Source organism: Pseudomonas rossensis (assembly GCF_039888995.1).
In the GTDB taxonomy this organism is placed as follows: Bacteria; Pseudomonadota; Gammaproteobacteria; order Pseudomonadales; family Pseudomonadaceae; genus Aquipseudomonas; species Aquipseudomonas rossensis.
The window spans coordinates 1-43,165 of record NZ_JBBWCB010000046.1 but is presented as its reverse complement, the minus strand read 5'-3'; the positions used below and the strand labels follow the sequence as shown (position 1 = coordinate 43,165).

At 59.6% G+C, this 43,165-nt stretch carries 38 protein-coding genes; 20 read left to right on the top strand and 18 right to left on the bottom strand.

Annotation, left to right across the window (positions count from 1 at the left end; all coding sequences use genetic code 11):
- The coding region (locus WLY71_RS14595) for an SIS domain-containing protein (RefSeq protein ID WP_347804107.1) at nucleotides 1-757 on the top strand (757 nt) is incomplete at its 5' end.
- 176 nt (nucleotides 758-933) lie between these two features.
- Complete coding sequence (locus WLY71_RS14590; RefSeq protein WP_347804106.1) at nucleotides 934-1,143, top strand: PA3496 family putative envelope integrity protein; 210 nt, start codon at nucleotides 934-936, stop codon at nucleotides 1,141-1,143.
- On the opposite strand, the gene WLY71_RS14585 is transcribed toward WLY71_RS14590, so the two are convergent.
- A complete protein-coding gene (locus tag WLY71_RS14585; protein ID WP_347804105.1) occupies nucleotides 1,085-2,047 on the bottom strand; it encodes a LysR family transcriptional regulator in 963 nt (320 codons plus the stop codon). The genes WLY71_RS14590 and WLY71_RS14585 overlap by 59 nt on opposite strands.
- 190 nt (nucleotides 2,048-2,237) lie before the next feature.
- Here WLY71_RS14585 and WLY71_RS14580 point away from each other — a divergent pair, with 190 nt between their 5' ends.
- Together WLY71_RS14580 and oadA are read left to right on the top strand one after the other, a co-directional pair.
- A complete protein-coding gene (locus WLY71_RS14580; protein ID WP_282376359.1) occupies nucleotides 2,238-3,653 on the top strand; it encodes an acetyl-CoA carboxylase biotin carboxylase subunit in 1,416 nt (471 codons plus the stop codon).
- 11 nt (nucleotides 3,654-3,664) lie between these two features.
- Entirely contained in the window at nucleotides 3,665-5,488 is a 1,824-nt protein-coding gene (gene oadA, locus WLY71_RS14575; RefSeq protein WP_347804104.1) for a sodium-extruding oxaloacetate decarboxylase subunit alpha, read from the top strand.
- Between the two features lie 78 nt (nucleotides 5,489-5,566).
- On the opposite strand, the gene WLY71_RS14570 is transcribed toward oadA, so the two are convergent.
- The 3 genes from WLY71_RS14570 to WLY71_RS14560 all read right to left on the bottom strand — a co-directional run bounded on the left by WLY71_RS14570 (nucleotide 5,567) and on the right by WLY71_RS14560 (nucleotide 9,723).
- Entirely contained in the window at nucleotides 5,567-7,846 is a 2,280-nt protein-coding gene (locus WLY71_RS14570; RefSeq protein ID WP_347804103.1) for an autotransporter outer membrane beta-barrel domain-containing protein, read from the bottom strand.
- Nucleotides 7,847-8,068: 222 nt separating this feature from the next.
- Nucleotides 8,069-8,905 carry an amino acid ABC transporter permease gene (locus tag WLY71_RS14565; RefSeq protein WP_046044976.1) on the bottom strand — a complete coding sequence of 279 codons (837 nt, stop codon included), beginning with the start codon at nucleotides 8,903-8,905 and terminating at the stop codon, nucleotides 8,069-8,071.
- Entirely contained in the window at nucleotides 8,902-9,723 is an 822-nt protein-coding gene (locus WLY71_RS14560) for an ABC transporter substrate-binding protein (RefSeq protein WP_347804102.1), read from the bottom strand. The genes WLY71_RS14565 and WLY71_RS14560 overlap by 4 nt, the downstream gene beginning before the upstream one ends.
- 113 nt (nucleotides 9,724-9,836) lie before the next feature.
- Here WLY71_RS14560 and WLY71_RS14555 point away from each other — a divergent pair, with 113 nt between their 5' ends.
- On the top strand, nucleotides 9,837-10,736 hold the full coding sequence (locus WLY71_RS14555) for a homocysteine S-methyltransferase family protein (RefSeq protein WP_347804101.1): 900 nt from the start codon (nucleotides 9,837-9,839) through the stop codon (nucleotides 10,734-10,736).
- Between the two features lie 121 nt (nucleotides 10,737-10,857).
- On the opposite strand, the gene WLY71_RS14550 is transcribed toward WLY71_RS14555, so the two are convergent.
- Genes WLY71_RS14550 through WLY71_RS14540 form a run of 3 tightly spaced genes read right to left on the bottom strand, consistent with a single transcriptional unit; the run spans nucleotide 10,858 to nucleotide 12,626 of the window.
- A complete protein-coding gene (locus WLY71_RS14550; RefSeq protein ID WP_347804100.1) occupies nucleotides 10,858-11,529 on the bottom strand; it encodes a GNAT family N-acetyltransferase in 672 nt (223 codons plus the stop codon).
- Nucleotides 11,530-11,546: 17 nt separating this feature from the next.
- Nucleotides 11,547-11,993 (bottom strand): GNAT family N-acetyltransferase, encoded by a 447-nt coding sequence (locus tag WLY71_RS14545; protein WP_347804099.1) that lies wholly within the window; start codon nucleotides 11,991-11,993, stop codon nucleotides 11,547-11,549.
- Between the two features lie 9 nt (nucleotides 11,994-12,002).
- Entirely contained in the window at nucleotides 12,003-12,626 is a 624-nt protein-coding gene (locus tag WLY71_RS14540; RefSeq protein ID WP_347804098.1) for an FMN-binding negative transcriptional regulator, read from the bottom strand.
- A 90-nt stretch (nucleotides 12,627-12,716) separates the two neighbouring features.
- Between WLY71_RS14540 and pdxR the strand changes: the two genes are divergently transcribed.
- Nucleotides 12,717-14,267 carry a MocR-like pyridoxine biosynthesis transcription factor PdxR gene (gene pdxR / locus WLY71_RS14535; RefSeq protein ID WP_347804097.1) on the top strand — a complete coding sequence of 517 codons (1,551 nt, stop codon included), beginning with the start codon at nucleotides 12,717-12,719 and terminating at the stop codon, nucleotides 14,265-14,267.
- Between the two features lie 22 nt (nucleotides 14,268-14,289).
- Here pdxR and WLY71_RS14530 read toward each other — a convergent pair whose 3' ends face one another.
- From WLY71_RS14530 to aspA, 6 genes are all read right to left on the bottom strand, one after another.
- A complete protein-coding gene (locus tag WLY71_RS14530; protein WP_347804096.1) occupies nucleotides 14,290-15,405 on the bottom strand; it encodes a polyamine ABC transporter substrate-binding protein in 1,116 nt (371 codons plus the stop codon).
- A 12-nt stretch (nucleotides 15,406-15,417) separates the two neighbouring features.
- On the bottom strand, nucleotides 15,418-16,449 hold the full coding sequence (locus WLY71_RS14525) for a histone deacetylase family protein (protein ID WP_347804095.1): 1,032 nt from the start codon (nucleotides 16,447-16,449) through the stop codon (nucleotides 15,418-15,420).
- 172 nt (nucleotides 16,450-16,621) lie between these two features.
- Nucleotides 16,622-17,620: an AraC family transcriptional regulator gene (locus WLY71_RS14520; protein ID WP_347804094.1), complete on the bottom strand. Its 999-nt coding sequence runs from the start codon at nucleotides 17,618-17,620 to the stop codon at nucleotides 16,622-16,624.
- 163 nt (nucleotides 17,621-17,783) lie between these two features.
- Nucleotides 17,784-18,788 carry an asparaginase gene (locus WLY71_RS14515; protein ID WP_347804093.1) on the bottom strand — a complete coding sequence of 335 codons (1,005 nt, stop codon included), beginning with the start codon at nucleotides 18,786-18,788 and terminating at the stop codon, nucleotides 17,784-17,786.
- A 98-nt stretch (nucleotides 18,789-18,886) separates the two neighbouring features.
- A complete protein-coding gene (locus WLY71_RS14510) occupies nucleotides 18,887-20,338 on the bottom strand; it encodes an alanine/glycine:cation symporter family protein (RefSeq protein ID WP_347804092.1) in 1,452 nt (483 codons plus the stop codon).
- A 500-nt stretch (nucleotides 20,339-20,838) separates the two neighbouring features.
- Nucleotides 20,839-22,263, bottom strand: a complete 1,425-nt coding sequence (aspA, locus tag WLY71_RS14505; protein WP_347804091.1) for an aspartate ammonia-lyase — start codon at nucleotides 22,261-22,263, stop codon at nucleotides 20,839-20,841.
- A gap of 180 nt (nucleotides 22,264-22,443) precedes the next feature.
- Here aspA and WLY71_RS14500 point away from each other — a divergent pair, with 180 nt between their 5' ends.
- From WLY71_RS14500 to WLY71_RS14480, 5 genes are all read left to right on the top strand, one after another.
- Nucleotides 22,444-23,352 carry a LysR substrate-binding domain-containing protein gene (locus WLY71_RS14500; protein WP_347804090.1) on the top strand — a complete coding sequence of 303 codons (909 nt, stop codon included), beginning with the start codon at nucleotides 22,444-22,446 and terminating at the stop codon, nucleotides 23,350-23,352.
- Between the two features lie 329 nt (nucleotides 23,353-23,681).
- Entirely contained in the window at nucleotides 23,682-24,173 is a 492-nt protein-coding gene (gene purE / locus WLY71_RS14495) for a 5-(carboxyamino)imidazole ribonucleotide mutase (RefSeq protein WP_008150032.1), read from the top strand.
- An 11-nt stretch (nucleotides 24,174-24,184) separates the two neighbouring features.
- Nucleotides 24,185-25,267, top strand: coding sequence for a 5-(carboxyamino)imidazole ribonucleotide synthase (locus WLY71_RS14490; protein WP_347804089.1), 1,083 nt, complete (start codon nucleotides 24,185-24,187; stop codon nucleotides 25,265-25,267).
- 107 nt (nucleotides 25,268-25,374) lie between these two features.
- Complete coding sequence (locus WLY71_RS14485) at nucleotides 25,375-25,620, top strand: GlsB/YeaQ/YmgE family stress response membrane protein (protein WP_347804088.1); 246 nt, start codon at nucleotides 25,375-25,377, stop codon at nucleotides 25,618-25,620.
- A gap of 88 nt (nucleotides 25,621-25,708) precedes the next feature.
- Nucleotides 25,709-26,245 carry a DUF3299 domain-containing protein gene (locus tag WLY71_RS14480; RefSeq protein ID WP_347804087.1) on the top strand — a complete coding sequence of 179 codons (537 nt, stop codon included), beginning with the start codon at nucleotides 25,709-25,711 and terminating at the stop codon, nucleotides 26,243-26,245.
- Between the two features lie 86 nt (nucleotides 26,246-26,331).
- Here the strand turns inward: WLY71_RS14480 and WLY71_RS14475 are convergent, their stop codons facing one another.
- Nucleotides 26,332-27,231, bottom strand: a complete 900-nt coding sequence (locus WLY71_RS14475) for a D-hexose-6-phosphate mutarotase (protein ID WP_347804086.1) — start codon at nucleotides 27,229-27,231, stop codon at nucleotides 26,332-26,334.
- Between the two features lie 57 nt (nucleotides 27,232-27,288).
- Nucleotides 27,289-27,693 (bottom strand): acyl-CoA thioesterase, encoded by a 405-nt coding sequence (locus WLY71_RS14470; protein WP_003177184.1) that lies wholly within the window; start codon nucleotides 27,691-27,693, stop codon nucleotides 27,289-27,291.
- Nucleotides 27,694-28,057: 364 nt separating this feature from the next.
- Here WLY71_RS14470 and WLY71_RS14465 point away from each other — a divergent pair, with 364 nt between their 5' ends.
- The 8 genes from WLY71_RS14465 to WLY71_RS14430 all read left to right on the top strand — a co-directional run bounded on the left by WLY71_RS14465 (nucleotide 28,058) and on the right by WLY71_RS14430 (nucleotide 38,848).
- The gene (locus WLY71_RS14465) at nucleotides 28,058-29,356 is read left to right on the top strand and encodes an MFS transporter (RefSeq protein ID WP_347804085.1); all 1,299 of its coding nucleotides are present in this window, start codon (nucleotides 28,058-28,060) and stop codon (nucleotides 29,354-29,356) included.
- Nucleotides 29,357-29,598: 242 nt separating this feature from the next.
- Nucleotides 29,599-30,600 (top strand): phosphate ABC transporter substrate-binding protein PstS, encoded by a 1,002-nt coding sequence (locus tag WLY71_RS14460; RefSeq protein ID WP_347804084.1) that lies wholly within the window; start codon nucleotides 29,599-29,601, stop codon nucleotides 30,598-30,600.
- 234 nt (nucleotides 30,601-30,834) lie between these two features.
- A complete protein-coding gene (locus WLY71_RS14455; protein ID WP_347804083.1) occupies nucleotides 30,835-33,117 on the top strand; it encodes an ABC transporter permease subunit in 2,283 nt (760 codons plus the stop codon).
- Nucleotides 33,118-33,132: 15 nt separating this feature from the next.
- On the top strand, nucleotides 33,133-34,803 hold the full coding sequence (gene pstA / locus WLY71_RS14450) for a phosphate ABC transporter permease PstA (RefSeq protein ID WP_347804082.1): 1,671 nt from the start codon (nucleotides 33,133-33,135) through the stop codon (nucleotides 34,801-34,803).
- A gap of 129 nt (nucleotides 34,804-34,932) precedes the next feature.
- The gene (pstB, locus tag WLY71_RS14445) at nucleotides 34,933-35,766 is read left to right on the top strand and encodes a phosphate ABC transporter ATP-binding protein PstB (protein ID WP_347804081.1); all 834 of its coding nucleotides are present in this window, start codon (nucleotides 34,933-34,935) and stop codon (nucleotides 35,764-35,766) included.
- Between the two features lie 71 nt (nucleotides 35,767-35,837).
- A complete protein-coding gene (gene phoU / locus WLY71_RS14440) occupies nucleotides 35,838-36,599 on the top strand; it encodes a phosphate signaling complex protein PhoU (protein WP_347804080.1) in 762 nt (253 codons plus the stop codon).
- A gap of 167 nt (nucleotides 36,600-36,766) precedes the next feature.
- A complete protein-coding gene (locus WLY71_RS14435; RefSeq protein WP_347804079.1) occupies nucleotides 36,767-37,717 on the top strand; it encodes a response regulator in 951 nt (316 codons plus the stop codon).
- A 231-nt stretch (nucleotides 37,718-37,948) separates the two neighbouring features.
- Nucleotides 37,949-38,848, top strand: coding sequence for a peptidoglycan DD-metalloendopeptidase family protein (locus WLY71_RS14430; protein WP_347804078.1), 900 nt, complete (start codon nucleotides 37,949-37,951; stop codon nucleotides 38,846-38,848).
- 131 nt (nucleotides 38,849-38,979) lie between these two features.
- On the opposite strand, the gene WLY71_RS14425 is transcribed toward WLY71_RS14430, so the two are convergent.
- The 3 genes from WLY71_RS14425 to phoB form a co-directional block, all read right to left on the bottom strand.
- Complete coding sequence (locus WLY71_RS14425) at nucleotides 38,980-40,320, bottom strand: hemolysin family protein (protein ID WP_347804077.1); 1,341 nt, start codon at nucleotides 40,318-40,320, stop codon at nucleotides 38,980-38,982.
- A gap of 123 nt (nucleotides 40,321-40,443) precedes the next feature.
- Complete coding sequence (gene phoR, locus WLY71_RS14420) at nucleotides 40,444-41,730, bottom strand: phosphate regulon sensor histidine kinase PhoR (protein ID WP_347804108.1); 1,287 nt, start codon at nucleotides 41,728-41,730, stop codon at nucleotides 40,444-40,446.
- 81 nt (nucleotides 41,731-41,811) lie between these two features.
- Nucleotides 41,812-42,501, bottom strand: a complete 690-nt coding sequence (gene phoB / locus WLY71_RS14415; protein ID WP_008150066.1) for a phosphate regulon transcriptional regulator PhoB — start codon at nucleotides 42,499-42,501, stop codon at nucleotides 41,812-41,814.
- A 153-nt stretch (nucleotides 42,502-42,654) separates the two neighbouring features.
- Here phoB and WLY71_RS14410 point away from each other — a divergent pair, with 153 nt between their 5' ends.
- Nucleotides 42,655-43,047, top strand: a complete 393-nt coding sequence (locus WLY71_RS14410) for a COG4315 family predicted lipoprotein (RefSeq protein ID WP_347804076.1) — start codon at nucleotides 42,655-42,657, stop codon at nucleotides 43,045-43,047.
- Nucleotides 43,048-43,165 lie beyond the last annotated feature (118 nt).

The window sequence follows — 43,165 nt, the reverse complement described above, 5'->3', positions numbered from 1 at the left end:
GGCCGACCTGGCCCACAACGTGGGCATCAGCGAACCGACCATCGTGCGGTTCTGTCGCGCCATCGGTTGCTCCGGTTTCCAGGACTTGAAGCTGAAACTGGCACAGAGCCTGGCTGCTGGCGCGAGCTTCGGGCAGTTTGCGATTCATGAAGACGATTCGGTCGCTGACTACAGCCTGAAAATCTTCGACACCACCCTGCACACGCTGATGGAGGTTCGCGAGAAGCTTGATCCGGTGGAGTTGCAGCGTGCTGTGTCGCTCATGTCGCAGGCCCAGCGGGTCGAGTTCTATGGCTTTGGTGCTTCGGGCGCAGTGGCGGCCGATGCCCAGCACAAGTTCTTCCGTTTGTTGCTGACGGCGGCGGCGTATTCCGACCCGCACATGCAGGCGATGTCGGCGGTCACGTTGAAACCGACCGACGTGGCGATCTGTATTTCCCAGTCCGGGCGTTCCAAAGATTTGTTGATCACTGCCAACCTGGTGCGCGAGAGCGGCGCTTCGCTGATTACCTTGTGCCCAAGCCAGACACCGTTGGCCGAACTGTCGACGGTCAACCTGGCGATCGATGTGCACGAAGACACTGAGATCTATACGCCGCTGACCTCGCGCATCGCCCACCTGGTGGTGATCGACGTGTTGGCGATGGGCGTGGCCATGGCGCGCGGGCCGAGCCTGGTCAACCACCTCAAGAGCGTCAAGCGCAGCCTGCGCAGCTTGCGGCTGTCGCCTAAATCGGTAAAAGCGCTGGACGATTAAAGTCAAAAGATCGCAGCCTTCGGCAACTCCTAAAGGTGTACACATTCCCATGTAGGAGCTGCCGAAGGCTGCGATCTTTGCTTTTCAATGTTCACATCCCTGTAACCCGTCCGCCGCCAAACCGTCATCCCTCGCGCCTATCTTGAAACTCCCGTAATCGCCTTGGGAGACTCGAAATGGCCCAGCCCTACGAAGAACGCAACAGCGCCGCCAGAACCCGTCGTCAGCAGGAAGACCAGCGCCGCATGGAATTTCGCCGCGCTATCGAAGATCGCTGCGAACGTCGCCAACTGCTGGCCGAGATCGGTGAATTCCCTGAGCTGGAGCTCAATTACTGGCAGGCGGCACCGGCAACTTCCCGTCGAAACGCTCAACCAGCGCGCTGATCTGCACCCGCTCACTGCGAATAAACGCAAGGAATGCGTGCGCCACCGGTGACAGCCGTTTTGCCTTGGCTTGTACCAGGCACCAGCTGCGGTACAGCGGCAGCTCTTCGACCGGCAGCTCTATGAGTGCGCCGGTCGCCAATTCAAGGTTCAGGGCGTGGCGCGTCAACAGCGCCAGGCCCAGACCCGCCCGTACGCATTCACGCTGGGCTTCGGCCGACGCCACCTCTTGGGTCTGCGTGAAGTGCACGCGCTTCTCCTTGAAATACTCCTCGCAAGCCAGTCGCGTACCGGAGCCCGGTTCGCGCAACAGCAGCGTATAAGGCTCCAGATCCTGCAAGCGCAGCGGTCCCATGTGGGACAGCGGATGATCCGGCGGCGCCACGGCCACGATTGGATTGTTGAGAAACGGCAGAAACTCCAGCCCCATGTCTTGCGGCACCATCGACATGATCACCAAATCATCGCGGTTGTCCGACAGGCGTCGAATCACTTGTCCGCGGTTAACCACCGTCAGGTGCAGGTTCACTTCCGGATGCTGGTGCTTGAACGCGGCAAACAGATGCGGCACGAAATACTTGGCGCTGGATTCCACCGCCAGTTTCAGCTGTCCTTGCAGCGATCCCTGCATGTCTGAAAGCTGCATGTCGAGGTTTTCCAGGCGTCCGAAAATGTCCCGGCTGGCGCGCTGAAGGGCCTCGGCTGCCTCGGTCATGTAGAGCTTTTTGCCGACGTAATCGAACAAAGGCTGACCAATCAGCTCTTCAAGTTGACGAATCTGTAGGCTCACGGCAGGTTGTGTGAGAGACATTTCGTCGGCTGCGCGGCTATAGGACCTCAAATCACAGACTTCATTGAAGATCTGCAATTGACGCAAAGTCATACGCATCAAGGACTTACGCATTTTATAGACACTCTCACCGCAGGCTGATGCGTCAACTATAAGTCTTTACTTATGGCTGACCCAATTATTAATCATTTTTGTTAATCCCTTGTGGGGGCTAGTGTGGAGCTGCGACTGAATCGAAACATTTGGTCACGCGTCGACCTGGTCTAGCAGGTCGTGGGTACCACCGGCTCAAGGGAACCTCCAAGTGATAAAAAAGATCCTGATCGCCAACCGTGGTGAGATTGCCGTACGAATCGTACGTGCCTGCGCCGAGATGGGCATTCGCTCGGTCGCGATCTATTCCGACGCCGACCGCCATGCGTTGCATGTGAAGCGTGCGGACGAGGCCCACAGCATCGGTGCCGAGCCACTGGCCGGTTACCTGAATGCGCGCAAGCTGGTGAATCTGGCGGTAGAAACCGGTTGTGATGCGTTGCATCCCGGCTACGGTTTCCTCTCGGAAAACGCTGAACTGGCAGATATCTGCGCCGAGCGCGGCATTAAGTTCATCGGTCCATCGGCTGAAGTGATTCGCCGCATGGGTGACAAGACTGAAGCCCGTCGCAGCATGATCAAGGCTGGCGTACCCGTCACCCCGGGTACCGAAGGCAACGTCGCGGATATCGCGGAAGCCTTGATCGAAGGCGACCGCATCGGTTATCCGGTGATGCTCAAGGCGACTTCCGGTGGTGGTGGTCGTGGTATCCGTCGCTGCGATAGCCGCGAAGAACTTGAACAAGCATTCCCGCGAGTCATTTCCGAAGCCACCAAGGCTTTCGGTTCGGCGGAAGTATTCCTCGAAAAATGCATCGTCAATCCGAAACACATCGAAGCGCAGATCCTCGGCGACAGTTTTGGCAACGTGGTGCACCTGTTCGAGCGTGATTGCTCGATCCAGCGTCGCAACCAGAAGCTCATCGAGATCGCCCCGAGCCCGCAACTGACCCCGGAACAGCGCGCCTACATCGGCGACCTGTCGGTGCGCGCAGCCAAGGCCGTGGGTTATGAGAACGCCGGCACCGTGGAGTTCCTGCTCGCCGAGGGCGAGGTGTACTTCATGGAGATGAATACCAGGGTGCAGGTGGAACACACCATCACCGAAGAAATTACCGGCATCGATATCGTGCGCGAGCAGATTCGCATCGCGTCCGGCCTGCCGCTTTCGGTGAAACAGGAAGACATTCAGCACCGCGGTTTCGCGCTGCAATTCCGGATCAACGCCGAAGACCCGAAAAACAACTTCCTGCCGAGCTTTGGCAAGATCACCCGTTACTACGCGCCCGGCGGCCCCGGCGTGCGCACCGACACGGCGATCTACACCGGCTACACCATTCCGCCGTACTACGACTCCATGTGCCTGAAACTGGTCGTATGGGCGTTGACCTGGGAAGAGGCGATGGACCGTGGCTTGCGCGCCCTCGACGACATGCGTCTGCAAGGGGTCAAGACCACCGCCGCGTACTACCAGGAAATCCTGCGTAACCCGGAATTCCGGAGCGGCCAGTTCAACACCAGCTTCGTTGAAAGCCACCCTGAACTGACCAACTACTCGATCAAGCGCAAACCCGAAGAGCTGGCCCTGGCCATCGCCGCCGCCATCGCCGCCCACGCAGGCCTGTGAGGAATAGAACAATGAGCAATCCCCCTGTTTCTAAAAAGATAAACGTTACCGACACAATCCTGCGCGACGCCCATCAATCGCTGCTCGCGACCCGCATGCGCACCGAAGACATGCTGCCGATCTGCGACAAGCTCGACAAAGTCGGCTACTGGTCGCTGGAATGCTGGGGCGGCGCGACCTTCGACGCCTGCGTACGCTTCCTGAAAGAAGACCCGTGGGAGCGCCTGCGCCAACTGCGCGCGGCATTGCCTAACACGCGTCTGCAAATGCTCCTGCGTGGCCAGAACCTGCTGGGCTATCGCCACTACAGCGATGACGTGGTCAGAGCTTTCGTCGCCAAAGCTGCGGTCAACGGTATCGACGTGTTCCGCATCTTCGACGCGATGAACGACGTACGTAACCTGCGAGTCGCCATCGAAGCGGTGAAAGCGGCTGGCAAACACGCTCAAGGCACCATCGCTTACACCACCAGCCCGGTGCACACCATCGAGGCGTTCGTGGCGCAAGCCAAGCAAATGGAAGCCATGGGTTGCGACTCGGTGGCGATCAAGGACATGGCTGGCCTGCTGACTCCGTACGCCACCGGCGAACTGGTCAAAGCGTTGAAATCCGAGCAATCGCTGCCCGTGTTCATTCACTCGCACGATACCGCTGGCATGGCAACGATGTGCCAACTGAAGGCCATCGAGAACGGCGCCGATCACATCGACACCGCGATCTCCAGCTTTGCCTCGGGCACCAGCCATCCGGGCACCGAATCGATGGTCGCCGCCCTTAAAGGCAGCGAGTACGACACCGGCCTGAACCTGGAACTGCTGCAAGAGATTGGCTTGTACTTCTACGCTGTGCGCAAGAAGTACCACCAGTTCGAAAGCGAATTCACCGCCGTCGACACCCGTGTGCAAGTCAACCAAGTGCCGGGCGGGATGATTTCCAACTTGGCCAACCAATTGAAAGAGCAGGGCGCTCTGAACCGCATGGCCGAAGTGCTGGCCGAAATCCCGCGCGTTCGTGAAGACCTCGGCTTCCCTCCGCTGGTGACCCCGACCTCGCAGATCGTTGGCACTCAAGCGTTCTTCAACGTGCTGGCCGGTGAGCGCTACAAGACCATCACCAACGAAGTGAAGCTTTACCTGCAAGGCGGCTATGGCAAAGCGCCGGGCACCGTGAACGAAAAACTGCGTCGCCAGGCCATCGGCAGCGAAGAAGTGATCGACGTGCGTCCGGCCGACCTGCTCAAGCCGGAAATGACCAAGCTGCGTGGCGAAATCGGCACGGTGGCCAAGTCTGAAGAAGACGTGCTGACCTACGCCATGTTCCCGGACATCGGTCGCAAGTTCCTCGAAGAACGCGCCGCCGGCACCCTGACGCCTGAAGTGCTGCTGCCGATTCCTGAAGCCGGCGGCGTGACCTCGGCCGGTGGCGAAGGTGTGCCGACCGAGTTCGTCATCGACGTCCATGGCGAAACCTACCGCGTCGACATCACCGGTGTCGGCGTCAAGGCTGAAGGCAAGCGCCACTTCTACCTGTCTATCGACGGCATGCCGGAAGAAGTGGTGTTCGAACCGCTCAACGAATTCGTCAGCGGCGGCAGCAGCAAGCGCAAGCAAGCCACTGCACCGGGCCACGTCAGCACCACCATGCCGGGCAACATCGTCGACGTACTGGTCAAGGAAGGCGACACCGTGAAAGCCGGCCAGGCCGTGCTGATCACCGAAGCGATGAAGATGGAAACCGAAGTCCAGGCGGCCATCGCCGGCAAAGTCACCGCCATCCACGTGGCCAAGGGCGACCGGGTGAACCCGGGCGAAATACTGATCGAGATCGAAGGCTGAGTTAACAGCCTCGATATACCGCTTTAAACCTCGGGGGGGCACGTGCTCCCCTTTTTTTTCGCCCCGGGTTTGTGGCTGTTAGAAACTCATTCGCCACTGACCCGTGACGCCGTGGTTTCGGCTGTCGGTGCCGATCTCGCCAGTCAGGCCGACGCCCAGGGTGTGTTTTGCTGACAATCCAAGGTCCAGCCCTGCATCGACCAGCAGACTGTCACGATCCAGCGTCGCACCGGAAACGGTGAAGTTTTTTCCGCCCGTCACCAATCGTTGGCGGGTATCGCTGTAGACGTCCCCGTAAGTGTGTTTCCAGCCGGCACTGAATCGCGGCGTCAGTTGCATGCCGTTATCCAGAGTGTTGAGCTTCGCCAGCCGTAGGCCGAATGTGCTGTTCATGTTGTTCTGGGTTTGACCGTGGACCTTCAGTGCCGCTGCGCCACCTTTTTCCGTGTAAGTGTCGCGCTGATAGCGTTGGTAGCCCAGGCTGGCAAACGGTTCGATGCTGACGTTGGCCTGGCCCAGGTTGTAACCCACTTCCGCAAAGGCCTGCTGGGTGTTGGCATCGTAACGGCCTTCAGGACGGTCGCTGAAACCTTTGAAGGCAACCCGGCGTTTAGTGCTGCCGTCGTGGTTGCTATAGGTCGCGCCCAGGCGCAGGGACATTGGTCCGTTTTGACGTAGGGCATAAGCTCCCAAATGCCAGCTGTCGAGATCGCCGTCGAGTCCGCGGCTGTCCAGGCGCGTTTCGGATTTGCCGCTCATCACCCCGATGCGCCATTCCTCATCGATGCCCCAATCAGCTCCCAGTACCAGGCCGTGGGTTGTGTGTTTCAGAGCGTCGTGGTCGCGATCCAGTGTCCCACCGTGACCCAATGCTTGAAGCCAGACTCGGCCATTGTCTTCGCTGCCGGCGGCCAGGCGTGGTCCATTGCGCCTGGTGGAATTGCTGTAGCTACTGGCGCTGTCCAGCTGACGCATGGCCGAGAGCATGGTCGCGCTGATTGGGCTGTCACTGTTCAGGGTCGCTTTCGCAAGGTTGGCGTTCTGGCCGCCGGCCAGCTGTTCGATGGCAACAGATGCCGTTTGTTTGTCAGCGCTGAGCAGGGCTGCGACAGCAGCGTTTGTGGGGCTGGATGCCTTTGGCACTGCGGCGATGGAATTGGTAGCTGGGGGTGGAGTTGAGGCAGTGACGGGCTGGTCGGTGGTGGGTGGCGTTGCGGCTGTCGATGGTTTTTCAGCGGTTGTTGTCGGTGTGGAGACCGGAACGGATGTGTCGGTAATTGCAGGTGGATTCGGGGCTTCAGCGACAGAGGGTGCTTGAGGTATGTCCTTCGGCTCTTCAATGCTTTGGGCGACTTCCTTCCCGTTATCCGTGGTTGCGACACTCTCCATCTTTACATCGTTACGGACGAAGATCAGGTCGACAGTCTTTTCTTCGTATTTGAGCTTGGGCGTTAAAAAGGCAAGGTTGTTGAGGACTTTCCCAAATTCTCCTTCGACTTTATTGGCAATAAGGATGTTGTTTTCGCTGATTAGCGGGTAGTCACCCGGTGCTGCAATGATGTTCAGTGTGGCGTCGCCAAGGCTGGCGGTGCCGCCGACTAATATCGTTTCACTTTTGCGGTCGGCATTGACCTCGTAGGTTAGCTCGGCAGTTTTGGAGAGATTCAAGTCACCTTTAACTTTCGGTGCACCGTGCAAACCGTCGACAGAAAGCTTTCCGTTTACCTTCAGGGAACCCGTTACACCGTTGCCCGCAAAAGCACCTTTTTCATGGATAACGACGTCGCCTTCGATAGTTCCTGGGTTGTTCAGGGTGCCTCCTGATTGCACGGTCGCGCCGCCGCCAATCTTTCCGTTGTTGACAAGTGTTCCTTGGGTCAACGCCCCACCCTGGATATGCCCATTATTTATTAGCGTTGCTTTTGAACGTATCAAGACACCGGTATTGAAATCACCGGAACCATTCATGGTCCAAGTGCTTCGTTTGAGCTCCAGGCCTTCAAAACGACGACTCTCGCCTAACGTGCCACCGCTCGCGGTATCGAGTTGCAGGAAGTTGACACCGTCACCACCGTCAATCAATCCGGAAAGGACTCCGCGGCCAGACACAATGACCAGATCATCTCCATCGCCGAATGTCCGATCAGTACCATCCGCTGCTTTGTTGATGGGAATCTTGTTGGTGGCGGGGTCATTTATAAATGCGTCCAGCGCCGCTATGAGCTGCTCCGGCGTTGCACCCGAAGGAATGGTGGCATCGATGGATACTTGCTGGGCAAGCGAAATTTCAGTGAAACCCAACGCAAGCGCAATGGCCAGCGCCAGGTGTTTTGGTCGGTATTTATGTTGAACGGACATCGAATTCGGCCTCTGTTGATAGGAGGCCAAACTCTAAGAGGGAGGCTATAGGTGCCGATGTCAGCTGCTTCCGGTGGGCTTGCGGGGGTTGTCAGAAGGTTGTGTAGAAAATTGCCAGCCTCCTGAGGAAGGTTGTTTTTACCCGTTCGAGCTGACGCTTTTTCTTACAACAAATCGAGACATGGTCGGCTATCGCAAACGCGGAAACTCATCTGCCTTTCGCTAACTACGGCTCAAATACGCCTTCCCATAATGCCGCTCCATCCTCGCCTGAATCAGCTCCAACCCAATCGACATCACCCAATAAATCACCGCTGCCGTCGTCAGCATTTCGATGTAGCGATAGCTCGACCGCCCATACGATTGCGCCAAAAACATAACCTCCCAAACCCCCATCACCGAGATCAGCGACGAGTCTTTGAGCATCGAGATGAATTGGTTGGTGGTCGGCGGGATGATGGTGCGCATGGCCTGGGGCAGGGTGACGCGCCAGAAGATCACGGTTTCGCGCATGCCCAGCGCCAGGGACGCTTCGCGTTGGCCGTGGGGGACGCCGAGGATGCCGGCGCGGAAGATTTCGCTCAGGTAGGCGCCGTAATTTAGCGACAGGGCGATGATGCCGGCGGCGATGGCGCCCGGGACGATGCCGAGTTGTGGCAGGCCGAGGTAGATCAGCAGGATCTGGATAAGCAGCGGTGTGCCACGAAAGAACGAGGCATAGAAGCTCGCAATCCCGAAGGCCACGGCGCTTTTCGACAGCCGCGCCAGGGCGGTGATGAAGCCCAGCAGCGAGGAGGTCACGATCGAGCACAGGCACAGAAACAGCGTCAGCGCCGCGCCCTGCAAAAAGCCGTTGGGCGCCAGGTGCAGGCCGATCAGGTTCGGCAGTTTGTCGAGGATGATCGAGAACTTCAGGTCGAAGCTCAGGAAGAAGCTGGCGAACAACCCGAGCATCGCTGCCCAGGTCAGGTACAGCCGCGTGCGGAAACCGAAGATCCGTTGCAACAGCGACTCAGCCACCGGTTGCGGCGGCTGGGGAGGTTTTGGGAAAGAAGTCATTTACTGATGTCGGCACCGATCCATTTTTGCGACAGCTTGCTCAGGGTGCCGTCCTGTTTCAGCTGAGCGAAGACGTCACGCACTTTGGCGTCCCACTGGGCGTCGCCTTTTTCAATGGCCACCGAGTTCGGCTCCGAGTACAGCGGCTCGCCAGCGAGCTTGAAGCGTTTGTCTTCGGTCAGGCGCGGTTGTGCAGTGACAAGGTTGGTGAGGATCGCGTCCAGTCGAACGCCAGCGCCCAGGCCGAGGTCCTGGAAGGCGACATTGTCGGTGTCATACGGCGCGATTTGCACGTCTTCGAACGGGTACTGCAATCGAGTGTCCTCGGCGCCTTCGATCACCAGGTTCTTGTTCAGGTAGCTTTCGTAGCTGGAGGCACTGGTGAGGCCGACTTTCTTGCCGCTCAGGTCTTTGGCACTGTGGATGCTGTCGTCCTTGGTGTTGACCACGATCACGGCTGGCGAGGCGTAGTACTCGACCGGGAAGTCGAAGACCTCAGCGCGGGCCTTGCTCGGGGTCATGGAGCAGATGCAGATGTCGTAGCGCCCACTCCAGCGGCCGGCGGCGATCACGTCCCAGGACGGGGTTTCGAGGCGCAGTTTGACGCCCAGTTTGTCTGCCACGGCCTTGGCCACGTCGACGTCGAAGCCATCGAGCTGGTTCTGATCATTGAGGAACGAGAAGGGTGGATAGCTTTCCATCAATACGCCCACGAGCTCTTTCTTTTTTTCGACGCGATCCAGCGTGGCGCCGCCAAAGGCTTGGGTGGAGGCAGCCAGAATCGTCAGGCCCAGGGCCAGGAGTGGTTGGAATTTCACAGTCGATCCCTGATAAAAAAAGAGGTTGTTATTAACCGGATGGTGCGTATTAAATAGTTATAAGAGCGACTCTGGTAGTGAGTTATTTTCATAAGCTTATGAGTGAAAAGCATATGGGCGCAGCAAGCACAGTAATTCTGGATGGCGGCATGGGTCGTGAGTTGCAGCGCCGAGGCGCGCCGTTCAGACAGCCCGAGTGGTCGGCGCTGGCCTTGAGCGAAGCGCCGCAAGCGGTACAGGCGGTACACACGGCTTATATCGAAAGCGGTGCCAACGTGATTACCAGCAACAGTTACGCGGTGGTGCCGTTTCACATTGGCGAAGAGCGTTTTGCAGCCGAAGGGCAGGCGCTCGCGGCGTTGGCCGGTGAGCTGGCTCGGCGCGCTGTAGAGGCTTCGGGCAAAGCGGTGCGGGTGGCCGGTTCATTGCCGCCGCTGTTTGGGTCCTACCGTCCGGACCTTTTCGATGCTGCTCGGGTGACTGAATTGTTGGCGCCGCTGGTGAAGGGTCTCGCGCCTCATGTCGATCTGTGGCTGGCGGAAACCCAGAGCTCGATCGTTGAAGCGCGAGCGATCCATGCCGGTCTGCCAACGGACGGCAAACCGTTCTGGCTGTCGTTTACCCTGAAGGATGAGGACACGGATGAGGTGCCGCGCCTGCGTTCGGGTGAGCCGGTGGCTGACGCCGCAGCAGTGGCGGCTGAGCTGGGCGTCGAGACGTTGCTGTTCAATTGCAGCCAGCCGGAAGTGATCGGTGCTGCGATTGATGCCGCGCGGGAAACCTTCGAGCGTTTGGGGGTGAAGATTCACATCGGCGCCTACGCCAATGCCTTCCCGCCGCAACCGAAAGAGGCCACGGCCAACGACGGTTTGGACCCACTGCGCGAAGACCTCGATCCGCCAGGTTATTTGCAGTGGGCGGCTGATTGGAAAGAACGCGGCGCCAGTCATTTGGGTGGTTGCTGCGGGATCGGGCCGGAGCATATTGCGGTGCTTGCCCAGAAATTAGCGTGAAGCCAATCGCGAGCAAGCTCGCTCCCACAGGGATTTTCGGTGAACGCAATATTGGGGATCGCCGCAGATCAATTGTGGGAGCGAGCTTGCTCGCGAAGGCGTCCGTCCAGGCGCCGATGTTTTACCTGCGGCACTCGGCCAGGGTTTTCACCTGCCCCGAATCCGTCTGGTTCTCATCGGATAGCCAGCGCTCAAACCCCGCCCCGATCGCCGGCCATTCCGAGTCCAGAATCGAATACCACGCCGTATCCCGGTTCTGCCCCTTGACCACCATGTGCTGACGAAACACGCCTTCAAAACTGAACCCCAGTCGTTCGGCTGCGTATTTGGAGCGGGCGTTGCCGTTGTTGCACTTCCACTCCAGGCGTCGGTAACCCAAGGCAAACGACTCTTTGGCGAGCAGGTAAACCGCCTCGGTGCTTTTCGGCGAGCGCTGCATTGGCGCGCCGAAAGTGACATGGCCGATCTCGATCCGGCCTTGTGAAGGAACAATCGACATCAAACTGAGGATGCCCTGCACATCGCCGCTGGCACGGTCGATCACGCTGAAGAAGTACGGGTCGCTATTGGCCGCATGATTGTTCAGCCAATCGTTGAACGCGCTGCGCTCCGGGAAAGGACCGTATGGCAAATAGTCCCAGAGTTTCGGGTCGGCACCCGGGCCTTGCAGGGCCTTCCACAAACCGTCGGCGTGACGCGCCGGGTCGAGTTTTTCCAGGCGGATGAAACGCCCTTCGATGGTTTGAACCGACGGTGCCGGAACGCCTTTCCAGTCGGCGAGTGAAATTGACATGCTGCTCTCCTTGAACCTTAAATGGCTTTGCGAAACTGGATGAAACCGGGGCGTTCGGCGATGCGCTCATAGAGCTGAATCGCAGTGGTATTGGTTTCGTGGGTCAGCCAGTGGACCTTGCAGCAACCGTCCTCTTTGGCTGTCGCGTAAACGAATTCGATCAACTGTCGGCCGACGCCAGTGCCGCGGGTTTCAGGCGTTACCAACAGGTCTTGCAGGTAGCAGGAGTTTTCGATGCTCCAGTTCGAACGATGGTAGATGAAGTGCACCATGCCCACCGCTTTGCCGTCGGCCCAGGCCAGCGCGGCATGGGTCGGTTCGCTCGGGTCGACCAGGCGCTGCCACGTGCTTTGGGTGACGGCCTCAGGCAGTTCGGTGTTGTAGAAGCGCAGGTACGCTTGCCACAAGGGCAACCAGGCGGCGCGGTCGTCGGCGGTGACCTGGCGTATGTCGATCTGACTCATGTTCATTCCTTAACGCATCAAGTGGGCGAGGGCCTGGTCGTGCACATCAGGGCTGGCGGCAAGCCCCTCGCGCACACCGGTGATGTCTGCAGCGTTGCGGTTCTGGCTGAGCTTGCGTTTGCCTTCCAGGCGCTGGATCGGCAAGGCAAAACCGACGATGGCCTTGAGCATCCCGTCAATGTAGTCGGCGGGGGCATCGGCGACTTTCCATGGACTGGCGCGACTCGCTTCATGACGATCAGTCAGCGCGCTGACCAGCGTGCGCAGGCGATCGGCGTCGGTGAACACTTCGGCCGTGCCGTACGCATGCACGGCGACGTAGTTCCAGGTCGGCACCACTTTGCCGTGCTCGGCTTTGCTCGGGTAAAACCCCGGGCTGACGTAAGCGTCGGCACCGGCAAAAATCACCAGGGCTTCGGCGCCGTTCTGCAGTTCCTTCCATTGCGGATTGGCCTTGGCAAAGTGTCCAAAAAGGGTGCCATTCGGGCCCTGGTCTGAACTCAGCAGCAGCGGCAAATGGCTGGCTTGCAGACCTTGTTCCCCGTGTGTGACCAACACAGCGAGGCGGGTACCGAGTATCTGCTGGTGCAGTTCATGCAAATCATCTATGGCAAAGCTGCTTGGCGTGTACATGGAGATTTTCCTTGGCGAATGCCTGCATCCTAGGCAGGCTATTGGTCTGTTGTAAGAGCCATTAACGACCAATTTCATAGGTCCATTGCCATGACCAGCGAGCCACTGTCCTTGTCATTCAACCCGGCGGGTATCGAACTCGATCGCCGTCAGGGTTTGAGTCGTCAGCTCTATCAGGCCTTGCGGGTGCGAGTGCTCGACGGTCGGCTGGCCAGCGGTACGCGATTACCGGCCAGTCGTGATCTGGCGGCGGCGTTGTCGATTTCCCGAAACAGCGTGGTCCGGGCCTACGATCAGCTCTACGCCGAGGGCTTTATTGAAGGGCGTGTGGGTGACGGGACGTATGTCGCGCAATTGTCTCAATCAGTGTTGTCGGTGAAAAAACTATCCACAAAAGTATCCACAGGGTTGTCAACAGGGTTACCCACAGCCTTATCCACAAATTGGCTGGATTTACCTGTGGTTTCATCCAGCAAAGTTATCCACAGCGGCGCATTGGGGCGGGTTGAAAGGAATCATTTGGCCTTGCCTCCCGTCGGTCCACCCCGTGCATTTCGGGTGGGTGTTCCGGCTTTCGACCTGTTCCCTTTCGAGGTCTGGGCCAAGCTGAATGGGGCTTTCTGGCGTAAACCGGATCTCCAGCAGCTGTGTTACGGCGATCCAGCGGGCGATGCACGATTACGCGGTCTGATTGCCGCGTACTTGCGCAGTTCCCGGGGGATGCAGTGCACGACTGAGCAAATAGTGATCACCAGTGGCGCACAGCAGGGGATTAGCCTTTGTGCACAGCTGCTGGTAGAGCCGGGCGATGGCGTGGCGATCGAGAATCCGGGGTATCGTGCGGCGGGTCATGCGTTCGCCGTGGCCAGTGCGCGATTGCACGGGGTGGCGGTGGACAGCGAGGGCATCGACTGCACCGAATTGAACGGGCTCAACGATTGTCGTCTGGCCTATGTCACGCCGTCGCATCAGTACCCGACCGGGGTGGTGATGAGTCTGGCGCGGCGGCTGGAGTTGTTGGCCTGGGCCGAGCGAACCGAGGGTTGGATCGTCGAGGATGATTACGATGGCGAGTATCGTTACAGCGGCGCGCCACTGGCACCGCTGGCTGCGCTTGATCGTCACGGGCGGGTGCTCTACGTCGGCACTTTCGGCAAAGTGGCTTTCCCGGCATTGCGCCTGGGCTATCTGGTGCTGCCACCGGCATTGGTGGACGCTTTCGCCCAGCGTCGCGCGGTCGATGTTCGGCATTCCGAGGTGAGCACCCAGGCCGTCATGGCCGAGTTCATGGCGGCCGGGCATTTCCAGCGGCATATCCGCCGCATGCGCCGCGCCGCGTTGAGTCGCCGCAACACACTTCTGGCCAACTGGCCCTCGGATATTCCCGGGGTTGGCAGCCTGCCGAGTGTGGCGGCAGGGCTGCACCTGACAGTGGCGGTCGACACTCAGGCCCGCGAACGCGAACTGATTGAAGCCGCCGCCAGCGTTGATGTCGAGATCAACGGCCTGAGCAGTTACTGGCTACCGGATTCGAGAAACACTGTGGATCAACGCGCCGGGTTGGTGCTGGGCTTTGCGGCGGTGCCCGAGGCGGCGATCAGCGCAGCGCTCGGGCGATTGCAAAAGGCTTGGCGGCCCTGAGATCGAGGACTTCCGTCAGGTGTCAGGTCCCGGACTTGATCTTGGTCCAGGCCCGGGTCCGTGCCCGTTCGGCGTCACGGGGCAGGGGTTGCAGGGTGTAGAGCGTGCTCATCGCCGTTTCGGTCGGGTACAGGTTCGGGTTGTTGCGGATCGCCGGGTCGACCAATTCTGTGGCGTCCTTGTTCGGGTTCGGGTAGCCGACGAAGTCGCTGACCGGTGCAATCACCTGCGGCTGCAACAAGTAGTTGATAAAGGTGTAGGCGTCTTCCGGGTTCTTCGCGCCTTTCGGGATCGAAAGCATGTCGAACCAGATCGGCGCGCCTTCTTTCGGCAGGCGCATGTCGACGATCACGCCGTTCTTGGCTTCCTTGGCGCGGTTGGCGGCCTGGGCGAAGCTGCCGGAGTAACCGACAGCGACGCAGATGTCACCGTTGGCGATGTCGGCCATGTACTTCGAAGAATGGAAGTAGGTGACGTAAGGACGGATCTTCATCAGCAGCGCTTCAGCCTTTTCGTAGTCCGCCGGTTTCTTGCTGTTGGGGTCCAGTCCGAGGTGTTGCAGGGCCAGCGGAAGGATCTCCGACGGCGAGTCGAGTAGCGCAACACCGCACTGTTTGAGCTTGCTGATGTTCTCTTCCTTGAAGATCAGGTCCCAGCTGTCCACCGGTGCGTTGTCGCCCAGCGCAGCTTTGACCTTGTCCGGGTTGAAGCCGATCAGGATGGTGCCGTACATGTACGGCACGGCAAATTTGTTGCCCGGATCGTTGGCTTCGATCAGCTTCATCAGCTTGGGGTCGAGGTGGTTCCAGTTCGGCAGTTTGCTGCGGTCCAGTGGCTGGAAAACGCCGGCCTCGATCTGCTTGGCGAGGAACACGTTGGATGGCACCACCACGTCGTAGCCGGAGTTGCCGGTCAGCAGCTTGGCTTCGAGTGCTTCGTTGGTGTCGAAGATGTCGTAGACCAGTTTGGTCTGGGTGTTCTGGGCCTTGAAGTCTTCCAGCGCTTTGGGGGTGATGTAGTCGAACCAGTTGTAGACGCGCAACGTTCGCTCTTCAGCGTGGACGGCACCACTGAGCACTGTGGCGCACAGCACTGTGGGGAAGAGTGCTGGCGCGATAAAACGCTTGAGACTGATCATTGTTCTAATTCCTCATTGGGCGCTTTCAAAACCTTCGAGAACGTTCACGGCATTGATGCCGATTTCTTCTACCGCGTAGCCGCCTTCCATCACGAACAGCGTCGGCTTGCCGAGGCCGGCGATGCGGGCGCCCATGGCCAGGTAATCCGGGCTGTCGAGCTTGAATTGGGAAATCGGGTCGTCCTTGAACGTATCGACGCCCAGGGATACGACGACGATATCGGCGCCGTACTTTTCGATCTCTTTGCAGGCGTGTTCCAGCGCGGCACTCCAACTGTCCCAACCGCTGCCGGCCGGCAAAGGGTAGTTGAAGTTGAAACCTTCGCCGGCCCCTTCACCCAGCTCATCTTCATAGCCGAGGAAGAACGGGAACTCGGCTTCCGGATGCCCGTGGATCGAGGTGAACAGCACATCGCTGCGTTCGTAGAAAATCGATTGAGTACCGTTGCCGTGGTGGTAGTCGACGTCGAGGATCGCGACTTTTTTGTGGCCCTGATCGAGGAACGCCTGCGCAGCGATGGCGGCATTGTTGAGGTAGCAATAACCGCCCATCAAATCGCTGGCGGCGTGGTGTCCCGGTGGACGACACAGGGCGAAGGCACTGCGGGCGCCGCGTTGAATGACGGCTTGAGCGGTCAACGCGACTTGCGCCGCGCTGTATGCCGCTTGCCAGGTACCGGCGGTAATCGGCGCGCCGCCGTCGAAGCTGTAATAGCCGAGTTGGCCGTGCAGGCTGGTGGGGATGATCCGGCGCAGGGTGCGGGCCGGCCAGGTGTAGGGCAGCAAGTCGCCGTCGGTACCGAATTCGGTCCAGCGCGCCCAGGCACCTTTGAAGAAGTCGAGGTAGTCGCGGCTGTGGACGCGCGCGATCGGGTCGAGGCCGAAATCCTGTGGCGCTTCTACAGGGCCCAGGTCGCGGTACTGCACGCGCTGCAGAACATGGTCGGCTCGCGAAGGCATTTCGAAGCAGGGCATCAGTTGCCCGTCCATCAATTCGCAACGGCCGTGGTGCAGGTGGTGATCGTCCGAGTAGATCGTCAGCATTTCTTGTTCTCCGCAAGCTGATTCGGTTGAACACAGTCTTGCGGCGCGCGGCGTTTGAGAGAACGGCAGGAAAGGCCAAAAGGGGATCGATATGGCCAAAAGAATTGACCGGAATTCGCCCCTTGTTGGCGCGACATGCCCCACCTCAGAGCATGGAGTGCTCCCACAGGGGCTATCCGTGTGGCCGGAACTGACTGGGCGCCACGCCGCTCCAGCGCACAAACGCATGACGGAAACTCGCGGTCTCGCTGAACCCCAGCGCTTCTGCAATCCGATAGATCGGCAATTGGTCCTCGCAGAGCATGCGTTTGGCCTGCTCGAACCGCAGCTCATCAAGCAATTCCTGATAGCTGCACCCCAGATCCTTCAAGTGCCGACGCAAGGTGCGCGCCGAGCAATTCATCTGTTCGGCCAAACCTTCGAGGCCGGGCGCCGCATTCAACTGTGCGCTGAGTAGCTGGCGGATTCGTCCCAGCCAGACCTGGCGACCCGTGAACTCGGTGTTCTGTTTGCGGCACCGTTCGGCCATGGCCTGATGGGTGATGGCGTCGGCCAGAGGCAAGGGTTGATCGAGCCAGCGTTTATCAAAGGCGAAGGCGTTGGACGCCGCGTCGAACTGCAAGGGGCAATCGAAACGTTCGATGTAGCGTGCCTGATAGTCCGGTGCCGGGTATTCGAAGCGGGCGCCAAGCAGCGGCAACGGTTGGCCGAGCAGGTCTTCGCAAGTGACCTTCATCGAAACCAGGCAAAACTCGACATTGAATGGCGCCAGCGCAGGGTTTTCCCGATAGTCGCCAGCGGTGAGCCAGATGCGCTCGTTATCCTCTTCCAGGCTCAACTCGAACAGTGTTCCTAATAGCGCCGGATAGTGCAGTGCCAGCCGTAAGGCGTCACCTAAAGTGGCGCTGGTGAGTAAGGCGTACCCGAGCATGCCGTAGGACGAAACATGCATTCGCCGGCCCAATTCCAGGCCGATATCACGCTTGAGCGCGACGGCGTTGGCGCAGACCTGCATCTCCTGATTGGTGGTGATGCGCGTGTCCGCCCGGCTCAGATCCGCCGCGCTGATGCCGCTTCCGGCGAGTAGTGCTTCGCTCGACAGGCCTTCAGCCTTGAAGGCGTTGAGCACCAGGGAGACAGCGTTGAGGGTGGTGAGGTGGGAGTGGAGCATGGGGTGTTCCAGCCTTGGGATGCTGGAAGAAGAGCAAGTTGTGTGCCGAATGAAGATCCTGTGGGAGCGAGCCTGCTCGCGAAAGCGGTGTGTCCGTCACACCGATGCTGGATGTGCCACCGTCTTCGCGAGCAGGCTCGCTCCCACAGGGATTGGTGTGGTGTCAGCTCAGTTCGCCGCAGAGGTCGAGTTCTACAAGACGACGCACTTCGGCGTTATCCAGATTTGCACCCAGCAACGCATGCAACTTGCCGAACGCGGCTTCACGGGTCATGCCACCACCCGAAAGCACGCCAACGCCACGCAACCGACTGCCAGCCTCGTAAACATCCAGCTCGACGCCACCTTCATGGCATTGCGTAACCGCGACCACCACTACACCCTTGTCCCGCGCCCGTTCCAGGCTGGCGAGGAACTCCGGATTGTCGCTCGGCCCGGTACCGCTGCCGTAGCACTCCAGCACCAGGCCTTGAATGCCGCTGTCGAGCAGGCCGTCCAGTATCTCGGCGCCGATGCCGGGGAACAGCGGCAGCACAGCGACTTTCGCCAATTGCTTGATCTTGCGGTAATGCAACTCCACTGGCAGCGCTGGCGCTTTCACGCCGCCGCCCTGACGCTCCAGTCGCTTGAACGGATGACGACCGAAACTGCGCACCTTCGCGCAACGGGTCGGGTCCAGCAGTTCGCCGTGGAAGTACAGATGAACGCCCGGCGCAAGGCCGTGACCCAAAGCAACCAGCGCGCCACTGAGGTTTTCCCAGGCATCACTGTCGGTCACGCCGGCCGGCAGCATGGAGCCGGTGAACACCACGCGGGCCTGCAGGCCGAGCAATTGAAAACTCATGGCCGCCGCGCTGTAGGCGAGGGTGTCGGTGCCGTGCAGGATCAGCACGCTGTCGCAACCCTGGACATCGACAGCGTCAACCACCGCTTCACGCAGTTGCTGCCAGTAAGCCGGGCTCATGTTGGCGCTGTCGATCAGCGGCGACATCTCGCGAAAGCGCCACTGCGGCACAACGAGATCAGGTTGGCTGTGCAGATACTCGCGCATCCGCGCTTCAAAACCGGACGCCGGGGCCAGGCCGTGAACGCTGGCTTGCATACCGATGGTGCCACCGGTGTAGAGCACCATGACGTGCTGGGTGGCAGGATAGGTCGAGGAATTCATGGGGGTTCTCCGAGAACGATGACAGCATGCGGTCGAGCATGACGCTGACCGCACGTTGTGTCACGTCGGACGCAGGGGATGCGCCCGGTTTTTACCGATCAGCGTTGCGCTGCGGGTACGCCTTGCGGCTCAGCTTCAGCCTTGGTGGCGGCCGCTGGCGGATTGGCTGGCCAGGCTTTCAAGTCCAGGTCCAGATCCGGGAACTTGCTCGAATCGAACACGGGCGTCTTGATACCGGCCGCGCGCTGGTCATCGTAGTCACGCAGGATGCGCATGCCGACTTTGAACAGCAGGAACAGCGCGATCAGGTTCACGAACGCCAGCAGGGTCATGGTGATGTCGGCGAATGCGAACACCGTACCCAGGTTCTCGATCGCACCCCAGTAGATCAACACCAGTACCAGTGCGCGGTAGCCGATCAGCGCCTTGCGGTTTTCACCGATCAGGAACCGCAGGTTGTTCTCGCCCAGGTAGTAGTTGTAGAGAATCGAGGTGAACACGAACAACGACAGGGCCACGGAGATGAAACTCCGGCCCCATTCACCGACCACAGCGGCCAGCGAGTTCTGGGTCAGGGCAATGCCGTCGCCTTCGAAGCCTGGTGTGTAGAAGCCCGAGAGCAGGATCAGCAACGCGGTGCAGGTGCAGATCACAAAGGTGTCGAGGAACACGCTGAACGCCTGAACCACGCCTTGCGAAACCGGGTGCTCGACCGACGCCACAGCGGCCACGTTCGGCGCACTGCCCAGGCCCGCTTCGTTGGCGAACACGCCACGCTTCACGCCCATGACGATGGCACTGCCGATCAGGCCGCCGAAGGCCTGGTCGAGACCAAAGGCGCTTTTGACGATGGTCATCAACATGCCCGGAACGTGGTCGAACTGCAGCACGATCACGTAGATGGTCACGCCGATGTACACCAGGGTTTTCACCGGCACCAGCAGGTCAGCGACCTTGGCGATGCGCTTGATACCACCGATGAACACCAGACCCAGCAACACCGCCAGGGCCAGGCCCGTGTAAGTGGGGTCGAGGTCGAAAGCGTTTTTCAGCGAGTGGGTCACGGCGTGGGATTGCAGGCCGTTGAAGGCGAAGCCGAAGGTGATCAGCAGCAGGAACGCCATGATCATGCCCAGCCAGCGTTTCTGCAGGCCGTGCTGGATGTAATAGGACGGGCCGCCACGGTACGTGCCGTCGGAATCGCAGCGCTTGTAGAGCTGGCCGAGGGAACATTCGAAGAAGCTGCTGGACATGCCGACCAACGCGGTCACCCACATCCAGAACACCGCGCCCGGACCACCCAAGGTCACGGCGATACCCACACCGGCGATGTTACCCGCACCGACGCGACCGGCGAGGCTGAGCATCAAGGCCTGGAACGAACTGAGTTGACCGGCGCTGCTTTTCAGGCTGTCGCGGAACACCGCGAACATGTGGAAAAAGTGGCGCAATTGAACGAAACGCGAGCGGATCGTGAAGTAGCTACCGAGCCCGACAATGAGCACGATCAATACTTTCCCTGAGAGGAAGTCGTTAATGACTTCGAGCATGGATTATTCCTCGCTGTTTTTTGTTTAGGCAAATGCTGGAGGGGCAGAAATATCGCGTTACACCGGCTTGCGCGTGGCACAACAGGTGAGGCGAAGGTTCGTCCCGGTTCCATATCGCAGGTTGTTATTAGTTCGGGTTTCGCATGGGTTTGGGCCTCGTTACCGACGACCGCTCACGCGAAGAGGGGCGGCACTATACCTATGAGCGTGCCGTCCGTCTGCACGGTTGTGGTGCAAGCATCGAAACGAGGTGCTGCAAGATCAAAAGATCGCAGCCTTCGGCAGCTCCTACAGGGTGTACGTCAAATCCTGTAGGAGCTGCCGAAGGCTGCGATCTTTGCGGTTTCAGACATATTCGTATCCGCAAAAGAGTTAAAAAAAAGGGCTTGGGGAATAAATCCCCAAGCCCTCAAAAGGTGAGAGGTGTCTAGTCCCTCGACCTGGTGAGCGTGGCGCTTCGTGCTCTTCGTTAAAAGAGCAAGCGCCGGCGTTGCGTTCGGTTAAGCCTTCAGAGGCACCAGACGCGGAGCAATCATGTTTTCCGGGCGCAGGATGTCGGCGAGCATTTCGTCGTCGAGCAAGCCTTCTTCGCGCACCAGTTCCAGCACGCCGCGGCCGCTTTCGAGGGCGATACGGGCGATACGGGTGGCGTTTTCATAGCCGATGTACGGGTTCAGCGCGGTGACCAGGCCGATCGAGTGCTCGACCAGTTCACGGCAACGCTCTTCGTTGGCGGTGATGCCGACGATGCAGTGCTCGCGCAGCATGTCCATGGCGCGTTGCAGCAGGCGGATCGAGTCGAAGATCTTGAACGCGATCAGCGGCTCCATCACGTTCAGTTGCAGTTGGCCGCCTTCGGCTGCGATGGTCAGCGCCAAGTCGTTGCCGATGATCTGGAACGCCACCTGGTTAACCGCTTCCGGGATAACCGGGTTGACCTTGCCAGGCATGATCGAGCTGCCTGGCTGACGCGCCGGCAGGTTGATTTCGTTGATGCCGGTGCGTGGGCCGCTGGACAGCAGGCGCAGGTCGTTGCAGATCTTCGACAGCTTGACCGCGGTGCGCTTGAGCATGCCGGAGAACAGCACGAAGGCGCCCATGTCGGAGGTGGCTTCGATCAGGTCGGCGGCCGGAACCAGCGGTTGACCGCTGATCAGCGCCAGACGCTGAACGGCCAGGAGTTGGTAGCGCGGGTCGGCGTTGATGCCGGTACCGATCGCTGTGCCGCCCAGGTTCACTTCGGTCAGCAGCTCAGGAGCCAGTGTCTTCAGACGCGCCAGGTCTTCGCCCAGCGTGGTGGCGAAAGCGCGGAATTCTTGACCCAGGGTCATTGGCACGGCGTCTTGCAGCTGGGTACGGCCCATCTTCAATACGTGGCTGAATTCCTGGCCCTTGGCGGCGAACGCCTGGATCAGGCTGTCGAGGCTGGCCAGCAGCGCGTCGTGACCTAGCAGCAGACCCAGACGGATCGCGGTCGGGTAGGCGTCGTTGGTCGACTGCGCCATGTTCACGTCGTTGTTCGGGTGCAGGTATTGGTATTCGCCCTTCTGGTGACCCATGGCCTCCAGCGCGATGTTGGCGATGACTTCGTTGGCATTCATGTTGGTTGAAGTGCCAGCGCCGCCTTGAATCATGTCCACCACGAACTCTTCGTGGAAATCGCCGCGGATCAAACGTGCACAGGCTTCGCTGATGGCAGCGTGCTTGGCTTCGCTCAGGTGACCCAGTTCGCGGTTGGCGTCAGCGGCGGCCTGTTTGACCATTGCCAGGCCGACAACCAGCTTCGGGTAATGCGAAATCGGAACGCCGGAGAGACGGAAGTTGTTCACCGCTCGCAGGGTCTGGATGCCGTAATACGCTTGAGCAGGTACTTCGAGTACGCCAAGCAGGTCTTTTTCTGTGCGGAAAGATGCAGCGGAGGACATGATAGAAATCATCTCGATATGGACCCGGTCTGTGCCGGAACACTGCAAATGCTAGGCTTGTGGAGAATTTTCGGCCAATGCTGTTAAACACTGGCCTATGCACATTCGGCATAATGCCCGTGTGACGCCGTGTCTGCGGCGAGCGTGTGACCTAAATTGGTGCGTGTCCGGGAGGGCGTGATGAACCTTGAAAGTAAATGGCTTGAGGACTTTAGTGCTCTGGCCGCCACCCGCAGCTTCTCCCAGGCTGCCGAACGACGCTTCGTGACACAGCCTGCCTTTAGCCGGCGAATCCGCAGCCTGGAGGCCGCGTTGGGCCTGCAATTGGTCAACCGCTCGCGCACGCCCATCGAATTGACGGCGGCGGGGCAGTTGTTTCTGGTCACCGCGCGGACGGTGGTCGAGCAGCTCGGTGAAGTGTTGCGTCACCTTCATCACCTGGAAGGCGGGCAGGGCGAGGTGATGCAGGTCGCCGCCGCTCACTCTCTGGCGCTGGGTTTCTTCCCGCGCTGGATCGCGCAGTTGCGTAATGAAGGCCTGAACATCGCGACGCGCCTGGTGGCAACCAACGTCGGTGACGCGGTGCATGCCCTGCGTGAAGGCGGTTGCGATCTGATGCTGGCGTTCTACGACCCGGATGCCGCGATGCAGATGGACCCGGAAATCTTCCCGTCGCTGCACCTTGGCGACACCGAAATGCTCCCGGTTTGCGCGGCTGATGCCGACGGTAAGCCACTGTTCGATCTGGAAGGCGAAGGCAGTGTTCCGCTGCTGGCTTACAGCGCCGGGGCGTTTCTAGGGCGTTCGGTGAACATGCTGCTGCGCCAGCGTGCGCTGCGCTTCACCACCATTTATGAGACTGCCATGGCCGACAGCCTTAAAAGCATGGCGCTGGAAGGATTGGGCATTGCCTGGGTGCCGCGGCTCAGCGTGCGCGCCGAACTGGCTCGGGGTGAACTGGTGGTTTGCGGCGGCCCGCAATGGCATGTGCCACTGGAGATTCGTCTGTACCGCTGCGCGCTGGTGCGCAAGGCGAACGTGCGGTTGCTGTGGCGCAAACTTGAGGGTGGCGCAGCGCAAGGTACTTGAGCACATCGACTAACCCTGTGGGAGCGAGCTTGCTCGCGATGGCGGACTAACATTCAACATCAATAGTGACTGTCCCGACGCTATCGCGAGCAAGCTCGCTCCCACAGGGATTGGTGGTGTAATTGATTGACCTTCAAGTCAATAAAACCGGCACTTTGCCCCGAATGACAGATGGTCGTATCGGGGGCTGTTTATCTGCCTCATTGAGGTATACTGCGCGGCCTTCGGCCGGTTCGTCCGGCCATAATTCGTACAACCAAGCCACGCATTTTGCGTGGCTTGTTGTTTTTTGACGCGCCTGCGGGCGCCCAGAGAGAAGAGGCACGACGATGAGTGCACTGGTTGGCGTGATCATGGGCTCCAAGTCCGATTGGTCCACCCTTAGCCACACCGCCGATATGCTGGAAAAGCTCGGCATTCCTTACGAGGTGAAAGTGGTCTCTGCCCACCGCACCCCGGACCTGCTCTTCCAGTACGCCGAAGAGGCTGAGGCGCGTGGCATCGAGGTGATCATCGCCGGTGCCGGCGGCGCGGCTCACTTGCCAGGCATGTGTGCGGCCAAGACCCACCTGCCGGTACTGGGTGTGCCGGTGCAGTCGTCGATGCTCTCGGGCGTCGATTCGCTGCTGTCCATCGTGCAGATGCCCGCGGGCATTCCGGTCGCCACCCTGGCCATCGGCAAGGCCGGCGCGATCAACGCAGCGCTGCTCTCGGCAAGCATCCTTGGCGCCAAGCACCCGCAGTTCCACGCGGTGCTGAAAAAATTCCGCGCTGAGCAGACAGACAGCGTCCTGGAAAATCCAGACCCACGCATCGCCTGAGGTTGTTGACGATGAAGATCGGTGTAATCGGTGGCGGCCAGTTGGGTCGCATGTTGGCGCTGGCGGGCACTCCGCTGGGCATGAACTTCGCTTTCCTGGACCCCGCGCCGGATGCTTGCGCAGCCGCGTTGGGCGAACACCTGCGGGCCGATTACGGCGATCAGGATCACCTGCGTCAGCTGGCCGATGAAGTCGATCTGGTGACTTTCGAGTTCGAAAGCGTCCCGGCCGAAACCGTGGCTTTCCTGTCGCAATTCGTCCCGGTCTACCCGAGCGCCGAAGCCTTGCGCATCGCCCGTGATCGCTGGTTCGAGAAGAGCATGTTCAAGGACCTGGGGATTCCAACCCCGGCGTTCGCCGACATTCAATCGCAAGCCGATCTGGACGCTGCCGTGGCTTCCATCGGTCTGCCGGCCGTGCTGAAAACCCGCACCCTGGGCTACGACGGCAAGGGTCAGAAGGTCCTGCGCAAGCCTGAAGACGTGGTCGGCACCTTCGCCGAACTGGGCAGCGTGGCTTGCCTGCTGGAAGGCTTCGTGCCGTTCACCGGCGAAGTCTCGTTGATCGCCGTGCGCGCTCGCGATGGTGAGACCAAGTTTTATCCGCTGGTTCACAACACCCACGACAGCGGCATCCTCAAGCTGTCCGTGGCCAGCACCGACCACCCGCTGCAAGCCTTGGCGGAAGACTATTCCAGCCGTGTGCTCAAGCAGCTGAATTACGTCGGTGTGATGGCGTTCGAGTTCTTTGAAGTCGACGGTGGCCTCAAGGCTAACGAGATTGCTCCGCGCGTGCACAACTCAGGTCACTGGACCACTGAAGGTGCCGAGTGCAGCCAGTTCGAAAACCACCTGCGGGCCGTTGCCGGTCTGCCGCTGGGTTCGACGGCCAAGGTCGGCGAGAGCGCGATGCTCAACTTCATCGGTAAAGTGCCGGAGACCGAGAAAGTCATGGCCATTGCCGATTGCCATCTGCATCACTATGGCAAGGCGTTCAAGGTCGGTCGCAAGGTCGGTCACGCCAACCTGCGCTGCGCCGACAAGGCCACGCTTGAGCGGCAGATCCTCAAGGTCGAAGCGCTCATCGCCGAGTAGTTTCATGTGGCAGCGGCGGAACCATTCAGGGGCCGCCGTTCTCTCATGGCAGGATGCCAAAGTCTGACTAGGCTTTGGGCATTGCCATTCAATCAGAGGGAAATGCCATGGGAATTATCGGAACCATCTTTATCGGCTTGATCGTCGGCCTGCTGGCTCGGTTCCTGAAACCGGGCGATGACAACATGGGCTGGATCATGACCATCCTGCTCGGTATCGGCGGTTCGCTGGCGGCCACTTATGGCGGCCAGGCTCTGGGCTTCTATCAGGCCGGGGAAGGCGCAGGCTTCCTGGGTGCGCTGGTGGGCGCCGTGATCTTGCTGGTGATCTACGGCTTGATCAAAAGGAACTGATTTAAGCGACAAAGCCCTCTCTGCTGCGCAAGCCGGGAGGGCTAGAATGCTCGGCGTTGCACTGTCCTCTCCTTTGCCGAGCACCTCCATGCGCCGTCTTCTGTTCACGCTCCTTTTACTGGGTACGGGCCTTGCCCACGCCGGCGAACTGCCGGAAACCGACTGGCTCGAATTGATGCCCAAGTCGGATCAGAAAGCCCTCGAGGCCATGCCCGAAATCGACCACAACTCCCCCGAAGCCAATGGCACCTTTACCCAAAAGGGTGGCATGAAGCAGAGCAAGGGTTTGCCGGCGGTGATGTATTCGACCAAAACCGTGCCGTCGATGAACGACAAGAACATCCGCATCGGTGGTTATCCGGTGCCGCTGGAATCCGACGCCAAGGGCCACAGCACGCTGTTCTTCCTTGTGCCGTATCCGGGCGCCTGCATCCACGTGCCGCCACCACCGCCTAATCAACTGGTGTTGGTGCGTTATCCGAAAGGTTTGAAGCTGAATGACATCTATACACCGCTGTGGGTGACCGGCACGCTGAAGGTCGAGAAGGTCAACAACGACCTGGCTGACGCAGCGTATGCGCTGGATGCGGCGAAGGTCAGAGTGGTGAAGGAGTCTGACCTGTAATTGAAGGATGGCTCAAAAGATCGCAGCCTGCGGCAGCTCCTCCATAGATCGGCGTAGGAGCTGCCGCAGGCTGCGATCTTTTGACTTTAAAGCGGCTTGCTGCCGATGCTGACGCCCAACGTGTGACTGGCACCCGGCGCTAATGTCACCACATCATCCATCACATTCGCCGTTTCAATGCACAGCATGCGCTGCCAGCCATCGTCGGCCATGTCACTGAACGCCGCAGCGCGTTCAATCCACGGATTCCAGATCACCGCCGAGCGTGAGCCGCTGCTGGTCAGCTCGATGCGCCGTTCCCAGGCCGGATCGACAATGCTCAGCTTCGCCGGGGTATTGAGATAGATACGATCGGTCTCGCCGACAAAACGCAGATCGCCGGTCTGAGTGACGGTTTTCCAGTCGTCCAGGGTTTCGATGTAACTCAAGCCATCCAGCCCTTCGACATGCACTTCGCGTACATCGCTGACCGCGAAATAGCTGTGCAGCGCCTGGCTGATGGTGACTTTGTCAGCGCCCTGGTTATGGCTGGTCAGGCTGATGTGCAGTTGCTCATCCAGACGAATGCTCAGCTTCAAATCCACTTGATGCGGCCAGCCGGGCAAGCCGCCTTCAGGGTAAGGCAGAACAAACTCCACCTCGAGGCTTTCGCCCTCGGTTTCAATGCCGCCCAGTTCCCAGTCCATCGCCCTTACCAGCCCGTGGGCGGTCGGCGCTTCATTGCTGACGCGCATCGCCTGAACGCTCTGCGGGTTGCGCGGCAAGTTGCCGAACCACGGCCAGCACACCGGAACCCCGGCGCGGATGCTCTTGCCAGTCTTGAACACTGCCTCGTCGTTGAGCCAGATCAGCGGCGGTTGCCCGGCCACTTGATAACTGAGGATGTGCGCGCCCTGCTGGGCAACCAGCAGTTCGGCCTGACCGTGGCGGATGCGCCAGCAGTTCAGTTCATCCAGTTTCACGGCTTCAACGTTGGGCGTGCTCATGGGGCAACTCTCGATCAGGAACAATGACTGCAATGGACCGCAGAAAGGTCGCAGTGTTTAACGAGCTCTAGGCGGAACCGAACGGGTGCGACCGCTGCCGTCGATGGCGACGAACACAAACACGGCTTCAGTCACTTTACGCCACTCGCTGGACAGCGGATCGTCACTCCAGACTTCGACCATCATCTGAATCGAGCTGCGGCCGATTTCCAGCGCCTGGGTATAGAAGGAGAGCTGAGCGCCCACCGCTACCGGAACCAGAAATGCCATGCGGTCGATCGCAACCGTAGCCACGCGGCCACCCGCGACTTTGCTGGCCATTGCGGTGCCGGCCAAATCCATCTGCGACACCAGCCAACCGCCGAAAATATCGCCAAAGCCGTTGGTTTCGCGGGGAAGCGCGGTAATTTGCAGGGCCAGGTCGCCTTGCGGAATTGGATCTTCTTGTTCGAGCTCTATCATGCCGGGGGTGCCTCTGACCCGTGACTCTCATTGGTACTTCAGGTGAATAGCCGTCTCAAGGAAAAACGATTCAGCCCCGAACATACTACGTTCGTCACGTTTTTCGTAAGGCGCCTAAAGGGAAACTCTGCGAAATCGGCTGACAGCTGCCAACGACGTTTTCGCACAGCAACCCCTTACAAGCAGATGCAGGATTGCGAGTATATCGGTCGGTAGACTCCGAGACGACCGTCCGGTTCTCATTTCGACCGTCAAATACGCACCTCTATGTGCTTTTTCGAACAATTTGTTATCGTGCCGGACCTGCCCAAGCCTCAGCCAGCGTTGTTGGGGTTGCAGATCCGACTATAAGAGAAGCCTTGCCATGACCACAGCGCCCTCGAGCATCGCGCAGTCCACTCAATCCGCACGTCCGCTGACCCGCAGTGATTACAAGACTTTGTCGTTGTCTGCCCTGGGCGGTGCGCTGGAGTTTTACGATTTCATCATCTTCGTGTTCTTCGCCACGGTGGTCGGCAAGCTGTTCTTCCCGGCCGACATGCCCGAGTGGCTGCGCTTGATGCAGACCTTCGGGATCTTTGCCGCCGGCTACCTGGCGCGGCCACTGGGCGGCATCGTCATGGCGCACTTCGGCGACCTGCTGGGACGCAAGAAGATGTTCACCCTGAGCATTTTCATGATGGCGGTGCCGACCCTGATCATGGGCCTGCTACCGACTTACGCGCAGATCGGCATGTGGGCGCCGATCCTGTTGCTGCTGATGCGGGTGATTCAAGGCGCTGCGATTGGCGGTGAAGTGCCGGGCGCGTGGGTATTCGTTTCCGAACACGTACCGCAGCGTCATATCGGTTATGCCTGCGGCACCCTGACCAGCGGTCTGACGGCTGGCATCCTGCTGGGCTCGTTGGTCGCCACGGCGATCAACAGCATTTACACCCCTGCCGAAGTCTCGGATTACGCCTGGCGGATTCCTTTCCTGCTGGGTGGCGTATTCGGCCTGTTCTCGGTTTACCTGCGCCGCTGGTTGCACGAGACGCCGGTATTCGCCGAGCTGCAACTGCGCAAGGCCCTGGCAGAAGAAGTGCCGCTACGCGCCGTGTTGCGCGACCATCGCGGGGCGATCCTGATTTCCATGCTGCTGACCTGGCTGCTGTCCGCCGGCATCATCGTGGTCATCCTGATGACCCCGACCGTGCTGCAGACCGTCTACCACTTCTCGCCAACCACCGCATTGCAGGCCAACAGCCTGGCGATCGTTTTTCTGAGCCTGGGCTGCGTCGCCTCCGGTGCACTGGCTGACCGCTTCGGTGCGGGTCGTGTCTTCGTGTTCGGCAGTGCTCTGCTGCTGATCAGTTCGTGGACCTTCTACCACAACCTGTTCAACCACCCGGACTGGCTGTTTCCGATGTACGCCTTGACCGGCTTGCTGGTCGGCACCATCGGTGCAGTGCCGTATGTGATGGTCAAAGCCTTCCCGGCGGTGGTGCGCTTTAGCGGGCTGTCGTTCTCCTACAACCTGGCCTACGCCATCTTCGGCGGCCTGACCCCGATGGTTGTCACCCTGCTGCTCAAGGAAAGCCCGATGGGGCCTGCCTATTACGTGGCGATCATTTGCGGTGTCGGGATTCTGGTGGGTGCATACCTCTGGAAGAAGGGCCGCTAAGCCGACCTTTTTCATCGCCTGTACGGGCCCCATCGCGAGCAAGCTCGCTCCCACATTGGTTCTGTGTTCGCCGCAGAATCCCTGTGGGAGCGAGCTTGCTCGCGATGAAGGCGACTCGAAATATCCTGCAAAAAGCCGAATGCTGGCCTTTCATCTAATTGTCATATTTCAGCCATAGAGTGTTCACACGGCCTGCTGATACTTGGCCCCGACTTAACACACCTATCTGCTAGGAGTAAGGCATGAAACTGAAGCGTTTGATGGCGGCAATGACTTTTGTCGCTGCTGGCGTTGCGACTGCCAACGCGGTTGCCGCTGTTGACCCTGCTATCCCGAGCTACACCAAGACCACTGGTGTGTCGGGCAACCTGTCCAGCGTCGGCTCCGATACTCTGGCCAACCTCATGACCCTGTGGGCTGAGAACTACAAAAAAGAATACCCGAACGTAAACATCCAGATTCAGGCTGCCGGTTCTTCTACCGCACCACCTGCGCTGACTGAAGGCACCGCTAACCTGGGCCCGATGAGTCGCAAAATGAAGGACAACGAACTGCAAGCCTTCGAAACCAAATACGGCTACAAGCCAACCGCTATCCCGGTCGCCGTGGATGCACTGGCTGTGTTTGTGCACAAGGACAACCCGATCCAGCACCTGACCATGGAACAAGTCGACGCGATCTTCTCGTCCACTCGTCTGTGCGGCGCTAAAACCGACGTGAAAACCTGGGGTGACCTGGGCGTGACTGGCGACCTGGCCAACAAGCCGGTTCAACTGTTCGGTCGTAACTCGGTATCCGGCACTTATGGCTACTTCAAAGAAGAAGCCCTGTGCAAAGGCGACTACAAGCCAAACGTCAACGAACAACCAGGTTCGGCTTCGGTCGTGCAGTCGATCAGTTCCTCGCTGAACGGCGTCGGTTACTCGGGCATCGGCTACAAGACTGCCAGCGTGAAGACCGTGGCCCTGGCCAAGAAAGGCAGCACTGAGTTCGTCGAAGACACCGAAGAAAACGCCCTGAACGGCAAATACCCGCTGTCGCGCTTCCTCTACGTTTACGTCAACAAAGCCCCGAACAAGCCTCTGGCCCCGCTGGAAGCCGAGTTCGTGAAACTGGTTCTGTCCAAACAGGGCCAGGAAGTTGTAGTGAAAGACGGCTACATCCCACTGCCGGCCAAGGTTGCTGCAAAAGCACTGGCTGACCTGGGTCTTGCGGAAGGCGGCGCTGAAGTCGTAAAAAAGTAAAACCCTAGGTCCGGGGTAAACCCGGACCTGTGTAGGAGCTGTCGAGGGGAACCGAGGCTGCGATCTTTTGATCTGGCTTCCAACTGCAAGATCAAAAGATCGCAGCCTCGGTTCCCTCGACAGCTTCTACACACCCCCCAAATTTTCGGTCCGCTGCCAGTTCCCACGGGCGGCGGATTTGTTGCGTCACTGCATTGTCATCTTTCTGTCACATAGGATCGCTAGGGTGTGCGCATGAATGATCTGGCCAATTCCACCATGACTACTAATCCCCCCAAGCGAATTGACTTCAATACGCCTGAGCTGCAACGCAAGCGCCGTATACGCGCGCTGAAAGATCGCCTGACCCGCTGGTACGTCCTCGTGGGCGGCCTCGCCGTTCTCGGCGCGATCACGCTGATCTTTTTCTTCCTCGCTTACGTTGTCGCGCCCCTGTTTCAGGGCGCCGACCTGACCGCCAAGGACGCCATCACGCCCGCCTGGATGCAAGACGCTGGCAAGCCGTTGATGATCTCCCTGGAAGAACAGAACCAGGTCGCCATGCGGGTTTCCGACAAGGGCCAGGCACTGTTCTTCGATATCGACAGTGGCGCTGAACTCAAGCGTGTCGATCTGAAGATTCCGGCCGGTGTCAGCGTGACCTCCATCGGTGAAGACCAACCCGGTCACCCATTGGTGGCGGTCGGCTTGTCCAACGGTCAGGCGCTGGTATTCCGTCACACCTATAAAGTCAGCTATCCGGACGGCAAGAAAACCATTACGCCAGCGGTCGAATACCCGTACGGTGAAACCCCTATCGTGCTGAACGAGGCGGGCGGTGCCCTGGAGCACGTCAGCCTTAACGCGACCGATTCGACCCTGATGCTGGTCGGCTCCACCGGTTCACAACTCAATGTTTTGTCGCTGACCAGCGAAGAAAACATGATGACCGGCGAAATCACCAACGAGCAAAAGCGTATCGATCTGCCGCAGATGAACGAGCCGGTGAAGAACATCTTCGTCGATCCGCGTCAGCAGTGGCTGTATGTGATTAACGGTCGTGCTCAGGCCGACGTGTTCAGCCTGCGCGACAAGAGCCTCAACGGTCGCTACAAACTGCTCGAAAACGGCGATGCCGAAATTACCGCCAGCACCCAGTTGGTGGGCGGTATCTCGCTGATCCTCGGTGACTCCAAAGGTGGTCTGGCCCAGTGGTTCATGGCGCGCGACCCGGACGGCGAACTGCGTCTGAAGCAGATTCGTACCTTCCAGATGGGCACCACGCCGATTGTTGAAATCAGTGCTGAAGAGCGCCGCAAAGGTTTCGTAGCCCTCGACGCATCCGGCAAGCTTGGCGTCTTCCACAGTACCGCTCACCGCACGTTGCTGGTCGATCAGGTGGTGGAAGGCCAGGGCATTTTCGGCATGTCGCCGCGTGCCAACCGTATCATCGTCGAGGCCAACGGTAAGGTGCAGCCGCTGCTGCTGGACAATCCGCACCCGGAAGTTTCGTGGAGCGCGTTGTGGAGCAAGGTCTGGTACGAGAACTACGACGAACCTAAATACGTCTGGCAATCGACCGCTGCCAACACTGACTTCGAACCGAAGATGAGCTTGTCTCCGCTGACCTTCGGTACCTTGAAGGCCGCGTTCTACGCCATGCTGCTGGCCGCTCCTCTGGCCGTTGCCGCTGCGATCTACACCGCGTACTTCATGGCCCCAAGCTTGCGCCGCAAGGTCAAACCGGTGATCGAGCTGATGGAAGCGATGCCGACGGTAATTCTCGGTTTCTTCGCCGGCCTGTTCCTCGCACCGTATGTGGAAGGACATTTGCCCGGCATCTTCAGCCTGCTGATGCTCCTGCCGATCGGCATTCTGGTGGCCGGTTTCGTCTTCAGCCGCCTGCCTGAGTCCATCCGCCTGAAAGTGCCGGACGGCTGGGAAAGCGCGATCCTGATCCCGGTAATTCTGTTTGTGGGCTGGCTGTCGCTGTACATGAGCCCGTACATGGAAACCTGGTTCTTCGGTGGCGACATGCGCATGTGGATCTCCCACGACCTGGGCATCACCTACGACCAGCGCAACGCTCTGGTGGTCGGTCTGGCCATGGGCTTCGCGGTGATCCCGAACATTTACTCCATCGCCGAAGACGCCGTGTTCAGCGTGCCTCGCGGCTTGACCCTCGGCTCCCTGGCCCTCGGTGCCACGCCGTGGCAGACCATGACGCGGGTGGTGATCCTTACCGCCAGCCCGGGCATCTTCTCGGCGTTGATGATCGGCATGGGCCGTGCGGTCGGTGAAACCATGATCGTGCTGATGGCCACCGGTAACACCCCGGTCATGGAAATGAACCTGTTCGAAGGCCTGCGCACCCTGGCCGCCAACGTTGCGGTGGAAATGCCCGAATCGGAAGTCGGCGGCAGCCACTACCGCGTGCTGTTCCTCTCGGCGCTGGTGCTGCTGTTGTTCACCTTCGTCATGAACACCCTCGCGGAACTGATTCGTCAGCGTCTGCGCAAGAAATACTCGTCGCTTTAAGAAAGGTAGAAGTCTGTGAAACAGAACTCCCTGAAAGGATGGTTCAAGAGCGGCGCCCCCGGCGTCTGGATCAGCGGTGGCGCGGTGTCCATCGCGGTCATCATGACCATTGGCTTGCTGGCGGTGATTGCCGTGCGCGGTCTGGGTCATTTTTGGCCGGCGGACTTGATTCACGCCAGCTACGACGTGCCAGGCCAGGCCAATCACCTGGTCATCGGCGAGATCGTGCAGAAAGAAGAAGTGCCGCGCGAGCGCCTGAAAAGCGCTGGCCTGCCGGTGCCCGATCAGGGCCCGGAGTTCATGACCCGCGAGCTGATCAAGGTCGGCAACCGTGACTTGAACGGCAACGACTTCACCTGGATCGTCGGCGAGTGGCTGACTAACCAGAAGACCCCGCCTGAGTTGATGGCCATTGAGCGTCGCGAGTGGGGCAACTTCTACGGCTACCTGGTCAACGTCAAGCAGGATGGCAAGGTCATCGCTGAAGGCGAGGCCGCGTGGCCTGAGTTGCAGGCCCGTGTCGATCGCGTCAACAATCTTGCCGCGCAGCTCAAGAGCCTGGAAAAAGCCGACATCGGCGCGATCAACGCAGGTCTTGAGCGCGTCCGTCTGCACGGCCGCAAACTGGAACTGGCCGGCCAGCTCGACGCCGCCGCACAAGCGGACATGGAATCCGAGCGCGCCGAGCTCAACGCTCGTTATCAAGACATCGAAGTCCGCCTGAACGACCTGCACGCCCAGTTCAATCGCGACAGCCTGACGGCCCGCGATGCAAACGGCAAAGAGATCGAAATCGGTATTGGCAAAGTGGTTCATGCCTACCAGCCGAACGCGATGGGCACCTTCACCAAGATCGGTTTCTACTTTAGCAAGATGTGGGAATTCCTCAGTGACGACCCGCGTGAAGCGAACACCGAAGGCGGGATCTTCCCGGCGATTTTCGGCACTGTGATGATGACCCTGATCATGGCGATGGTCGTGACGCCATTCGGCGTGCTGGCAGCGGTCTACCTGCGCGAATACGCGAAACAGAACACCATGACGCGGTTGATCCGCATCGCCGTGAACAACCTGGCGGGCGTTCCGGCTATCGTCTACGGCGTGTTCGGTCTGGGCTTCTTCGTCTATGTGCTGGGCGGCTCGGTCGACCGGTTGTTCTTCCCGGAAGCACTGCCGGCACCGACCTTTGGTACCCCGGGTCTGCTCTGGGCCTCCCTGACCCTGGCGCTGCTGGCGGTGCCGGTGGTGATCGTGGCCACGGAAGAAGGCCTGGCGCGGATTCCTCGCACCGTGCGTGAAGGCTCGTTGGCTCTCGGCGCGACCAAGGCTGAAACCTTGTGGAAGATCGTGCTGCCGATGGCCAGTCCGGCGATGATGACCGGCATGATCCTCGCCGTGGCTCGCGCCGCCGGTGAAGTGGCGCCGCTGATGCTGGTCGGTGTGGTGAAACTGGCGCCATCGCTGCCACTGGACGGTAACTACCCGTACCTTCACCTGGATCAGAAGATCATGCACTTGGGCTTCCACATCTATGACGTCGGCTTCCAGAGCCCGAACGTCGAGGCCGCACGGCCGCTGGTGTACGCCACGGCGCTGCTGCTGGTGCTGGTGATCGCCACGCTCAACCTGTCGGCCGTCTATATCCGTAACCACCTGCGCGAAAAATACAAAGCGCTGGATAGCTGATTCATGCAGCACTGATTTTTATGTGGGAGCGAGCCTGCTCGCGAAGCTTTTGGCGCCAGTGATGGCCCCTTCGCGAGCAAGCTCGCTCCCACACAACCGAACCGAATTTGTTAGCACAGGGAGCCTCCCATGCAGCACGAAGCACATACCCACGGCATCAACATGTCGGCACTGGGTCGCGACAAGCAGAGCCTTAGCCTTGAGCAGGAAACCGTGGCCATCGAAGTGCCGGGCCTGAACCTGTTCTACGGCGACAAACAAGCGCTGTACGACGTCAGCCTGAACATCCCGAAACAGCGCGTGACCGCCTTCATCGGCCCGTCCGGCTGCGGCAAGTCCACGCTGCTGCGTACCTTCAACCGCATGAACGACCTGGTCGACGGCTGCCGCGTAGAAGGGGAAATCAACCTCTACGGCAACAACATCTACCGTAAGGGCGAAGACGTGGCCGAGCTGCGTCGTCGCGTCGGCATGGTGTTCCAGAAGCCCAACCCGTTCCCGAAAACCATCTACGAAAACGTGGTTTACGGCCTGCGCATCCAGGGCATCAACAAAAAACGCGTACTCGACGAAGCCGTCGAGTGGGCATTGAAAGGCGCGGCGCTGTGGGACGAAGTCAAAGACCGTCTGCATGAGTCGGCGCTGGGCTTGTCCGGTGGTCAGCAACAACGTCTGGTGATTGCTCGTACCATCGCCGTGGAGCCGGAAGTGCTGCTGCTCGACGAACCGTGCTCGGCACTCGACCCGATCTCCACGCTGAAAGTCGAAGAGCTGATCTACGAACTGAAATCGAAGTTCACCATCGTCATCGTGACCCACAACATGCAACAGGCTGCGCGGGTTTCCGACTACACGGCGTTCATGTACATGGGCAAACTGGTGGAGTTCGGCGACACCGACACCCTGTTCACCAATCCGGCGAAGAAGCAGACCGAAGACTACATCACTGGTCGCTACGGCTAGGAAGCTGTTGTTGCTCACTGAACTGACGCTGCGGTCCACCGCACCTTACCGGACGCTCCAAGGACGCCAACATGATTAGTAAAGAAGGCCTTACCCATCACATCTCCGCGCAGTTCAACGCTGAGCTCGAGGAAGTGCGCAGCCACCTCCTGGCCATGGGCGGGCTGGTGGAAAAGCAGGTCAACGACGCGGTGACCGCGCTGATCGAGGCCGACTCCGGCCTGGCCCAGCAGGTTCGCGAGATCGACGACCAGATCAACCAGATGGAACGCAACATCGACGAAGAATGCCTGCGCATTCTGGCCCGCCGTCCGCCGGCAGCGTCGGACTTGCGTTTGATCATCAGCATCTCCAAGTCGGTTATCGACCTGGAGCGCATCGGTGACGAAGCGACCAAGATCGCCCGTCGCGCCATCCAGTTGTGTGAAGAAGGCGAAGCCCCGCGAGGTTACGTCGAGGTTCGCCACATCGGCGACCAGGTGCGCAACATGGTTCGCGATGCACTGGACGCCTTTGCCCGCTTCGACGCCGACCTGGCGTTGTCGGTGGCCCAGTACGACAAGATCATCGACCGTGAATATAAAACCGCGCTGCGCGAGCTCGCCACCTACATGATGGAAGACCCGCGCTCTATCTCGCGGGTCTTGAGCATCATTTGGGTGCTGCGTTCGCTGGAACGGATCGGCGACCACGCACGCAATATCTCGGAGCTGGTGATTTACCTGGTGCGCGGCACTGACGTGCGGCACCTGGGCCTCAAGCGCATGAAAGAAGAAGTTGAAGGCACAAGTGGCGAAACCGCTAATGTTCCGGGCAAAGCTGACGATAAGTAAGATTGCCTGAGAAAAGCGCCCGGCCTTTTGGCCGGGCGTTTTTGTTTGTGGTTGATGAATTCGAAAGCAGCACCCGCGAACGAAAAGTCCCGGCGTGACTGAAGGTTTTTGGCAATGTGCCATCAGCAAAGCGGTATGCTTGCCGGGATTTTTTAAAGGGGTGATGGATGAGTAAGGTCAGTGTGTTAGTCGTGGACGATGCGTCGTTCATTCGTGACCTGGTGAAGAAGTGCTTGCGCAACTACTTCCCGGGGATCCGGATCGAAGACGCGGTCAACGGCAAGAAGGCTCAGGCCTTGCTGGCTCGGGAAGCGTTCGACCTGGTCCTGTGCGATTGGGAAATGCCGGAAATGTCCGGCCTGGAGCTGCTGACCTGGTGCCGCGAGCAGGACAACCTCAAGACCATGCCGTTCGTGATGGTGACCAGCCGGGGCGATAAAGAGAACGTCGTCCAGGCGATCCAGGCCGGCGTTTCCGGTTACGTCAGCAAGCCGTTCACCAACGAGCAACTGCTGACCAAGGTCAAGCAGGCCCTGAACAAGGTCGGCAAGCTCGACACCTTGATGAACAGCGCGCCGACCAAAATGAACTCGGCGTTCGGCAACGATTCGTTGAGCGCATTGACGGGCGGCAAGGCTGCCGTGGTCGCACCAGCGGCGGCGCCGGTCAATCCGTTCGCCAAACCTGCCGCCGCTGCGCCGGCCCCGGCGGCTGCTCCGTCTCGCGGTCTGCTCAACAGCCCGCCGATCAAGCCTCCAGCGTCCTCCGCAGCGCCAACGGGCGGTCGTGGCCAGGGCCAACTGCGCCTGCCGAACGGCATTCAGCAATGTGTGATCAAGGCCTTGAGTCTCAAGGAAGCACTGCTGGTGGTGAAACGCACCGACACCCTGCCGCAAGTGCTCGACAGCGCGGTGCTCGACCTGGAGCAGGGCGATAACGCCGAAACCGCCCGTCTGAACGGCTACCTGCACGCGATCGTCGCCCACGAGCAAAAGCCCGACAGCGAGTGGCTGCAACTGACCTTCCGCTTCGTCGACCAGGATGCGCAGAAGCTCGACTACATCTCCCGCCTGATTGCCCGCGGCACGGCGCAGAAGCATTTCGTGCCCGGCGCGTAATTCCCGTCGCCAGACAGTCTGTCTTCGCGGGCAAGCCACGCTCCCACAGGTTTTGTGTCGTTCATGTCATCGACAACAACCGAAATCCTGTGGGAGCGTGGCTTGCCCGCGAAGGGGTCATCAGATTCACCACACATCCGCTGAACTGCCCATTTTGAAACATCTGCCGTCTACCCGGGTCCATTGCAGCTGCTAGGCTCCTACCCAGGTCTACTCGACAGAATCATGCCCATGCTCGCGCGCCTGCTGTTTTTTTTCTGTGGTCTTTTCATGGCATCCACCTCGGCTGTGGCCATGACGATCTACAAGTCCACCGACGCCAATGGCGTGGTCTCCTACAGCGACCGCCCCACGACGGGCTCCAAGGTGTTCGTTTTTCGTGATCGCATGGTCGAGAATCTTGAGCGCCAGGTGTACGTCGTCATCACGAAGAAGAAGGGCGTGGACAGCGTTTACGTGCGCAATGACCTGTATGCGCCCGTAGAAATCGAGTTGAGCTTCGGCGGGCTGAAAAACGTCAGTGGTGCGCCGAGCCGACCGATCCGCCGGGTGATGCCGGCACGCAGCAGTATTCGTCTGGCGCTGCTCACAGCCACGCAGCCCGAAAGGCCGCTCGCGTACACCCCAAAATTCGAATACTCCCTGGGCGACCCCTCAGGGGCCGCCATGGCCTATCGATACCCGCTGCCGTGGCGTGGCGGACCGTTTCGGCTGAGTCAGGGCGCCAACGGTCAATACAGCCACTTTGGTCCAAAGAACCGCTATGCCATGGACATCGCCATGCCTGAAGGCACGCCGATCATCGCGGCGCGTGGCGGTGTGGTGGTGAAAACCGAGAATGCCCAGACCGGGCGCGGCACCGATCCGTCGGGTAATTTCGTGCGGGTGCTGCACGATGACGGGACGATGGGCGTGTATCTGCACCTCAAGCAAGGTTCGGTGAGCGTTCGCGAGGGGCAACGGGTGTCGGTGGGGAGTCCGCTGGCCTTTTCGGGCAATACCGGCAACAGCAGCGGGCCGCACCTGCATTTCGTGGTGCAGCGCAATACCGGGTTGGGGCTGGTGTCGATCCCGTACCAGTTCAATCGACCGGTGGGCAGCCTGCCCAACTTTGCGCTCGGCAAACAGTGAGGCCATAAAGGTAAAAGATCGCAGCCTGCGGCAGCTCCTACAGGGAATCGCAATCCACATGTAGGAGCTGCCGAAGGCTCGGGCCGCGTTCGGACGATCTTTTGGGGTCAATGCGGTTTCCCGCATTGCACTCAATCGAGCATCAACACCTTGGCCAGAATGATCTTCGGCCCTTTCATCTTCTTGATGATGATCCGCAAGCCTTCGACTTCCAGCACTTCTTCCTCTTCCGGCACCCGTTTCAGGGTTTCGTAGACCAGACCGGCGAGGGTTTCGGCTTCGATGTGGTCCAGATCGATGCCCAGCAGGCGCTCGACCTTGAACAGCGGCGTGTCGCCGCGCACCAGCAGCTTGCCCGGCTGGTACGCGAGGATCCCGCGCTCAGCCTTGCGGTGTTCGTCCTGAATGTCGCCGACCAGTACTTCCAACACGTCTTCCATGGTCAGGTAGCCGATGATGTTGCCATCGGCTTCTTCGACCACGGCGAAGTGCGAGCCGCCTTTGCGGAACTGTTCCAGCAACTGCGACAGCGGCATATGGCGCGAAACCCGCTCCAGCGGCCGGGTCAGTTCGGCGAGGTTGAACGACTCGGGAATGTGGTCCAGGGCCGCCAGTTCCAGCAGCAGATCCTTGATGTGCAGCAGGCCGACGAACTCCTGGCTTTCGCTGTCGTACACCGGATAACGGCTGAATTTGTGGCGACGGAACATCGCCAGGATTTCCTTCAGCGGCGCGTTGAATTCCAGCGTCACCAGATCTTCCCGGGAATTGGCCCAGTCGACCACTTCCAGCTCGCCCATTTCCACCGCCGAGGCCAAAACGCGCATGCCTTGGTCGCTCGGGTCCTGGCCACGGCTGGAGTGCAGGATCAGTTTCAGTTCTTCACGGCTGTAATGGTGCTCGTGATGGGGGCCGGGTTCACCCTGGCCGGCGATCCGCAAGATCTGGTTGGCGCTGGCGTTGAGCAGGTAAATGGCCGGGTACATCGCCCAGTAAAACAGGTACAGCGGCACGGCGGTCCAGAGCGACAGCAGCTCGGGTTTGCGGATGGCCCAGGATTTTGGGGCCAGCTCACCGACCACGATGTGCAGGTACGAGATGACAAAGAACGCGGCGAAGAACGACACGCCTTTGATCACTTCGGGCGATTGCACGCCGACGGCTTCAAGGATCGGTTCGAGGATGTGCGCGAACGCCGGCTCACCGACCCAGCCAAGGCCCAGGGAGGCGAGGGTGATACCCAATTGGCACGCCGACAGATAAGCATCGAGCTGACTGTGAACGGTGCGCAGGATGTGTCCGCGCCAGCCGTTTTTTTCAGCGATGGCTTCGACCCGGGTCGAGCGCAATTTGACCATGGCAAATTCCGCCGCAACGAAAAAACCGTTGAGCAAAACCAGGATCAGAGCAAAAAGAATCATGCCGAAATCGGCGAAGAGTGTCGCGAGGGTCAAGCCAGGGGAAGGGTCCATGATGGAGTTTTGCGGGTTCCGTGTATTCGAAAGGAAAGAAAAAAGTGCGTCTGAAGAGCAGGCGCAAGTCAGCCAATGTAGCGGCTGACCGGGCGATTGCCTAGTGGTGAGTGCTGGCCGGTATCAGTCAGCGGTGCTGATGACCCGGGATTTGGTGACCTGGGCCGGCGCAAAATGGCAGGTAAAGGTGCTGCCATGGCCCGGCACACTGCTGATTTCCATCCGCGCGCGGTGGCGCAGCAGCACGTGTTTGACTATCGCCAGGCCGAGCCCCGTGCCGCCGGTGTTGGAGTTGCGGCTGGAATCGACGCGATAGAAGCGTTCGGTCAGGCGCGGCAAGTGTTTGCTGTCGATACCGATGCCAGAGTCCTGCACGCTCAGGTGTGCGCCTTGCTCATCACCCCACCAGCGAATGCGGATATTGCCTTCGGCCGGGGTGTATTTCACCGCGTTGAACACCAGATTGGAAAACGCGCTGCGCAATTCGGCTTCGCTGCCCTTGAGCAGAATCGTCGGGTCGGCTTCCAGGGTGATCTTCTGATTGCGCTGAGCAGACAACTGCTGAGCGTCGCTCTTGATCGATTGCAGCAAGCCGTCGATGGCCACCGGCTGGTTGTCCGACGGGTAATCGGTGGCTTCCAGTTTGGCCAACAGCAGCAAGTCGTTGAGCAACGTCTGCATGCGTCCGCCTTGCTGCTGCATCTGCTGCAAGGCACGGGACCAGCGCGGGTTCACGTCTTCGACGTTGTCGAGCAGGGTTTCCAGATAACCGCAGATCACCGTCAACGGCGTGCGCAATTCGTGGGAAACGTTGGCGATGAAGTCTTTGCGCATCTGTTCCAGCTGATGAATACGCGTGACGTCGCGCACCAGCATCAGATGTTCGTTGTTGCCGTAGCGGGTGATGTACAGCTGAATGCGCAGGCGATCATTGGTCGGCGAGGGGATTTCAAGGGGTTCGGCGTAGCTGTCCTGCTCGAAGTATTCCTTGAAGCGCGGATGGCGGACGAGGTTGGTGACCGGTTGGCCGCTGTCTTGCGGGGTCTTGAGGCCGAGCAGGGTTTCGGCGGCGCGGTTCCACCATTCGAGGTTGCCGTCGCTGTCGAGCATGATCACCGCATCTTTCAGCGCTGCAGTCGACTCCTGGACCCGGTCGATCACCGCTTGCAGGCGCCCACGAACACGTTGGTCACGACGTTGCAGATGGTAGATGCTGTCGAACACTTCGCCCCACAGGCCATAACCATCGGGCGGTGCTTCCTCGGGTTTGTGCAGGCGCAGCCATTCGTGCAGACGCAGCAGTTGCTTGAGGGTCCAGGCCAGGTAAAGGCCCAGGCCCGCGGCGAGGCTCCAGCCGTAGTAGCCGGTAATCAGGCCGATCACCAGGCAACCGGTCACCAGCAAAAGCATGTGGCGGATCAGGGTGCCATGCCAATTTTGGTTCACTTGAGCGCGCGTCCTTGTCAGCTTGTCGGGCGGGAAAGGTCCGGGTCAGGCCTTGGTGGAGAACCGGTAGCCGGTGCCGCGCACGGTTTGTACCAGATTTTCGTAAGCATCGCCGAGGGCTTTGCGCAGGCGGCGGATGTGCACGTCGACGGTGCGCTCTTCGACATAAACGTTGCCGCCCCAGACCTGATCCAGCAACTGGCCACGGGTGTAGGCACGTTCCTGGTGGGTCATGAAGAATTGCAGCAGGCGGTATTCGGTCGGGCCCATCTCGGCGGGTTTGCCGTCGATGGTCACGCGGTGGCTGATCGGGTCCAGCAGCAGGCCGCCGACTTCGATCGGCGTCTCGCCATCGGTTGGACCGGCACGGCGCAGCACGGCCTTCAGGCGCGCGACCAACTCACGTGGTGAAAAGGGTTTGGTGATGTAGTCATCGGCGCCGACTTCCAGGCCCTGGATCTTGTTGTCCTCTTCGCCCTTGGCGGTGAGCATGATGATCGGGATGTCCCCGGTCAGCTCATCGCGCTTGAGGCGTCGGGCCAGCTCGATGCCGGACGTGCCGGGCAGCATCCAGTCGAGCAGAATCAGGTCCGGCTTGCGGTCGACGATGATGGCGTGGGCCTGTTGCGAGTTCTCAGCCTCCAGGCAGTCATAGCCGGCCATTTCCAACGCAACGGCGATCATTTCGCGAATGGGCGCTTCGTCGTCGACGATCAGAATGCTCCTGCCAACCATGCCTTTAATCCTCTTGTCATTTAACTGTCTTGCGCCGCATTAGATAACGGAATTATTGCAGTCGTGTGACAGTATTTTAGTCGCCCTGCGATTGTTGTGATCCTGAACTAAGCTCTAATTTCGAATCCTGACAACCACAAAAGGAAGGTTTCCATGAAGCAATGCGCGCAATCCTTCAAAGCTTTGATGCTGACTGCGGTCATGGCTATACCATCAATGGCCTTCGCGGCTGAGCCTGCAATGATGAAAGGCGATGTGATGGTCGACCAAAAGGGCATGACGGTGTACATGTACGACAAGGATGCTGGCGGCAAGTCAATGTGTAACGATGAGTGTGCCAAGAACTGGCCGCCAATGATGGCTCCGGCAGGTGCCAAGGCCGAAGGCAAATGGAGTGTCATTAAGCGTGATGACGGCATGATGCAATACGCTTACGACGGCATGCCGCTGTACACCTTTGTGAAGGACGAAAAGCCTGGAGAAATGAAAGGTGACGGCATGAAAGACGTCTGGCACGTCATCACCAATTCCGGACCGAAGAAGTAAACCTGTAATTGGATGGACTCGCCCAAGCCGAGGCGTCAATGCGCCACGGTGGCAGTCTAATCAGCCAACGACAGCGAGGGCGAGTCCATGAAAAAGCATACTTCGATTGATCAATCCC

What these genes read in the sequence shown, in the direction of transcription:
- WLY71_RS14430 (WP_347804078.1), top strand. Translation starts at nt 37,949, where the DNA reads ATGCTCGCGCGCCTGCTGTTTTTTTTCTGTGGTCTTTTCATGGCATCC.
- WLY71_RS14465 (WP_347804085.1), top strand. Translation starts at nt 28,058, where the DNA reads ATGACCACAGCGCCCTCGAGCATCGCGCAGTCCACTCAATCCGCACGT.
- WLY71_RS14480 (WP_347804087.1), top strand. Translation starts at nt 25,709, where the DNA reads ATGCGCCGTCTTCTGTTCACGCTCCTTTTACTGGGTACGGGCCTTGCC.
- WLY71_RS14530 (WP_347804096.1), bottom strand. Translation starts at nt 15,405, where the DNA reads ATGATCAGTCTCAAGCGTTTTATCGCGCCAGCACTCTTCCCCACAGTG.
- WLY71_RS14525 (WP_347804095.1), bottom strand. Translation starts at nt 16,449, where the DNA reads ATGCTGACGATCTACTCGGACGATCACCACCTGCACCACGGCCGTTGC.
- WLY71_RS14500 (WP_347804090.1), top strand. Translation starts at nt 22,444, where the DNA reads ATGAACCTTGAAAGTAAATGGCTTGAGGACTTTAGTGCTCTGGCCGCC.
- WLY71_RS14410 (WP_347804076.1), top strand. Translation starts at nt 42,655, where the DNA reads ATGAAGCAATGCGCGCAATCCTTCAAAGCTTTGATGCTGACTGCGGTC.
- phoB (WP_008150066.1), bottom strand. Translation starts at nt 42,501, where the DNA reads ATGGTTGGCAGGAGCATTCTGATCGTCGACGACGAAGCGCCCATTCGC.
- WLY71_RS14485 (WP_347804088.1), top strand. Translation starts at nt 25,375, where the DNA reads ATGGGAATTATCGGAACCATCTTTATCGGCTTGATCGTCGGCCTGCTG.
- WLY71_RS14455 (WP_347804083.1), top strand. Translation starts at nt 30,835, where the DNA reads ATGAATGATCTGGCCAATTCCACCATGACTACTAATCCCCCCAAGCGA.
- WLY71_RS14590 (WP_347804106.1), top strand. Translation starts at nt 934, where the DNA reads ATGGCCCAGCCCTACGAAGAACGCAACAGCGCCGCCAGAACCCGTCGT.
- WLY71_RS14515 (WP_347804093.1), bottom strand. Translation starts at nt 18,788, where the DNA reads ATGAATTCCTCGACCTATCCTGCCACCCAGCACGTCATGGTGCTCTAC.
- WLY71_RS14570 (WP_347804103.1), bottom strand. Translation starts at nt 7,846, where the DNA reads ATGTCCGTTCAACATAAATACCGACCAAAACACCTGGCGCTGGCCATT.
- WLY71_RS14550 (WP_347804100.1), bottom strand. Translation starts at nt 11,529, where the DNA reads ATGTCAATTTCACTCGCCGACTGGAAAGGCGTTCCGGCACCGTCGGTT.
- WLY71_RS14540 (WP_347804098.1), bottom strand. Translation starts at nt 12,626, where the DNA reads ATGTACACGCCAAGCAGCTTTGCCATAGATGATTTGCATGAACTGCAC.
- WLY71_RS14425 (WP_347804077.1), bottom strand. Translation starts at nt 40,320, where the DNA reads ATGGACCCTTCCCCTGGCTTGACCCTCGCGACACTCTTCGCCGATTTC.
- pstB (WP_347804081.1), top strand. Translation starts at nt 34,933, where the DNA reads ATGCAGCACGAAGCACATACCCACGGCATCAACATGTCGGCACTGGGT.
- WLY71_RS14490 (WP_347804089.1), top strand. Translation starts at nt 24,185, where the DNA reads ATGAAGATCGGTGTAATCGGTGGCGGCCAGTTGGGTCGCATGTTGGCG.
- WLY71_RS14585 (WP_347804105.1), bottom strand. Translation starts at nt 2,047, where the DNA reads ATGCGTAAGTCCTTGATGCGTATGACTTTGCGTCAATTGCAGATCTTC.
- phoU (WP_347804080.1), top strand. Translation starts at nt 35,838, where the DNA reads ATGATTAGTAAAGAAGGCCTTACCCATCACATCTCCGCGCAGTTCAAC.
- purE (WP_008150032.1), top strand. Translation starts at nt 23,682, where the DNA reads ATGAGTGCACTGGTTGGCGTGATCATGGGCTCCAAGTCCGATTGGTCC.
- WLY71_RS14435 (WP_347804079.1), top strand. Translation starts at nt 36,767, where the DNA reads ATGAGTAAGGTCAGTGTGTTAGTCGTGGACGATGCGTCGTTCATTCGT.
- WLY71_RS14565 (WP_046044976.1), bottom strand. Translation starts at nt 8,905, where the DNA reads ATGACTTCTTTCCCAAAACCTCCCCAGCCGCCGCAACCGGTGGCTGAG.
- WLY71_RS14470 (WP_003177184.1), bottom strand. Translation starts at nt 27,693, where the DNA reads ATGATAGAGCTCGAACAAGAAGATCCAATTCCGCAAGGCGACCTGGCC.
- pdxR (WP_347804097.1), top strand. Translation starts at nt 12,717, where the DNA reads ATGACCAGCGAGCCACTGTCCTTGTCATTCAACCCGGCGGGTATCGAA.
- WLY71_RS14510 (WP_347804092.1), bottom strand. Translation starts at nt 20,338, where the DNA reads ATGCTCGAAGTCATTAACGACTTCCTCTCAGGGAAAGTATTGATCGTG.
- WLY71_RS14555 (WP_347804101.1), top strand. Translation starts at nt 9,837, where the DNA reads ATGGGCGCAGCAAGCACAGTAATTCTGGATGGCGGCATGGGTCGTGAG.
- phoR (WP_347804108.1), bottom strand. Translation starts at nt 41,730, where the DNA reads ATGCTTTTGCTGGTGACCGGTTGCCTGGTGATCGGCCTGATTACCGGC.
- WLY71_RS14520 (WP_347804094.1), bottom strand. Translation starts at nt 17,620, where the DNA reads ATGCTCCACTCCCACCTCACCACCCTCAACGCTGTCTCCCTGGTGCTC.
- oadA (WP_347804104.1), top strand. Translation starts at nt 3,665, where the DNA reads ATGAGCAATCCCCCTGTTTCTAAAAAGATAAACGTTACCGACACAATC.
- WLY71_RS14460 (WP_347804084.1), top strand. Translation starts at nt 29,599, where the DNA reads ATGAAACTGAAGCGTTTGATGGCGGCAATGACTTTTGTCGCTGCTGGC.
- WLY71_RS14475 (WP_347804086.1), bottom strand. Translation starts at nt 27,231, where the DNA reads ATGAGCACGCCCAACGTTGAAGCCGTGAAACTGGATGAACTGAACTGC.
- aspA (WP_347804091.1), bottom strand. Translation starts at nt 22,263, where the DNA reads ATGTCCTCCGCTGCATCTTTCCGCACAGAAAAAGACCTGCTTGGCGTA.
- WLY71_RS14545 (WP_347804099.1), bottom strand. Translation starts at nt 11,993, where the DNA reads ATGAGTCAGATCGACATACGCCAGGTCACCGCCGACGACCGCGCCGCC.